This window comes from Pseudomonas sp. NPDC089734 (assembly GCF_044748865.1).
GTDB lineage: Bacteria > Pseudomonadota > Gammaproteobacteria > Pseudomonadales > Pseudomonadaceae > Aquipseudomonas.
In genome coordinates this window covers 94,462-152,132 of sequence record NZ_JBIVGV010000008.1, presented here as the reverse complement: position 1 = coordinate 152,132, position 57,671 = coordinate 94,462, and the positions used below count along the sequence as shown (strand labels likewise).

Sequence of the window (57,671 nt, the reverse complement as noted above, 5' to 3'; positions counted from 1 at the left end):
CTGGCCGAAGGACGCAAGATCCTGCTGTTCTCGCAATTCACGTCGATGCTGACCCTGATCGAGCAGGAACTCCAGCAACGCGGTATCGGCTACGCCCTGCTCACCGGCGCAACCCGCGACCGACGCACACCGATCCAGGACTTCCAGAACGGCAGATTGCCGGTCTTTCTCATCAGCCTGAAGGCTGGCGGTACCGGCCTGAACCTGACCACCGCCGACACCGTGATCCACTATGACCCCTGGTGGAACCCGGCGGCCGAAAACCAGGCCACCGACCGCGCCTATCGCATCGGCCAGGACAAGCCGGTCTTCGTCTACAAGATGATTGCTCGCGGCACCGTGGAAGAGAAAATCCAGCATTTGCAGCAGGAAAAATCGGCACTGGCGGCAGGCATCCTCGACGGACGCTCAAGCGGGGACTGGAAACTGCGGGATGAAGACCTTCAGGCGCTGTTCGCGCCGTTGCCAACAGCACCGAAGAAAGGCAAGAAATAACCCCGTAGGAGCGAATTCATTCGCGAAGAGGCCGTTGAAGCCGCAAGAAATGTATCGCCTGACAGACAGCTTTCGCGGATGAATCCGCTCCTACGGCCCCCATAAGCGTAGGAGCGAATTCATTCGCGAAGGGGGGCGTTGACGCAGCAGGAAATGTGTCGCCTGACAGGCAGCTTTCGCGGATGAATCCGCTCCTACGCAGTCAGCGCTTCGTCACTTTCTTACAGGCAAATAAAAACCCGCCGAAGCGGGTTTTTCCCAAGACCATCCCAACTCCCTGTCGGCCGCCTCCCAGGCAATGGTCGATCATCCTTGATCCTGGCGAACTCCTTGTTCACCAGTTGTTGGATCCAATCTTACGAGCCTTTGAGCAAGGTAAAAAGAGCGAATTATCTTCAGCTCGTGTAAGCCTTTGGCTATAGGTTGACTCTGAAATATTGGATGAATCGTTTTTTCGCAAATGAATTCGGGCTTACTCCGCCGACAGCACCCGCGCCAGGGTGGCTTTCACCTTGCCCATGCCATCGCGCAGCGCCTGCTCGATCTCGGCCATGGTGATGATCGCCGTGGACTTGCCCGCCGCCGGGTTGACCACCAGCGCCAGACAGGCGTAGTCCAGCTCCAGCTCACGGGCCAGCGCGGCCTCAGGCATGCCGGTCATGCCAACGATGTCACAGCCATCGCGCTCAAGACGAACGATCTCCGCCACCGTCTCCAGACGAGGCCCCTGGGTGCAGGCATACACACCCCGGTCACTGAACTCGCACCCCTCGGCCGCCAGAGCAGCAATCAGGCGGGAACGCAGTGCCTCGGTGTAGGGGTAGCTGAAGTCGATATGCGTGACCTGCTCCAGATCGTCGGCAAAGAAGGTGTGCTGGCGACCACTGGTGTAATCGACCAGATCATGGGGCACACAGAAATGCCCGGTCCCCATGGCCGGGTGGATACCGCCCACAGCATTAACCGCCAGAATCGCTTCAGCTCCCGCCTGCTTCAAGGCCCAGATATTGGCGCGGTAGTTGACCTGATGCGGCGGCAGACGATGAGGATGGCCATGGCGAGCCAGAAACATCACCTCGCGACCGGCATAGTCACCGATCTGGATTTCGCCGGACGGCGCGCCATAGGGGGTATTCATAGGCAGGGACTGGCGGATATTCAAGCCTTCCAGCTGGGTCAGCCCCGTGCCACCGATAATCGCGTAAACAGTCATTGCAAATCCTTAATCGATCAATTGGGCGTTGCGCAGCGCTTGAAGCGCGGTCAACCAACGCGGGTGCTGCCGATAATCCGTCGAAGCGTGCGCCTGCCCCCGCATGCGGGCGATACGCGCAGAAGGCTTGACCTTCAAGCGCTGCGCAGCACTCAGGGCCAGTTCGGCTGCGGCGCGGTCATTGCAGACCAGCCCCATGTCACAGCCTGCCGTGAGCGCAGCTTCAATACGGCTGGCCGCATCGCCCACTACATGAGCGCCCGCCATGGACAGGTCATCGCTGAAGATAACCCCGTCAAATTGCAATTCGCCGCGCAGAATGTCCTGCAACCAGCGACGGGAGAATCCTGCAGGCTGCGAATCGACCTGCGGATAAATCACATGGGCCGGCATGACGGCAGCCAGTTGTTTGCTCAAACGTGCAAAAGGCACAAGGTCACTGGCACGAATTTCATCCAGGCTGCGCTCATCGTTGGGAATCGCCACATGGGAGTCGGCCTCGGCCCAGCCATGTCCCGGGAAATGCTTGCCGGTAGCGGCCATGCCGGCAGCCTTCATCCCCTGGATAAAGGCACCCGCCAGCAAGGCTGCACGCTCGGGATCGCCCTCGAAGGAACGGGTTCCCACTACCGCGCTACGCTGAAAGTCGAGATCCAGCACCGGCGCAAAACTCAGGTCCAGTCCAACGGCCAGCACTTCGGTTGCCATCAGCCAGCCACAATGCTCGGCCAGAGACTCGGCATCAGGCCTGTCGGCAATGGATCGCATCGCAGGCAAACGCACGAACCCCTGACGCAACCGCTGAACCCGGCCTCCCTCCTGATCCACTGCCAACAGCAGGTCAGGACGAATGGCACGAATGGCCGCGCTCAACTCGCGCACCTGGCGCGGGTGCTCGATATTACGGGCAAAGATGATCAAACCGCCCACTTCGGGCTGACGCAGAAACTGACGGTCTTCGGCGGTCAGCCAGGTACCGGCGACATCGACCATCAGGGAGCCTTGCAGGCCAGAACTCATAGAAAAAACCCTTAGCACCATTACCAATTCTTCAATGGGAAGGCATGGTGCTTGATCCTGGAGCCACGCGCAATGCAGGCGTACCCGACAATAGCGTCAGGCCTTGAGGGCGACCGGAGCGCTTGAAGAACTCTTGGTACGCGGCTTGAGCTGCGCACTGATCATTGCGCTATCGGTCACGCCGGTTTCGGCACGCATGCCCGCCGCCAGAAACGGCACCATCAGACGCATGACCTGCTCGATGGAGGTGTTCACGCCGAAGTCGGTTTCGGCAATGGCGCGCAAGGCCTTGATGCCCGACATGCTGAAGGCGGCGGCACCCAGCATGAAATGCACGCGCCAGAACAGTTCGATGGGAGGAATACGGGGAGCGGCTTCATTGACCAGAACCATGTAGCGGCGGAACACCTTGCCGTACATGTCTTCCAGATAACGACGCAGGTGACCCTGGCTCTGGCTGAACGCTAGTCCCAGCAGACGCATGAAGATCGACAGGTCGTTGCCACTGCGGGGCTGCACGGCCAAGGCCTGCTCTACAAGGATTTCCAGAAGCTCTTCAAGACTGGGCTTGTGCTCGGGACGCGCCTGACGCCGCTCGAGTTCACGATCGAGGCTGATGCAGAACGGCCCGAGAAATCGCGAGAACACGGCCTGGATAAGCGCCTTCTTGGAGCCGAAGTGATAATTCACGGCCGCCAGATTGACCGAAGCCTTGCTCGTGATAAGACGCAGAGAGGTTTCTGCAAAGCCTTTTTCTGCGAATAACTGCTCGGCAGCATCAAGAATGCGTTCAACGGTTTCCGACTGGGCCATGGCTCTCTGCCTAACAAACGAACGTTTGAAACATACGTATCAGCCGGGGCTGTTGTCAAGCGGGGCCGTTCACATTGTGGCCGAACAGTCACGTATCCGGATTTTAAATGACAGATTGCATTCAATGCCAACCAGAAGCCGATCCGTTCGGCGCGACCGTTTGGCAACCGGAATGCAAAGGATGATTGCCAACCAGCCTTTACTGTATATAATCCCAGTCACTGTATAAAAAGACAGAGCGCTCGACATGATCAAACTGACGCCACGCCAGGCCGAGATTCTGGGCTTCATCAAACGCTGCCTGGAAGACAACGGCTACCCGCCTACCCGCGCGGAAATCGCCCAGGAGCTGGGATTCAAATCCCCCAATGCGGCCGAAGAACATCTCAAGGCTCTTGCCCGCAAAGGCGCCATTGAAATGACGCCCGGCGCATCACGCGGCATTCGCATTCCCGACTTCGAGGTCAAGGCAGACGAAAACAGCCTGCCCATCATTGGCCGCGTCGCTGCCGGTGCCCCGATCCTGGCCCAACAGCATATCGAAGAGTCCTGCAATATCAACCCGACCTTCTTTCACCCCAGCGCCGACTACCTGCTTCGGGTACACGGCATGAGCATGAAGGATATCGGCATCCTGGATGGCGACCTGCTGGCCGTGCACACCACCCGCGAGGCCCGCAACGGCCAGATCGTCGTTGCACGCATCGGTGACGAGGTCACGGTAAAGCGCTTCAAGCGTGAAGGCAGCAAGGTCTGGCTGATTGCCGAGAACCCCGAGTTCGCACCGATCGAAGTCGACCTCAAGAATCAGGATCTGGTCATCGAAGGTCTGAGCGTTGGCGTCATTCGCCGATAAGGAGACGTTATGCAGTTCCATCAAGCACCGCACACGCAATTGCCATTGTTCGAGGCGTTCCTGGCCCAGCCCATCGCTCCGATGCTTGTCCATGTAGCCGAAGAAACCTGGAGCAACGAGCCAGAAGCTTTCAGTGAGCTGGCATTGCGTGGCGCTGCCGGGAACTGCCTCAACCTCCTCGCACCCATCCTTCGGGAATTGAGTCAGGACACCAGCGACCGCTGGCTGACACTGATCGCACCGCCTTCAAGCCTGACGCAGACATGGCTCAGAGAGGCCGGGCTCAACAGGGAGCGAATCCTGATCCTGCAACCTCGCGGTACACAAACCGCACTGGAGCTGACGCGTGAGGCGCTTCGACTGGGGCGTAGTCATACGGTTGTCAGCTGGATCAATCCGCTGGGCATCGGAGCTCGTCAGCAGTTGATCAGTGCCGCCAGAAGCGGAGAGGCGCAGAGCCTGAACATTCGGCTGGGATGAGAACCGGTTCTTAGTGCAGAACGCGAGGGCCGGTGTCCTTTTCAAGCTCACCTTCGACCAGACGTCCGGCCATCTGCACGCCCACACTCAACATTGCCTTGGCAATCTCGATATGCTGGCCTTGCAGAAAGGACTTGGCATCCGCCGAAAAATCAAGGGTTACCAACGCCCCCTCATCATCGGCACGACGCAGCTCTATACGGCCGTCAGGTAGTTCGACAATTTCAAGAAAAGAGGTAGGCATCAGGACAAATACTCCGCGAAAGGCGAGCATTGTACCAGTCTGCCAGCCTATAGATCATTGGTTTTAGCACTCGCTCAAGCCTTCACGAAAACGAATCGCCAGACTCTTGAGTTGTTGGCGCCAGCCTTCCAGTTCCTTGCTGGTCAGCCCTGTCTCGGGTTCGTCATCCAGATTGACCGCCACAATCATGGGCTGAGTGACGTCACCCTTCGGGGCTTTTGGAGCACGAGGCGGCTCGAACAGTGCGTTGTAGGCCGCCAGCAACTGTGCCAGCCAGGTTTCCCTGGAGCGCGCCAGTTCGACCAGCTCGGCCATCTCGGGAATCGCGATGGCGTCCAGCGTTTCCTGGGTCAGCAATAACTCGGCACGCGGCGCGCCCGCCTGTGGCAAGCGGTAGAAACCGGCGATTTCATGGCACAGACCCAGCAAGGCACCATACAAATGAAACAATGCCGACTCACGCTCTGCCTGAAGCAAGGCCGGGGCATTCACGGCCTGCCCTGTCTCGGCCTTGCCGAGTGCTTCCAGCGCAAGGCCTGCAAAGTAAATCTTCTGGTTGGTGCGGGTATAGAGTTCATGGGCCATGACGGCATTCTCCATAACGGTCAGATGAAACGGGGATACTGACAAACGTCAAAGCTCTCGGCAGGCCCCTCCTGCCAAGAGCTTCTCGAACCGTGACACCCAGGCCCGCCTCACGACGGGCACTGGAATCAGCGTTTGTCTTCGACCTTCCAGACACCGCCGTCGTAGAACGCACGCCAGCCGGTCGGCTTGCCTTCCACTTCGGTCTGCACATATTGCTCCTTGGTCTTGCGGCTGTAACGAATTACCGCCGGACGGCCATCGGGGTCTTTCTGCGGCGCTTCACAAAGGAAGTGATACTTGGGATCGATTTCGTCCTTGTGCGGCACGATCTCGATGACCAGAGGCGCACGCGTCTCGCGGTTCTTCGGGAACTGGCTGGCGGCCAGGAACAGACCGGAGGCACCGTCCCGCAGGATGTAGGTGTCGTCGACCTTGTCGCACTTGAGCTCAGGCATCTTCACCGGATCCATCTTCGGTGGCGCCGCATCACCGCTCTTGAGGAGCTTGCGGGTGTTCTTGCACTCGGCATTGGTACAGCCGAAGAACTTGCCGAAGCGCCCGGTCTTGAGCTGCATCTCGCTGCCACACTTGTCGCACTCAAGGCTCGGCCCTTCATAGCCCTTGATGCGATAAGTGCCCTCTTCGATCTCGTAACCCGAACAATCCGGGTTGTTGCCGCAGATGTGCAGCTTGTGCTTTTCATCCAGCAGGTAAGCATCCATGGCGGTGCTGCAGACCGGGCAGCGATGCTTGCCACGCAACACGCGGGATTCGGACTCGCCTTCATCATCCTCGGCGATCTCGTCACCCGGCGTCAGGTTGACCGTTGCCTTGCAACGCTCCTTCGGCGGCAGGCTGTAGCCTGAGCACCCCAGGAAAACACCTGTCGAAGCGGTACGGATCTGCATGGGACGACCACAGACCTTGCACGGAATGTCGGTCATCACCGGCTGGTTGGCGCGCATGCCGCTGTCAGGGGCCTCGGCCACTTCAAGCTTCTTGCGGAAATCGCCGTAGAACTCGTCCAGCACGTTCTTCCAGTCGCGCTCGCCCTGGGCCACGTCATCGAGGTTCTCTTCCATCCCGGCGGTAAAGCCGTAGTCCATCAGGTTGGAAAAGCTTTCGGAAAGACGACCGGTCACGATATCGCCCATCTTTTCCGAGTAGAACCGACGGTTATGCAGCGCCACATAGCCACGGTCCTGGATCGTGGAAATGATCGCCGCATAAGTCGAAGGACGACCGATACCGCGCTTTTCCATTTCCTTGACCAGACTGGCCTCGGAGTAACGTGCCGGTGGCTTGGTGAAGTGCTGGCTCGGGTCCAGCTTGACGAGCTTCAGGGATTCGCCCTGAGCCATGTCCGGCAGCACACCGTCATCGCCCGGCTTGGTCATCTGCGGCAACACGCGGGTGTAACCGTCGAACTTCAGGATGCGGCCCTTGGCGCGCAGCTCGAACTCGCCAGCAGCAACACTGACCGTGGTCGACAGGTACTGGGCCGGTGGCATCTGGCAGGCCACGAACTGGCGCCAGATCAACTCATAAAGGCGCTCGGCGTCACGCTCCATGCCCGACAGCTTGCTCGGGTGAGTATTGACGTCTGAGGGACGAATAGCTTCGTGAGCCTCTTGGGCGCCTTCCTTGCTGCTGTAGACATTGGGCGATTCCGGCAGGTACTTCTTGCCGAACTCGGTTTCGATGTAATCACGCGCCATGCTGACCGCGTCGGCCGACAGGTTGGTCGAGTCGGTACGCATATAGGTGATGTAGCCCGCTTCATACAAGCGCTGGGCCATCATCATGGTTTTCTTCACCCCGAAGCCCAGACGGTTGCTGGCAGCCTGTTGCAGGGTGGAAGTGATGAACGGAGCCGAAGGCTTGCTGCTGGTCGGCTTGTCCTCACGCTTGACGATGCTGTAGCTGGAAGCCTTGAGCTTTTCCAGGGCCGCCATGGCCTGGGCTTCGTTGAGCGGCTTGAAGGCCTCACCGTTTTCCCTGGCCACTTCAAAGCGCACATTGGCGCCCTTGGCGGTGCCCAGATCGGCGTGAATCTCCCAATACTCTTCAGGGATGAAAGCGCGGATCTCACGCTCGCGCTCGACCACCAGCTTCACGGCAACCGATTGCACGCGACCGGCAGACAGGCCACGGGCGACCTTCTGCCAGAGCAGCGGCGAGACCATGTAACCCACGACGCGGTCCAGGAAACGACGCGCCTGCTGGGCGTTGACCCTGGCGATGTCCAGCTCACCCGGACTGGAGAACGCTTCCTGGATGGCTTTCTTGGTGATTTCGTTGAACACCACACGCTTGAAGCGGCTGTCATCCCCACCGATGGCTTCGCGCAGGTGCCAGGCAATGGCTTCCCCCTCGCGGTCCAAGTCCGTTGCGAGATAGATGGTGTCGGCATCCTTGGCCAGCTTGCGCAGCTCTTCGATCACCTTCTCCTTGCCGGGAAGGATTTCGTATTTGGCCTTCCAGCCCTGTTCGGGGTCGACGCCCATGCGCGACACCAACTGGCGCCGGGCCTTTTCCTTGGGACTCAGCGCCGGCGCTTCGCCTGCGCTCGCCTTGCCACGCTTTGCAGCAGGCTCCTTGGCAGCACTCGCCGAACCGCTGGTGGGCAGGTCTCGGATATGGCCGATACTCGACTTCACCACGTACTGGTTACCCAAATACTTGTTGATGGTCTTGGCCTTAGCCGGGGATTCCACGATGACCAGCGATTTGCCCATGGATCAGAAAATTCCTGAAAACTAGATGAAAGACAGATTGGAGCCTATAAAGGCCACGCTATATATAGTGGCTACAGGGTGAGGTCAAGCACAGGCTGTTGTGCGATTCCGACTCAAGGGTGCGAAAAAAGACTTGGCTCGACCTGAACCAAAGCAAAGCGCGGCACTTGCTCGCCGTCAACTTCAACCGACTCCAGAAACATGCTCAAGGGACGCACCCACATCCCGTAATCGCCATAAAGAGCCTGATAAAACACCACTTCTTCCTCGGTTTCAGAATGTCGGGCAACGCTGAAAACCCTGTACTCCGGGCCTTTGTAGTGGCGATAGAGCCCTGGCTGTAACTGCATGCTGCCGTCCTCGTGAAACCTGTCTGAAATAACGGGTAAAAAATCGATTTTCCAAAATGCAAAAGCCGGGGCACCAAGCCCCGGCTCGCATCACCTTAACGCATCAGGTACGTTCGAAAACAGTGGCAATGCCCTGCCCCAGCCCGATGCACATGGTGGAAACGCCAAGGCGACCGCCATTTTGCTTCATCACATTGAGCAAGGTGCCCGAGATGCGCGCACCGGAACACCCGAATGGATGACCCAACGCGATCGCACCGCCGTTCAGGTTAACCTTCTCATTCATCTTGTCGAGCACTTTCAGATCCTTGAGCACTGGCAGGGCCTGTGCTGCAAAGGCTTCGTTGAGCTCGAAGAAGTCGATATCGGCAATGCTCAGACCGGCGCGCTTGAGGGCTTTCTGAGTGGCAGGCACAGGCCCGTAACCCATGATTGCAGGGTCCACACCCGCCACCGCCATGGAACGGATCACGGCCATCGGCTCAATGCCCAGATCCTTGGCACGCTGGGCGGACATGACGATCATGCACGACGCACCATCGGTAATCTGCGACGACGTACCCGCCGTCACCGTACCGCCCTTGGGGTTGAATGCCGGCTTGAGCGCCGCGAGGCTTTCCAGGGTGGTGTCGGGACGAATGGTTTCGTCATAGTCGAACACCTTGAGGAAACCGTCTTCGTCATAGCCCTGCATCGGGATGATCTCGTCCTTGAACTTGCCCTCCAGCGTCGCCTTGTGGGCAAGCTGATGGGAGCGCAGGCCGAATGCATCCTGTTGCTCACGGGTGATGCCGTGCATCTTGCCCAGCATTTCGGCCGTCAGCCCCATCATCCCGGATGCCTTGGCGGCATAGAGGGACATGTGCGGGTTCGGGTCGACGCCGTGCATCATGCCCACGTGCCCCATATGTTCCACACCACCGATGACGAACACGTCGCCGTTACCGGTCATGATGGCCTGGGCCGCCGTGTGCAGCGCGCTCATGGAGGACCCGCACAGGCGGCTCACGGTCTGGGCAGCGGAGGTGTGAGGGATCTGGGTCAGCAGCGACGCCATGCGCGCAATGTTCCAGCCCTGCTCCAGGGTCTGGTTGACGCAGCCCCAGATGACGTCCTCGACCTCGGCCGGATCGATCTTCGCGTTACGCTCCAGCACTTTGCTGATCAGGTGCGCCGACATGTCTTCGGCACGTGTATTGCGGTGCATGCCACCCTTGGAGCGGCCCATCGGAGTACGACCGAAGTCGACGATCACGACGTCTCTTGGATTCAAGCTCATACGTTCATTCCTCAGAAGGCGCTTAACCGAAGAAGCTCTGGCCCTTGCTGGCCATTTCACGCAGCTTCGCGGTCGGTTGATACAAGGCACCCAGCTCGGCATATTGGTCAGCGAGGGCAACGAATTGGGCGACGCCGATGGAGTCGATGTAACGCAACGCACCACCACGGAACGGAGGGAAACCGATACCGTAGATCAGACCCATGTCCGCTTCGGCAGCCGTTTCGACAATGCCGTCTTCCAGGCAGCGCACGGTTTCCAGACACAACGGGATCATCATCCAGTTGATGATGTCTTCGTCGCTCAGCTCACGCTGCTCGTAGACAATCGGCTTCAGGACATCCAGCACAGTCGGGTCAGTCACCTTCCTGGGCTTGCCCTTCTTGTCCGTTTCATAGGCATAGAAGCCCTTGCCGTTCTTCTGCCCCAGACGCTTGGCCTCATACAACACATCCACGGCCGAACGACGGTCGTCCTTCATGCGATCCGGGAAGCCTTCAGCCATGACATCACGGCCATGGTGCCCGGTGTCGATACCGACCACGTCCATCAGGTACGCAGGCCCCATGGGCCAGCCGAACTTTTCCATGATCTTGTCGATGCGCACGAAATCCACACCGGCACTGACCAGCCTGGCGAAACCGCCGAAATACGGGAACAGAACGCGGTTGACCAGGAAGCCCGGGCAATCGTTGACCACGATCGGGTTCTTGCCCATTTTCTTGGCATAAGCCACGGTCGTCGCCACGGCCTCTTCGCTGGACTTCTCGCCACGAATGACTTCCACCAGCGGCATCATGTGCACCGGGTTGAAGAAGTGCATGCCGACGAAGTTTTCCGGACGCTTGAGGGCCTTGGCCAGCAGGCTGATGGAAATGGTCGAAGTGTTGGAAGCCAGAATGGTGTTTTCACCCACCTGCGCTTCGACCTCGGCCAGCACCGATTGCTTGACCTTGGGGTTCTCGACGACGGCCTCGACCACCAGGTCGACATTGCCGAAATCGCCATAGGAAAGCGTCGGACGGATCGCATTGAGGGCTTCAGCCATCTTGGCCGGGGTCAGACGGCCTTTATCGACACGCCCGCCCAACAGCTTGGAAGCTTCGCCCAGGCCCAGCTGGATGGCTTCTTCGCGAATGTCTTTCATCAGGATCGGCGTGCCCTTGACCGCCGACTGATAGGCAATGCCACCGCCCATGATCCCGGCGCCCAGCACGGCGGCCTGATTCACGTCCTTGGCCAGTGCATCGTAGGCCTTGGACTTTCTTTTCAGTTCCTGGTCGTTCAGGAACAGACCGATCAGACTCTGCGCCGCAGAAGTCTTGGCCATTTTCACAAAACCGGCAGCCTCGACTTCCAGCGCCTTGTCACGGCCGAAGTTGGCGGCTTTCTGGATGGTTTTGATGGCCTCGACAGGGGCCGGGTAATTCGGTCCGGCTTGACCTGCGACAAAACCCTTGGCGGTTTCGAATGCCATCATCTGTTCAATGGCATTGAGCTTGAGCTTGTCCAGCTTGGGCTGACGCTTGGCCTTGTGATCGAACTCGCCACTGATGGCGCGCTTGACCAGATCCAGAGCCGCCGCCTGAAGCTTTTCAGGTACGACCACCGCATCGACAGCGCCCACCTTGAGCGCGTCTTCGGCACCGTTTTCCTTGCCGGAAGCGATCCACTCGATGGCATTGTCGGCACCGATGATCCGCGGCAGGCGAACCGTGCCGCCAAAACCGGGATAGATACCCAGCTTGACTTCGGGAAGACCGATCTTCGCCGTGGTGGACATGACACGGTAGTCGGCCGACAGACACATCTCCAGACCGCCACCCAGGGCGATGCCATTGATGGCCACGACCGTCGGGACAGCCAGGTCCTCGAAATCGCTGAAAATCCTGTTGGCCTCAAGGTTGCCGGCAACCAGTTCGGCATCCGGCAGCTTGAAGTTGTCGACGAACTCGGTGATATCGGCGCCGACAATGAAGACATCCTTGCCGCTGGTGACAATCACACCTTTGACAGTGCTGTCGGCCTTGAGGACGTCCACGACCTGACGCAGTTCGTTCAGGGTCAGGCGATTGAATTTGTTGACGGACTCACCCTTGAGGTCGAAATTCAATTCGACGATGCCACTTTCAAGAGCCTTAACCGTGATGGCTTTACCTTCGTAAATCATCAACTGATCTCCACGATATGGAAGCTGAACAATACTCATCGCACATTAACGCTCGATGAGACTACGACGTCGCCGTCGATGAACACACCAAATCAAGCACACCCGCCGACGTGGTAGCCAGAATTCTGTCAGAGCCGTCTGACGACCAAACGATCAATTCATACGCCCGTTTGATTTGGGTACGCACACCATCAGGCAAAACCGGTTAATTGTCAATTCAACGAAACATCAATAAAAACGGTCGATTACCCGGAATCACTGCCGGGCCATCACCCAAAAGACCACGCTTGATTTGTCATCATTTGGGAAAGTGATAATGCAAAGGTCGCGACAAAGCCTCCGCGGTCCTTTTGCACCGTTGAGGCTCACGAACGAAAAATATCAAGGAAAAACGCGACAAAACGGAGCAGAAGGTCTAGAGTCAGCGCACTGCATGCAAAGCCGCTCGTCAGCGAACGAAGCCCATGCCTGCAGCCGGCGATTTTCGGCATTGCACCGTCGACGCCACGTATTATCGGCCTGCCTGGCCAACCCCCAGCCCGATGTTGCTATCGGGCTTTTTATTGCCTGCCATTCGGCCGTCAGGCCAGCGCCTTGAGCACCGAATCGATTCGCAGCAAGACCTCCGGCTCTCCCCTTTCCCCCCAATACAGCGCAATCATCTGCGCATCGGCTTCGACCTTGAAGACGTCTGCCGGCAATGTATTGAAATGATTTATCAGCGCCGCATCCTCGCAGGGCTCACGCCATCGGTTGAGCCAGACCCCCGGTTCACTCTGCCAGTAGGCCCAGGACGCCATCTGCGCACTGCGGCGAGGTCGATGGTATTGCGCACAAGGGCTTGGCGGCTCTTTGGCCAGCCAGTGCGGCCATTCCTGAGGAGTCAGTTGCATCGCCATTCCCAGACGCCGGGCCTCCAGGCGCAGAGCCATTCTGCCGCTCTGCTGACGCGACGGGCGCAGCCATACCAGCGGACTCAACATTACACAAATGATTGACAGAACCACCACGGCCGTCATATTTCTTGTCCCCGCCTGATAAGGCCTCGTATGAAACTCGCTGCACGCAGCACATAAACAGACTCGTATCCGAGCCGCCCAAAGGAGATCACCCGAAAGGCCCGCAGAGCCGATAGCGCCCACTGAGCGCCAGATTCGCCCCCTGCCGGCCCGCTGCATTGCCCAGGCCTTGTTTCCCGGCCTTTGCGACGCTGAAAACAACCATAAGAACAATGGCTTGCAAAAGGGCCTGCCCAGAAGCGCGCGAAAAAGCCATACTCACCATTATCGCAATCCTCTCGGAGGACCTCCTCATGTCATATCAACACATCCTGGTTGCCATTGACCTCACCGATGAGTGCGACCCCGTCATCCGACGCGCTCGTGAGCTGGCACAAGCCAGCAATGCAACATTGTCGATGGTACACATCGTAGAACCCATGGCCATGGCCTTCGGGGGCGATGTCCCGATGGACCTGTCGCAATTGCAGCAACAGCAATTCGACCAGGCCAAGGAAAAACTCGAGAAGCTGAAGTCGAAATACCCGGACATCAAGGCCGGAGAAAGCCATCTGGTCTACGGCCAGCCACGTCAGGAAATCCACCAACTGGCCAAGAACCAGAAATGCGACCTGATCGTCGTCGGCAGCCATGGCCGCCATGGCCTTGCCCTGCTGCTGGGCTCGACCGCCAATGACGTCCTGCATGGCGCACCGTGCGACGTCCTGGCCGTACGCCTCAAAAAGCCCGAGTAAACGCCGCAACGGCCAGCCTCAACAAAAAGCCCGGGTACACCCCGGGCTTTTTATTCATCGGGTCGTCATTCGTCCAGCTCGGCCCAACGCTCCAGCAACGCATCCAGTTGCGCCTGCTGGCTTTCGAGTTGCGCCAGCACCGCCGTGGTCTGCTCGGCCGGGCGCTGATAGAAACCCGGCTCGGACATTTCAGCCGTCAGGGCGGCAATCAACCCTTCCACTTCATCGATCTGCCCCGGCAGGGCCTCCAGCTCGCGCTGCTGCTTGTAGCTGAGCTTCTTCTTCGCAACCGGTATCTCCGGAGCCGCCGCAGGTGCCGGTGCAGCCGGCACCACTGCACTGTTGAGCTCGGCCTTGCCCGACTTGGTATCGGTCACGCCCAGCAAGCGCGGTGAACCGCCCTGCCGCAGCCAGTCCTGATAACCGCCGACGTACTCACGCACCTTGCCTTCGCCCTCGAACACCAGCGTGCTGGTCACCACGTTGTCCAGGAATGCCCGGTCGTGGCTGACCATCAGCACCGTGCCCTTGAAGGTCGACAGCACTTCTTCCAGCAGCTCCAGGGTTTCCACATCCAGGTCGTTGGTCGGTTCGTCGAGTACCAGCAGGTTGGCCGGCTTGCTGAACAGCTTGGCCAGCAGCAGACGGGCACGCTCACCACCGGACAACGCCTTGACCGGTGTACGCGCGCGCTGCGGGCTGAACAGGAAATCGCCCAGGTAACTCAGGACATGGCGGCTCTGGCCATCGATATCGATGAAATCACGGCCTTCGGCCACGTTGTCGATCACGGTCTTTTCCAGATCGAGCTGGTGACGCAACTGGTCGAAATAGGCGACCTCCAGGCGTGTCCCCACCTCCACCTTACCCTGCGTAGGCTGAAGGTTGTCCAGCATCAGCTTGAGCAGCGTGGTCTTGCCGGTACCGTTGGCACCCAACAGGCCGATGCGATCCTCGCGCTGAAGGACCATGGAGAAGTCCTTGATCAGGGTCGGGCCGCCCGGATGCGCAAAACTCACGCCCTCGAGCATCATCACCTGTTTGCCGGACTTCTCGGCAGTATCGAGCTGGATATTGGCCTTGCCGGTGCGCTCGCGACGTTCGCTACGCTCGACGCGCAAGGCCTTGAGGGCACGAACCCGGCCTTCGTTACGGGTACGACGCGCCTTGATGCCCTGGCGAATCCAGACCTCTTCCTGGGCCAGGCGCTTGTCGAACAGCGCATTGGCCGTCTCCTCGGCCGCCAGCATGGCTTCCTTGTGAACCAGGAAGCTGGCGTAGTCGCCGTTCCAGTCGATCAGGCCGCCACGGTCCAGCTCCAGGATGCGGGTGGCCAGATTTTGCAGGAATGCCCGGTCGTGCGTGATGAACAGCACCGCACCCTGAAAATCCTTGAGGGCTTCTTCCAGCCAGGCGATGGCACCGATGTCCAGGTGGTTGGTCGGCTCGTCGAGCAGCAACAGGTCCGGCTCGGAAACCAGTGCCTGGGCCAGCAGCACACGGCGACGCCAGCCACCGGACAGCTCGGCCAGCGTCTTGTCGGCAGGCAGTTGCAAGCGACTCAGGGTGCTCTCGACCAGTTGCTGCAGACGCCAGCCATCACGGGCTTCGAGATCCTGCTGCACATGCATCAGCTTGTTGAGGTCTTCCTCGGTCACGCAGTTCTGGGCAAGGTGATGGTATTCGGCGAGCAATGCGCCTACGCCATCCAGACCTTCGGCGACCACGTCGAAGACTGTCCGCTCGTCGGCCACCGGCAATTCCTGGGGCAACTCGCCGATCTTGAGGCCCGGCGTACGCCAGACAGCACCGTCATCGGGCTTCTGAACGCCCTTGACCAGCTTCAACATGCTGGACTTGCCTGTGCCGTTGCGGCCGATGATGCACACCCGCTCACCACGGGCGATCTGCCAGGACACCTTGTCCAACAACGGCATGGCGCCGAAAGCAAGGGACACATCGCTGAATTTGAGCAGGGTCATGATCTTCTCCAAAAACCGGGCGCGCATTCTACCTGAGATAACGGGTCGATGTCGGCATTCATGCCTCCGTGCACCGCCCGCCTCCGGCTCTCGTGCAACACTTGTATTTCCACATGCGTCATCACCGTCGGCAACGCTTTCAACCGGGGCTGGCAAAAGGCTAAGCTAGTCACACTTTTTCACGACTCATCTGCTCGGAAGTCTCATGCGCAGTCGCTTGTTCAGCTTTCTATCCTGCCTGCTACTCTCTGCCACCGCGGCCCAGAACCTTCACGCGGCAGACCTCAGCCAACAACGCAAATACTACGACGAAGCAAAACGGGCACTGGCCAAGGGCGATTCAGGCCCTTATCAGATGTACAAGTCGGTACTGGCCAGCTACCCGCTGGAACCCTACCTGGAATACGACGAACTGACGGCTCGCCTGAAGACCGCCAGCAATCAGGAAATCGAACGATTTCTGGCGGAGCACGACGACCTGCCCCAGGCCAACTGGATGAAATTGCGCTGGTTGCGCTGGCTGGCCGAACGCGGCGACTGGCAGACCTTCGCCAAGTACTACAGCCCGAAGATGAACTTCGTCGAGCTGGACTGCCTGTATGGCCAGTACCAGTTGAACAGCAACCAGCGCGCAGAAGGCTATGCAAACGCCGAAAAGCTCTGGATGACCGGCAAGACCCAGCCCGACGCCTGTGAACCCCTCTTTTCCCAGTGGGCAGCGGCCGGCCAGTTGACCGAGCAGAAACGCTGGCAACGCGCCAAGCTGGCAGCCCAGGCGCGCAACTACAGCCTGGCGACCCGACTGGTCAACAGTCTCAACTCCCTCGCCCCTCAGGGCAAACTGCTGCTGGCCGTTGCTCAGAAGCCGGAGATGCTCAACAACCCGGCGCAATTTACGCCTGTCGATGAAGCCATGTCCGATGTGGTCGGCCTCGGTCTGCGTCGCCTGGCAAGGCAAGATCCGCAAAAAGCCCTGTCCATGCTCGACGGCTATGCCGCGACCATGCACTTCTCCCGCGAAGAGCAAGTCGAGATCGCCAAGGAAATCGGCCTGACCCTGGCCCGGCGCTATGACGACCGTGCGCTGGAAGTCATGACCAGATACGACCCTGAACTGCGCGACAACACCGTGACCGAATGGCGCCTGCGCCTGCTGTTGCGCCTGGGTCGCTGGGAAGACGCCTATGAGCTGGCCCGCCGCCTGCCTCAGGATCTGGCCAGCACCAACCGCTGGCGCTACTGGGAAGCCCGCGCTCTGGAACTCGCCCAGCCGAACAACCCTCTCATCCCCGCTCTTTACAAGGATGTGGCCAAGGAGCGCGATTTCTATGGCTTCCTGGCAGCCGACCGGACCCAGAACCCTTACCAGATCAATAACAAGCCTCTGGTGCTCAGCCCCGCACTGGTCAACAAGGTACGCAATACGCCCGGCGTACGCCGCGCCCTGGAATTTCATGACCGTGGCGAAATCGTGGACGGCCGTCGCGAGTGGTATCACGTCAGCCGTCTGTTCAACCGTGACGAAATGGTCGCCCAGGCCAGACTGGCCTATGACATGAAATGGTACTTCCCGGCCATTCGCACCATCAGTCAGGCCCAGTACTGGGATGATCTGGACATTCGCTTCCCCATGGCACACCGCGACACGCTGGTCCGTGAAGCCAGGACACGCGGTCTGCATTCAAGCTGGGTCTTCGCCATTACCCGTCAGGAAAGCGCCTTCATGGACGATGCCCGTTCAGGCGTCGGCGCCAGCGGCCTGATGCAATTGATGCCCGCCACTGCAAAGGAAACCGCTCGCAAGTTCAATATCCCGCTGGCCTCTGCGCAGCAGGTGCTTGACCCGGACAAGAACATCCAGCTCGGTGCAGCCTATCTGAGTCAGGTACACGGCCAGTTCAACGGCAACCGTGTACTCGCCTCTGCTGCCTATAACGCCGGTCCAGGCCGTGTTCGCCAATGGCTCAAGGGCGCCAACCATCTGGCCTTCGATGTCTGGGTGGAGAGCATTCCCTTTGACGAAACACGCCAGTACGTCCAGAACGTGCTGTCTTATTCCGTGATCTACGGGCAGAAGCTCAATTCACCCCAGCCACTGGTGGATTGGCACGAGCGCTTCTTCGACGACCTGTAAGACCCGTCGCGGGGAAGACAGCCCTGGCTGCCCTTCCCCGCGCCCTTGAGGTCACTCAAGCACTTCGACCTTCATGCCCACTTCCAGCACACCTGCGCCGTCATTGACCGCATTCTGACCAAACAACACCTCGCCTTCGACTTCACGATAGGTCTTGAGTGTGGTCAGAGGTTCGCGGTCCTCGCTGCGCTGGCCGGTGGCCGGATCGATGGTGGTCAGGATGCAGCGCGAACAGGGCTTGAGCAGGCGAAACTCCATGTCGCCAATGCGGATACGCTTCCAGCCATCCTCGGCAAAGGCCTCGGCACCTTCGACCACCAGATTGGGCCTGAAACGCAGCATCTCCAGCGGACGCCCGACTCTGGCGGACAGATCGTCGAGGGATCCCTGACCGATCAGCAGCAGGGGGAAACCATCGGCAAACGCCACCTTGTCATCAGCCGTGCCGTAACCACTGGGCAACGAACGGGCACGCTCCAACGGTACATGCACCATGCGCGTCGGCTTGCCGATGAACTCACTGACCCAGGCAGCCGCCTCCTCACCGGCATCCGGCACCTGCAAAGTGTCACGCCAGACGGTCACGCCGCGCAGACCGGACTCGATACCCGACGGGATGGCAACATCCAGAGGCGGCAGGCCGGGAGCGGAAAGGGTCACGCCCCCCGCCGCATTCCACAGCACGGACAACTGGGACATGTGCGGCAAGGCACGCTGGGTGAAGAAACGCCCATTGCTGGCATCCACCAGCATCCAGCGTCGATCGCCCGCCAACCCCAACTCATCGAACGATGCACGTTGCAGCACTTCGGGCTTGCATGATTTGAGGGGAAAACGATAGAGCGAACTGAGACGTAGCATGGCCTGTTCCTTGGAGACTCGAAAAGCTGCAACTAGAGAGATCGCAGCTTATACGAGCTACCTCAGGCAAGGCACCTGCAATCGAACAAATGTTTCAGCCGCCGTTGACCATCATCAGACGCTGACGCACCACCTCGACCAGTTTGTCCGGCTGGAACTTGGAGAGGAAGTTGTCACAACCGACCTTCTTGACCATCGATTCGTTGAAGCTGCCGGACAGGGAGGTATGCAGCACGATGTACAGACCACGCAGACGCGGGTCGTTGCGGATTTCCGTTGTCAGGCGATAGCCATCCATCTCGGGCATTTCCGCGTCGGTGAAGACCATCAGCAGCTTTTCTTCGACGTTCTCGCCTGCATCCGCCCAGCTCTTGAGAATATTCAGCGCCTTGAGACCATCGCTGGCCACATGCAACTTCAGTCCCAGTTGCGACAGGGTGTCACGCAACTGAGCCAGGGCGACCTTGGAGTCATCGACCAGCAGGATTTCACGGCCACGGGCGTGTTCCAGAACCGGGTCCTCCAGTTTTTCACGGGACACCTTGGCGTTGTAAGGCACGATCTCGGCGAGGACCTTTTCCACGTCGATGATTTCGACCAACTGGTCATCGACCTTGCTGATGGCCGTCAGATAGTGCTGACGGCCGGCGCTCGTCGGCGGCGGCATGATCGCGTCCCAGTTCATGTTGACGATGCGATCGACCCCACCGACCAGGAACGCCTGAACGGAACGGTTATATTCAGTCACGATGATGGTGCTGCCAGGCCCCGGCACCAGTGGACGCATGCCGATCGCCTGAGACAGGTCGATCACCGGCAGCGTCTGGCCACGCAGGTTGACCACGCCGCAGACAAACGAGTGTCGTTGCGGCATCAGGGTCAGCTTGGGCAACTGCAGCACTTCCTGAACCTTGAAAACGTTGATCGCGAACAACTGTCGACCGGCCAGGCGGAACATGAGGATTTCCAGGCGATTCTCGCCCACCAGCTGTGTGCGTTGATCTACTGTGTCGAGAATGCCAGCCATTTATAGCTCCTGAAGCGTTGATCACGATGAGTCTGCAGTACCTGTATCGGCTGCAACAGGCCGGACCTTAATAGCCATAAATAGAATGTCCGAGCATTGATGTCACATTACCATCATGCTTTACTGGTGTCGCACTGCCTGCGGCCAAATATGACAGAAAATTTCTGCCTGCCTCTCAAAAAAAGACGGGCCTGGACTGTTTGAGCCTAAGGGGAGGCCTGATCCCCCCTCAGGGCCAACCTGATATTCTCATCGTTCAATAGCCACTATTGTGACGCCATTCTCACTGCATGAATGGAGTCAGGCTTTTGTTCGCTTTCCGGCCCTCGCAACCGGCCACCTCCCCGAAACTCGTTGCCCTTCGTAAATCGCGATGCACTGTGGCACAAGTGGGGAATTTCCTGCAGGCCTGCAACAGGCATGAAGGCTTTTGGGCTTCAATCGTTAAATATCAAAGTGCCATCATTAAACAATATTCAGAAAAAGCCTACATACATTCATTTCAAATCAACATTAACTGTCTTGCACTCACCGCGAACCAAACAAATTCGCCATCCCGCATGTGTGGAGACAGAGGATGCTGAACGGCAATGAATGGCAGCAGGAGCACGATCAGTTCCTGACCGAATCCCTGACGCTTCTATACAAGTCAGAAGAATGCCTGTTGCACCTGGAAATGATTTCCGACGATGAAGATGCCATAGAGTGTCTTCAGACCACCCTGCTCAAGTTGACCCATGAAGCGGACAGGGCATCGGTCGAGTGCATTGCCGACTTTTCCCGACAACTCAGGTGCAGGCTCACCGAAGTGCGACAGGAAACAGGGCTTTCACCGGAAGCCCTGAACACGCTGAAAAGCTGTCTGGCCCTGATGTCCTGGCAACTGGAACTGATTGACCCACGCACCGGCGAACTGCTTCTGGACAGCGAAGAACAACAGGAGCTCCTGGAAAAACTCGCCAACATGGCCTGCTCGCACCGGAAATAAAACCTGCCCGCCTGTCACGTTCAAGCGCCCGTCTGCTTGAACGCTTTCACCTCGTAAAGATCACGCCACTAGTGAAGCAAAGCGGATGGAACAGCACTCCGCACACTCTCTGTTCAATGAAGAAATCAGGTTAACCATTAAATTGCCATTTATATTGGGGTAAGATTGCCGACCGGGCATGAAAAGGTTCTTTAATCAGAGGGCTACTCTTCATGTAATGAATCAGGTATTCATGTAATTGCCTGATAACGGCTCGACTTGTCGGGTTGTCCGCAATAATCCTTCAATGGCGCCATTCATCATGCAGGCCAGCAGTAAGCTCTCCCGATTTCGCTCGCTCAATACGAAAAATGCCCAATGGCTGACGAACGTGCTGTGTGTCGGCGCGATTCTGGGTAATACCGGCCTGTTTTTCAGCTCGAACGTGCTGCCTCTTTCACTGCTGATACTCAATCTGATCACCTTCCTCAGCATCTGGCTTACGCAACTGCGCAGCGACCAGTTGATCCAGTTGCAACCCCAGGAACTGGCAGAACGCATGCTGGAGGTTCAGGAAAGCGAACGTCACCGGCTCAGCCGGGAATTGCACGATGACATTGGCCAGATGCTGACCGCCGCGAAAATACAAGGGGACTGGCTGCAGCGTCGCCTGCCGGCAGAGCTGCAATCGCACGGCACCCAACTGAACGCCATTCTCGAAGAAACCCTGGATAAGGTGCGCGACCTGTCGGGCATTCTCAACCCGCGTCAATTGTCGAGCCTGGGGCTGGAGGCCAGTTTGCGCGCCCACCTCTTGAGCACCCTGGCCGACAGCCAGATACGCTGGAGCCTTGAGTGCCAGCAGCGCCTGACCGGCATTCCCGAAGAGATGGCAGTAGCGGCCTTCCGCATTACCCAGGAAGCCGTGACCAACATGCTGCGCCATTCCCATGCCAAGAATCTGCTGGTACGCCTGCAACGCCTGCCTGCCGGGCTGTCCCTGTTCATCGCCGACGACGGAACCGGTTTCGAGCCCGCCAGCAATCCCGCCCATGAAGGCCAGCGCGGCCTTGCCGGCATGGCCGAGCGTGTGGAGTTGCTGAACGGCACCTGGGCCTTGCACAGCGCACCGGGCAAGGGCACACAGATCGACATATCGTTTCCCTGGACGCCTCGTACTCACGAGCGCGCCAACGTGCACAAGACACCCCAATGACCTGCAATCTACTACTGATCGATGACCATGCGCTGATCAGGGCCGGCGTACGTGCCCTCGTGTCGGACATTCCAGGCTACGCCGTCATTGGCGAGGCATCCGATGGCGCCCAGTTGCCCAGCCTGGCGCTCGAACTAAGCCCGGACATCATTCTTCTGGACATCACCATGAAGGACACGGACGGTCTGGAGGCTCTGGAGCGACTGCTGGCGGTTCAACCGCACAGCAAGGTGCTGATCGTTTCGATGCATACCGACCCCGATACGATCATGCGCGCCCTGGAAATGGGGGCTCATGGCTATCTGCTCAAGGACACGACCGCCATAGAACTCGAACAGGCGCTGGAAGCCCTGCGCAGCGGTGAGCGCTACCTGAGCCCGGCCATCGCCCATACCGTGATCGATCGCGCCCTGCGCGGCGTCCAGCCAGAAAAGACCGAGCCTCTGGAAAAATACAACCTGACAGCCCGCCAGCTGGAGATCCTGCGCCTGATCGTTCGCGGAAAGTCCACCCGGGAAATCGCCAACGGCCTGGGGCTGAGCATCAAGACGGTAGAGACGCATCGCTCACAGATCATGAAGCGCCTGCAGATCTACGATGTCGCCGGCCTGGTCCTGTTTTGCGTCCGCGAACGGATCATCAGTCTGGACGATTGAAGGCGCGCTTCCCGCCGAGTATTGGCGAATGCCTGGGCAAATGAATCTGCAAGGCACCGGAGCGCGCCACAAACCGCAGGTTCTCGCCCGATAACGGTTCGCCATCCAGGTTGATGTCCAGCCCTTGCGCCGACTTGAGTTCGACCCAGGGCAAACGCGCACGCACAAACATGTTGTCGATCCCCAGCCCTCCCTCCAGCAATTGCCTGAGGGTCCCGACCACCTCCTGAGGTGCAGGAAGGATGCTGATATCCAGCATGCCGTCGTCGACCAGCGCCGTCGGACATAGCATGTGACCGCCCCCGGCCTGCCGTCCGTTGCCGATCCCCAGGGCAAGCAGATTGCCACGCCAGTGAAAATCCGGTCCGACCAGTTCCCCATGGGCCGCACGCAACTCACTGAAACGCGACAGGCCGGTAAACAGGTACGCCGCGCCCCCCAGAACCTTTTTCAGGTCTTCGGACGTGTTGGCCGTGACCTGACTGCCAAAACCACCAGTGGCCATATTCAGGAACAGCTTGCCGCCCACTTCCCCCAGGTCGACCGCACTGGGCTCGACATCCAGCAAGTCCAGCGCATCGGCCACCTCCAGCGGTACACCGGCAGCCCGCGCGAAATCATTGGCTGTACCCAGCGGCAGAATGGCGAGACTGCAAGACGTCCCGGCCAGCGCCAGGGCTTCGGCAATGTCTCGCAACGTCCCGTCGCCCCCTCCGGCAACGATATGGCGGTGCCCGGCCGCCAGCGCCTCGGCGACCAGACGCTGCGCATCACCCGCTTCCCAGGTCAGACGCACATCCAGCTCCCAGCCTTGTTGTCGCTTTTCCACGACTGCGTTACGTACGTCCTCATTAAGCGACTGCTTGCCATGCAGAATCAGAATCGCCCTACGTTTTGTCATGACGCCTCCCACGATTATTGGCTTCGATGAAAAAGCACTTTCCATTCAGTACCTGGATGTGACCCCACCGCGCAGAAAAAAACCTGCCGGTTTCAATAATTTTTTCCGCGCACGCCCGATGGAGAGAGACCCCGGAATTGCGGGGGGTAAAGCGTCCGAAATGCCATCAGTGACCACCCTTGAAGCCAAAATAAAAGCTCTGGATTGAAACTTTTTTTGTTTCATGAGCTTTACTGTCAAGAAACCTCCATTTGAGGGCCTCAAGCTTCAAAAAGAAGAGAAAAATCTTACGCTTTCAAAGGTTTTTCACGCCCCAGAAAATGGGACTCAATTAAGGCCGAGCCAGCCATGCGACAAATAAATGGCTTTTTTGTAAGAAAATAATAGAAAAGATATTTTTTTGACTCTAGGATATCGATACCCCGACAAACCATGGTTCTGCGCGCCATGGGTGTCATGTAGTGAGGGAGCTTTATGCGGCTGCAACCTGTGGACAGTCTTTCGCTTACACGCACCAGTCTGGTCGAGTACTTCCTTTTGGGCATCCGCCTGATACATGGCATTTCATGCATTCTGCCGGGGCTGCTGATCCTGCTTTTTCATCAGGACAACAACCTCGACAACCTTCAGGACTATGTCGTGATGCCGCTGTTCTTCAGCGTGGTCAGTGTCCTGATCTTCCAGGCGCTGGGCGTCTATTCCGAAGCACTGTTCAGCAACGCACTGCGCCTGCGCATCATCATCGTCGCCTGGACAGCGGCCTTCGGCCTGTTGCTGTTCATGCACCAGACCATGGGGTTCTTCGATCACTTGTCCAACGAACAACTGATTTTCTGGTACCTCACCAGCCTGGCGCTGTTCTGCGTCGTTCGCCTGCTGATGCTGGTGTTTTTCAAGCACCAGATGCGCAAGGGTATCTTCCTGCAGAACGCCGTCATCCTCGGGGCCACGGAAAACGGCCTGCGCCTGGCCGAATACCTGCTGGAGCATCAGGACATTCGTTCCGGCGTGACCGGTTTCATCGATGACCGCATCGGCCGCATGCCCAAGACCGTCGCCAACCTGCCCTTGCTGGGCAACACCAACGATCTGGAGCGGTTGATCCGGGAAGAAAAAGTCACCCAGGTGCTGGTAGCCCTGCCCTGGACCGCCGAAAACAGAATGGATTACATCATTCGCGAACTGCGCAGGCTGCCGGTGAATGTCCTGCTGGTGCCGGACATGATCGCCTTCCGGCACACCCATAACCGCATCACCGAAGTGGCCAAGCTGCCGATGTTCAATGCCTCCGATGTACCGCTCAATGGCTGGTCGCCGTTCTTCAAGCGGGCCGAGGACATTGTGCTGTCGACACTGGCAGTGCTGGCGCTGTCACCGGTCATGTTGCTCATTGCCCTGGCGATCAAGCTCGACTCCCCGGGTCCGGTGCTGTTCCGGCAGAAACGCTATGGCTACAACAACCGACTGATCGAGGTCTTCAAATTCCGTTCGATGCATCAGCACCAGGCCGATGCAACCGCCGAGCAACAAACCACGCGAGGTGACGCCAGGGTCACTCGGGTGGGGCGCTTCATACGCAAGACCAGCCTGGATGAGCTGCCACAACTGTTCAATGTCGTGGCAGGCAGCATGTCGATGGTGGGGCCGCGGCCTCATGCAACGGCGACCAAAGCGGCCGGCATTCTCTTCGAGCAAGCGGTGAAGGAGTACACGTCACGCCATCGGGTCAAACCGGGCATCACCGGTCTGGCACAGATCAAGGGCTATCGTGGTGAAACAGACACCGTGGAAAAAATCGAAAAGCGCGTCGAATTCGATCTTGAGTACATAGAAAACTGGTCCGTCTGGTTCGACCTTTACATCCTTATGCGCACTGTTCCGGCAGTGCTCTTCACTCGTGAGGCTTACTGATGAGCAACCTCATCCCCTGCATCATCGCCGGCGGGTCCGGCACTCGACTCTGGCCAGTCTCTCGCGAAGCCATGCCCAAGCCGTTCATGCGCCTTCCCGACGGCGAAAGTCTGCTGCAAAAGACCTTCATGCGCGCCACCGGCCTGCCGAAAGTCGAACGGTTGCTGACGGTCACCAACCGTGAAGTGTACTTCCGCACCGCAGACGACTATCGCCAGCTCAACAAGGGCAAGGTGCCTCTGGATTTCATCCTGGAGCCCTTCGGGCGCAACACCGCCCCGGCCATGGCGGCGGCGGCATTGCATGTGCTCAAGCGGTATGGCGAAGACGCCAAGTTGCTGGTGCTGCCCGCCGATCACCTGATCACCGATGTGGAAGCCTTTTCCAGAGCCGTCAGCACGGCCCGCGATCTGGCCGATCAGGGCTGGATGGTGACCTTCGGCATTCTGCCGACCAAACCGGAAACCGGTTTCGGCTATATCGAAAAAGGCCAGTCGCTCAATGCCGACGGTTATCAGGTGGCGCGCTTCGTCGAAAAACCCGATGCCGCCACGGCCCAGGGCTATGTGGATGGCGGGCTGCACCTGTGGAATGCGGGCATGTTCTGCATGCGTGCCGACGTTCTGCTGCGCGAGCTTGAAGCCCATGCCCCCGAAGTGCTGAGCACGGTCAAGGCCTGCCTCGAGAAAAGCATCGCCAAGGAAGGTAACCGGGAACTGCAACTGGAGCTGGACAGCGAGCTGTTCGCCGAGGTCCCGGACATTTCCATCGATTACGCCGTGATGGAGCGCTCGAAGAAAGTCGCCGTGGTGCCCTGCCAACTGGGCTGGAGCGATATCGGTTCATGGCAGGCCGTGCGCGAACTGACCCCCGTGGATACACGCGGCAACCAGTGCAACGGTGAGACGGTATTGCATGACGTGACCAACTGTTACATCGACTCGCCCAAGCGGCTGGTGGGTGCAGTGGGTCTGAATGACCTGATCATCATCGACACGCCCGATGCCCTGTTGATCGCCGACGGCAAGCGCAGTCAGGACGTGAAACTCATCGCCCAGGAGCTCAAGCGCCAGGGCCACGATGCCTATCGCCTGCATCGCACCGTCACCCGCCCCTGGGGCACCTACACCGTGCTCGAGGAAGGCAAGCGCTTCAAGATCAAGCGCATCGTGGTTCGTCCGCAAGGGTCACTTTCCCTGCAGATGCACCATCACCGCAGCGAACACTGGATCGTGGTCAGCGGCATGGCCAGGGTCACGAACGGCGAGCGCGAATTCATGCTTGATACCAACGAATCGACCTTCATCAAACCCGGCCATACCCACCGTCTGGTCAATCCGGGGGTCATCGATCTGGTGATGATCGAAGTGCAGAGCGGCGAGTATCTGGGCGAAGACGACATCGTTCGCTTCACGGATATCTATGGCCGGACTCCAGAGCAGACGGCCAAGACATGAAGCCCGAGCACAGCCGCCCCCTTGCCTTTTTGAAACGAACAACGAGGAACTGAACAGACACGCACTGGACCAGGCAGTACCCGCCAACATGTTTTCTTTACCCGCAAGGGAGCCTTATTCGTGCAGGACAGGAGTTCAGGACCCATGAAGCGCATTCTGCTGTTAATCAGCGTTTTGCTGTTAAGCGCTTGCAATACCCCGGCCCGTGTCGGTCTACCCGACGACAAGGCCCAGATCGAGGCAGGCATTGCCGCCGGCAAAGCCCTGGCGGGCAAGCCCTTGCCGCCGGAACGGATCCGTCCCGGAGACACCTTGCGTATCGTGCGCAATACCGGGGAGGCCCCCTCCATCTCGGCCTTCACCGCCAACTCGATCTATGAGCTGACCCTGTTTCAGGTGCTCAACGACGGGACCTTTTCCTATCCCTATATCGGAACGGTCAAGGCGGCGGGCCTGACCTTGCAGCAGCTCAACGACCTGCTGGAAAGCAAGCTCAAGGATGTCTATCGCGAGACAGCGTTGACCATCAACATTTCCCAGTCGCCGGGCAATACCGTGTTCGTGGGAGGCGCCGTCCGAAACTCGGTCACGCTGCCGGTCAATGTGGCCACCAACCTGGAGCAGGCCCTGGTCGGCGCAGGCGGTGTCGCAATCGATGCCGATGCCGGTCAGGTCGCGCTGCTTCGTCTGGAAGAAAACGGCCTCTACAAGACCTACTTCTTCGATTACAGCAAGTTTCTCTGGGCTGACGCTGGCGGGCCTCGTGCGCCAGTGCTGCTGCAACGCGGCGATGTAGTGTTCGTCCCCAAATCCTCGGTCGGAAACAAGGTGGACGGTGTCAGCCTGTACTTCAACCAGTTGATTCCTTTCGCGAAATCGATAGGCCTGGGCATGAACTACGAGTTGCGCAACAACAACTAATTCGTCAGGGAATCAGACATGATCAATATCCGCTCATTCCGCGATCTGCTGCGCCTGTTTTTTATCTTCAAGCGTGAAGTCAAGATCACCGTGCTGGTGACGTTCGTCATCGTTATCCTGGGTGCCTTCCTGCTCCCCAACCGTTACGAGTCCACGGCTCTGCTGCTGGTCAAGCCGGGCCGCGACAGCAGCACCGTGCCTATCGAGCTGTCAGACCGGCAGGCGATCGTCGTGCCCAGCGGCCTTCGGGACCCGCTGCTGGACGAAGAACGCATGCTCACCGGACGCCCGATCATGCGCACGGTGGCCGAGAAGTACCTGAACGAACTCTCCAAGATCCAGCCTGAGAGCGGTTTTCTGGCTTCGGTGAAAAACATCCTCAAGGACTCCGTACGGTCGGTGATCGATATCGGCCACGGCATTCTGCAATTCCTGGGTCTGGCGGAAAAACGCACGCCGATCGAAAGGCTCGCCGAGGACCTGGAGAAGAACTTCAAGGTGCGTCACGAACCCGGTTCGTCGGTGATGGAACTGACCTTCAACTGGAACGATCCGGCCACCGCCCAGCTCGTGCTCAAGACCTGGATCGACGAGTATCAGTTGCAGCGCACCAAGACCCTGGGCCGTGTCAGCCTCTATGCCTTCTATGAAACAGAAGTCAAAGCCATCGGTACCAACATCATTTCGTACAAGAAACAGATCCAGGGTTACCTGAACCAACTGGGCGCCGTGAGCATTTCCCAGCGCCTGGCCGATACCTCCCAGGGCCTGAACGACCTGCGCACCGAACGCAACAACACCATCCGCGCCATTGCTTCCACCAAGTCCGGGCTCGACACCCTGAAAAAACAACTGGCAGCGCAACCCAAGACGGTTTCCGCCGGTCGTGAACTGGCACTGAACCCGAACCGCCAGGACCTGCAGAACCGCATCAATGCCAAGGAGGTCGAGCGCCAGGAACTGCTGCGTTCGTTCAGAGAGCAGGCGCCGCCAGTCCGTGCCGCCAACGAAGAGATCAACAACCTCAAGCAATTGCTCAAGGAGCAGGAAGAGACTATCCAGCGTTCCGAAAGCATTACGCCCAACCCGATCTATAACCGCATGCAGAACGTGTATGCCGACCAGCAGACCAGCTACTCCCGCCTGCAGACCCAACTGGCACAACAGGATGCACAACTGGCGCAACTGGAAAGCGATCGCCAGCTGGCGCTGAAGCTGGAGCCGGAACTTTCACGCCTGCAGAACGAACTGGATGCCGCACAGAAAAGCTATGCGCTGTACACCGACAGCCTGGAAAAGGCGCGTATCGATCGTGAACTGGACAACAGCCAGATCAGCAACATCGCGATCATCGAAGACGCCACCTTCAACGGCAGCCGTGTCTTCCCCAAAAGTCTGCTGATGCTGCTTCTGGCCTTCCCGCTCAGTGCCATCGTGGGCTTCCTGGCGCTGTATTTCTTCTACCTGCTGGACCAGCGCATCCACGACGGCGACAAGATCGAAGGACGCTTCGGCGTGCCGGTCTGGACCAGTCTTCCGGACCTGGAGCGGGCGCAGGATCGCAGCGCGGCCTTTACCGCCAACCTGCACCGGATATACGGGATCCTGCCACTGGGCCAGATCGCGGAGAAAGGCCTGGCCATCGGCTTTACCTCCGTGCACCGGGGCGAAGGCGTGAAGTTCGTCATCTCCCGCCTGAGCACCCTATTGACCGAGCAAGGCCATCAGGTACGGACCGAAGGCCGTGGCCCGGCGAAACCGGGTGAGATCGTGCTGATCAATGCCTCGGGGGTCTATGGCAACCAGGAAGCGTTCGTCCTGCTGCGCGATGCCGATCAGATCGTGCTGGTGGTGCGTGCCGAACAGACAACCGTACCGATGCTTGAAGATGCCCTGACCACCTTGAACACCGCGTTCAAGAAAGTGGACGGCGTCATCCTCAACCGTCGCCGCTTCGAGGTGCCGGAGCACGTTCTGAAGTTCCTGAAACGCATCGGGAGCCGTGCGTGATGCGAATCGCCCTGCTCGCTCCGTTGCCACCGGAGCAGAACGGCATCGCCGATTATGCCGGGCACCTCAAGCATGCCCTGGAAAATCTGGGGGTGCAGGTCGACACGCCGTTGCAGGGCATCGGCAACGATCCGCGTCAGGCCGAAAAGCGTGTAGAGGACACAGACTGGAGCGGTATCGATCTGGTCCACGCCGAACTGGGCGGCGGGCGACTGGCCGAGTTCCAGGCGTTGCGTGCCTTGCGCAAGCGCTTTCCCGATCTGCCACTGACCGCTACCGTGCATGACCCGGAACGGCTGGTATGGCGGCGGGAAAAACTACCCTGGCCACTGTCCATCGCCAGCGGCATGCGCTCCCCCCTGCCAGAGATCGCCACAGTGCTGGCCGACCCGCTGTGCCTGCATGAAGAACGTCAACTGGCCAGAAGCATGACCCGTCTGGTGACCCTGACCCGTGCGGGCGGCCAGAGCCTGAGGCAACGCATGGGCCTGAAGGAGTCGCAGATGGCCGTGATCAGCCATGGCAACCTGGCGATCGAACCGGCTCCCCTGCCCCCCTTGCAGCCCTTGCGACTGCTGTACTTCGGGTTCATTTATCGCGGCAAGGGTATCGAAGACCTGCTCGATGCCCTGGCCAGAGTCTTTGTCACTCAACCGGAACTGCGCTCCCAGGTGCGTCTGACACTGGCCGGCGGCAGCGAGCCGGAAATGGCCTTCGGCCCTTCGGGCAGCTATCTGGACCAGTTGCGCCTGCGCATCCGGCAACTGGGGCTGAGCGATCTGATCGACTGGCAGCTGGACCTGCCCGCAGACCAGATCGCCACTGTCATCCAGGCCCATCATGTGATGGTCCTGCCCTATCGGGAGTCCAGCAAGCTCAAGATCCTGGGCAAACTGCGCGGCACCAGCGGCGCGCTGTCCTGGGCCACGGCCTGCGGACGCGGAGTGATCACATCGGACGCCCGCTCGTTCGCCGAAGAGGTCTCCCATGGCAACGGCATGATCTACCCCCAGGGCGATGTCGCCGCTCTGGCCAGCGCACTGAGTCGTATCTGTACCGCACCCGACAAGGCCATTCAGTGGGCCGAAAATGCAATGCAGATGGGCAAGGCCAGAGTCTGGAGTCAGACGGCCGAACGCTTCAGGGATGTTTTCCGGCAGGCCTGCGAGGTGGACTGATATGCAACGCCAATCAAGATCATGGAAAACCATCGTCACACTGCTGACCGGTGCCCTCGCACTGAGCAGTGCCGTCCAGGCCGCCACTCTTCTGCAGGCCCCACGGGCTGTGGTCTGGAAGGACTTCCTGGGCGTCAACGTCCAGTTCCAGTACTTCGCGCCCGAGATCTATCAACAGCAAATGGCACGCCTGGACGCACTGGGGCTGAACTGGGTGCGACTGACCATTCACTGGCCGATCATCGAGCCCGTTCAGGATCAGTACAACCTGACGGATCTGGACGCCGCCATGGCGGCCATCAAAAACCACCACTACAACACTGTCGCGTATCTGGTCGGCTCGGCCCCCTTTGCCAGCGATTCGGCCTCAAGCGCCCAGGGGCGAGATCAGTATCCTCCCAAGGATTTCAACGTCTTCGCCGCCCGCATGGCTGCACTGGCCCAACGCTATTCCCATGTCGAGAACTGGCAGGTCTGGAACGAGCCTAATATCGTCTGGCTGCCCCAGGCGGACCCGGTTGCCTATGGCAACCTGCTGACCACCACTGCCAATGCCATTCGTGCGGTCTTGCCGAACAAGACAATCGTCACAGCCGGGATGGCCTATTACAGCCAGATGCAGCATACATCCGGCTATATGTTGCAAACGCTGGTCGAAAATGGCCTGGGCACACAAAACATCGTCGCGGCGTATCACCCGTACTCCGAATATCCCGAAGGCGACTCGGTGACCGACAAGGACTTCCTGGTGCGCGCCAATGCCATGAACACGTTGCTGCACAACAGCGGCGTCCCGCAGGTCTGGGCCACCGAATGGGGCTGGTCGAGCTATGCCGGCCCCGTGGAGATGCAGGCCCTCATTGGCACCTCGGGCCAGGCCGACTACACCCTGCGCCGCCTGGCACTGATGAGCACCATGGATTTCCAGCGCATCTTCCTGTTCAACCTGAGCGATTTCGACGAGCGCGCCACGGCCCGCGATCAGGCCTATGGCTTGCTTGACCTGCTGGGTAATCCCAAGCCGGTCTATACCGCCCTGCAGAACTTCCTGAATATCACAGGCCCGAGCCTGGAACCCGCCGCGCCACCGGCCTTCAGCAACACCCCTTCTGACCTGTATGCGATGTCCTGGACACGCAACGACGGAAAACGCCTGTTGATGTTCTGGAGTGCCAGCGGTGTCACCCTGACACTCCCAAACATCAATGAAGGCATTGTGCATGACCCTCTGACCGGAACTCAGACGCCATTGTCCGGTGATCAGGGCATCAGCCTGGCACTCAAACCTTCCCTGCAAATTCTGGAGTGGAATCCATAAGTCATGCGAATTCTATGGACACTTCCCTACCTGCCATGGCCCACCACCAGTGGCGGCAAGACACGCGAATATCACTTGCTGCGCAACCTCGCGGCACGGGGACACCGCATCACTCTGCTGGTGCAATCCAAGACACCGCTGGACGATGCCTGCCGCAGCGCACTCGAGCCCTGGCTCGAACGCCTGATCGTCATTGATCGCCGTCCACTGTTCAGCCTGCGCACCCTGCTGGCCGTTGCCTTCGCCTCTCCGCCCATGCTGGCCAGCGTCAACGGTTACTCACCGACACTGGAAAAGGCCTTCGAGCAGTTGCTTGAGGAAGACTGGGACATCATCCAGCTTCAGCACACCTACGCCTTCCAGCCTTTCGAGCGGGCACTCAAGCGCTCCGGCAAGCCCTTCGTGCTCACCGAGCACAATGTCGAATCGGCCCTGGGGGCCGCCAGCTATGATCGTCTGCCCCGCTGGGCCGGTGCTTTTGCCCGCTACGACCGCTGGCGCTATCGGCGCTGGGAACTGCACGTGTTCAAGCAGACCAGCGAGCTGGTTGCCGTGACCGAAGAAGATGCCAAGGTCCTTTCTCGCCTGAGTGGCCGGGCCACCTCCATCGTGGTCAACAGCGTCGATTGCAGCTATTACGCCAATGTTCATGCAGACCGTTACAACCATCGTCTGCTGTTCATCGGCAACTACGAATACGCCCCCAATGTGGATGCCGTCGAGTGGGCGATGGAAGAAATCATGCCGCGGCTATGGGAGCTTTCCCCCACCGTGCGCCTTGTGATTGGCGGCTTCGCCATGCCTGAAGCCTGGCGTGAGCGCTGGACAGACCCTCGCATCGAATGGCTGGGCTTCGTACCGGACCTGCGCGCCCTGCAGAGCAGCACCTCAATGTTTTTCGCCCCCCTGCGCCAGGGCGGCGGCTCGAAACTCAAGATTCTGGAAGCCATGGCCGCCGGGCTGCCTGTGGTCACGACCGGACAAGGTGTGTCGGGGCTGGACGTGGTCAACGGCGAGCACTATCTGGGCAGCGAGGACGCGGCGCAACTGGCACGCCTGATCGCGGACAACATCGACAGCCCTGCGCGTCTCATCCAGCTTGGCGAAGCCGGACGAGCCTATGTGCGCTCGCGCCATGACTGGTCCGTCTCGGCCGCTCAACTGGAAGGCATCTACACCCGACTTTCGCCCCCCAAGCAAGGACAACGCACATGCGTATAGGACTCGATTACCGCGCCTCGGCCGGTTATCCCATCAGCGGCATCGGTCGCCAGAACTTCGCCCTGGAAGAAGCCTTTCGCGCTCACCCCGATGTCCAGTTGCAACTGTTCGGGGTGGCTCCTTACAACCATCCGATCCGTCGCCTGATTCATGCGCCCCGCTGGGCCACGCCACTGAACTCGGTACACCGTCTGCACGATCGCCTGGGGTTCGAGGGGCTGTTCCTGCCAAAGGCCCTGCGCGATGCCGAAGTGCAGATCTATGTCGCCAATATCAACATGGGCCTGCCTGTCGGGCGAAAACCCGCGAACATGCGTTATGTGTTGCAACTGCATGACCTGTTCCAGATCACCCAGCAGAACAACCACGGTTCACGCCTGAAAGCGGGCATCTATCGTCTGACAGATTACCTTTCGATCGCTTACTCACTGAAAGTGGCCGATGTGGTGTGGGTCCCGTCTCAGTTCACGGCCAACGAAGTGCTGCGCCTGTTTCCATCCGCCCGGGAAAAGCTGCGCGTGGTGCCCTTGCTGGTCGAAGGTTTCAAGGGAGAACCGGCCGACATCCGCTCACTGCAACTGCCCGAGCGTTACTGGTTGTGTGTCGGCACCCGCGAGCCACGCAAGAACATGCCATGGTTCGTCGATGCCTGGCAAAACGCACGCCTTCAGTTCCCGACCGTACCGGAACTGGTGCTGGTAGGTGGTGACGAACCCTTGAACGACTCACAGCGCAAGCTGCCGGGCCTGCATGTGCTCAGCGGCATCAGCGATGACGAACTGCATGCGGTCTATGCCGAGGCCGACCGGCTATGGCAACCGTCCTATGCCGAAGGCTTCGGCCTTCCGGTCATCGAAGCGTTGAGGGTCGGCACTCCGGTTGCCGTGGCCTCCGGCTCGTCGCTGGATGAGATCACACCACCGGACAGCCCACGTTTCTCGCCCACGGACAGCAGCGCACTGGTCCAGTTGATGGGGACGCTGTCCACGGCCCCGGAAGAAGACCCCGCCGCCTTGAAAGCCTGGACGACCACTTATGACCGGGAAGCGTTCTACAAACGCGTGCATGAAGCACTCGAGGAGTTGCGCTGATGCCGATCGCCATGCCTATAGGGCTGATCTTCGGTCTGGCCTTCGGAGTATTGATCTGGCTGCTGCCGGCTTCCAAGGTGCTGCTGGTGGCGGCCGGCGTCGCGTCCATCGTCACGGTCATACGCCAGCCGATACGCGGGTTGCTGCTGTTTTGCGTCATCGGTGCCTTCATCCCCTACTCCACGGTGCAGATCGGTATCCGTACCACCGTGTCCGAAGCCTTGATCATGCTGACCTGGGCCAGCTATCTGTTTCAGGCAATGTTCTTCGAGCAGACTGCCGTGCCGAAGATGATGCGCACCGAACGCCTGCTGCTGGCCCTGATGCTGTTCAGCGCCTTCCCGTTCCTGATCGGCCAGGTCACGGTCGTGGCTGAAGGCAACGGCCCGATCAACTGGGTCCGCTGGTTGTTCAACCTGTCGATCCTGTTTCTGGTGCCACGCCTGCTGCAAGACAGAAAAAACCTGGAGCATCTGGTCATTGCCGTGCTGGTGGGCACGCTGATGCTGCTGGTGCTGTCGATCCCGACCTACGTCATCAATGGCTCGGCCTCGGCAATTACCCCCGTTCTGGCCATCATGGGCTATGGCGGTCTGGACGTGCTCGGCCAGAGCCTTCTGTCCCTGTCCAGCCGCATGGGCTCGCCCTGGCTCCACCCCAACGTGGCGGGGGGCGCCATGGCCATGATCCTGCCGTTGGCCTTCTGCTTCGGCATCACGCGCAGCGGCGGCGCTCGCTCGCTGGGCCTGATGGTGGCGGCGCTGGGCGGTATCGGTCTGCTGCTGACCGGCTCACGGGGTGCTCTGTTCAGCCTGTTGGCAATCATGCTCTGGATGGCCCGTCGACGTATCCCGTACCTGGGCCGCCTGCTGGTCGGCGGCGGGATCGCGGGCATGCTGCTGTTGATGTTCTACCCGCCATTGCAGGACCGCCTGCTGACCCTGTTCGGTGACGACGACACCAGTACGGCCATCCGCTTTCTGGAATACACCCACTTCCCGCAGGCCATGGCCACGTTCCCGTTCGGCATCGGCTTCAAGACCGACCCGCCCGTCCTGGGCTACACGCAATTCGGTATTTCCAACCTGTGGCTGAACTTCATCTACAAGCTCGGCCTCCCGGGCATGCTGTTGTTCATCGCCGTGACCTGGAGCTGGTGGAAGGAAGTACGCCCCGAGTCCGACCGCATTATCCTGACCCATGACAACGCCATTGGCATGGGCTGCATGATCGGCGTTCTGGCGGCCCTGTTCAGCGGTCTCTTCGACCACTACTTCAGCTTCACCAGCGTACTGATCGCGCTCTTCTGGCTGTTCGTCGGTATCAGCCTGCACGAAACCAGACGCCTGCGCGCCAGCCCCGCGAACACCACCCATTCCCCCATCGCTTCACCCGACCTGGGAACGTCACGATGAAACACCGCATGATGCACTCGCATAACCTCAGAGAGGCTCTGCCCGAATATGCCCGGAAAATGGGCGTGGACCTCGAAGAGTTAGAGGCCGCTTACCAGTGGATGCTGGACAACGAAGTGTGCTTTGAAACCCGGATCAAGAACACGACCCTGTCCTTCATCTGCTACCTGAACATCGAGCCGAGAATCGAACACCCGCTGGCACGGCGCTTCTATCGACTGCTGTCCAGCGAAACACTGGGAGCCTTGATTCCCTTGTACGGCATCAACTGGCCGACCCTGCGCGATCGCATGCTGCGCACCTGGGAGCAGATCTACAACATCCTGATCTGCAAGATCCCCAGCCATACCTTGCGCCTGCTCTGGCTGCGCATGGGCGGTGCAAAGATCGGCAAGGGCTCGACGGTCTGGCGCAATACCGAAGTGCTGGGCGTAGACAGCCTGCGCATCGGCAATGACTCAACGGTGGGCTGGCATTGCCAGCTCGATGCGCGTGGTGGCCTGGTGATCGGCGACCATGTGACCATCGCCTCACATGTCCTGATCATTGCCGGCGGACACGATCTGAACGAGCCGGAATTCTGGGCGGTGGGCGGCCCGGTATACATTGGCGACTACGCCTGGATCTGCAGCCGGGCCCTGCTCTCGTTCGGTGCCGATATTGGCGAAGGGGCCGTGGTCGGGGGTGGCGGCATCGTTTCCAAACCCATTCCGCCCTACGCCATCGTCAGCGGCCCGAATGCCGAAATCAAAGGTGAGCGCGCCCGTAACCTCAACTACAAAGTGGGCGGCAAAGGCTTGTTCACTTTGTTCCATTAAGCCGCCCTCGCCATGCTCGGTTCGACCCTGTGGCTGACGCTGGCCACACTCACCGGCCTGGCGGCCGGATTTGCCCGCGAGTGGCTGCTGGTTGCCGCCTGGGGCGCAGGCAGCCAGAGCGATGCGTTTCTGGTGTCGATGTTTCTGCCCGAAGCCTTGCGCATGTCCCTGGCAGCCGGGCTGCTGAGCGCGGCCGCCTTGCCGCTGTATCAGCAACGCGATACCGGACAGCAACAGCGCTGGCTTCAGGCGCTGATACCACGCCTGCTGATCTTCGGCGTATTGCTCAGCCTGATTCTGAGTGTCGGTGCCGGTTTGTGGGTCCGCCTGATCGGACCGGGGCTGGACGCCGACGGCTACGCCCAGGCAGGCAGCGGCCTGCACTGGCTGGCCTGGTGTGCGCCGGGTTTTATCCTCCACGGTCTGTTGTGCATTCCCTTGCAGGCGCGCTCGCGCTTCGTGCTGGCGGGGATGGGCTCGCTGCTGTTCAACCTGCCGCCAGTGATCTACCTCGCCACGCTCAGTCACGCTGCCACCCCGGCCGGCCTGGCCTTTACCTGTGTACTGGGCAGTCTGCTGATGCCCGGCGTGCTGCTGCCGACCCTCTACCGCTCAGGCTGGCGCCCCTGGCACTGGCAGACCGAACCGGGGGCGGTGCGCGAATTGCTCCAGCGTATCGGCCCGCTCTTGAGCAGCAATCTGGCCAGTCAGGGGCTGGCGCTGCTGGAACGGATGGTCGCCTCGCTGCTGGGAGAAGGTGCGGTGACCTGGATCAACCTGGCACGCAAACTCATCAACCTGCCCTTGATTGCCCTGATGAGCCTGAATCAGGTCCTGCTGGGCCTGATGAGCGGCAGTGCCGAGCAACAGCGCCTGTCACTGCTGCGCCGCGGGCTGGCCAGCGCCACCTTGCTGACCCTGCCTGCGGTGACCGGCCTGATCGGCGCAGCAGGCGCACTGGTGGTGCTGTTACTGCCCAACCAGACCCACGACGGTCCCCTGCCACAATTGCTGGCCTGGTTTTCCGTACCCTTGATGTTCGGTGCCTGGAATGCCCTGCTGGCGCGTTATGCCTATGCCGATGGGGATACCCGCCTGCCCTTGAACTGCGAGTTGATCGGCAGCCTGTGCAATGCCGTGCTACTGGGCACGCTGCCGTTTCTGTTCGGGTTGACCGGCATCGCCATCGCTGCACTGGGCGGTGCGCTGGTGACGGGCCTGCTGCTGATGCGACGCCAGTCCCTGCTGGCCGTGGTGCCGTGGCGCAGTCACTGGCTGCTGGCCACACTGTTCATGCTGCTGGCAGCCCTGTTGCTGCACCCCTTGCAAGCGATCTGGCTGCAACTGGCGCTGGGCTGCGCCTATAGCGCGGCACTGCTGGTCGGGCTGGCCTTGTGGCTGAAACCCTGGCGCGCCTTTCGCGAATGAATCTGCTACTTCAGCGTGCAGATTTCCTTCATGGTCTTGCGCAACCAGCGGTGGGCCGGGTCCTTGTCGAAGCGGGGATGCCAGGCCTGACTCACCACCACGGCCTCAAGCGACAACGGAATCTCGAAGGCACGCATGCGCAGTCCCAGCCGGTCCATGCCCCAGAGCACCGGCTCGGGCAGCGGCAATAACAGATCCGACCCGGCAATGCCGAATATCGCCGAGTGAAAGTTCGGGGTAATCATGGCGATACGCCGCTCAAGCCCCAATTCCGCCAGTGCCGGGTCTATAGGGCCTCGGGCCAGCCCGCGTCGGGATACGCTGATCTGGTCGTAGGCGGCAAAGCGCTCCGGGGTGATAGGGGCATCGAAAATGGGATGCCCTTCTCGAGCCAGTCCACAGAAGCGCGTGCTGAACAGCGTCTGCACCTTGATCTCCGGGCCAAAATTGAGCCGCGAAGAAATGTGCATATCGATGCGACCCTCGCGCAGGGCATCGTCATCGCCCGTGCCCTCGGGCACAAAGCGCAACGTACAACCCGGTGCCCCCGCACGCATGGCTTCCAGCATTTTCGCCCCGAAGGTGCCAAAGAACACGTCGTTGGAACGCACATTGAAACAGCGTTCCAGCGTCAGCATGTCCACTTCATCGCGGGCCTGGAAAACCTGGGCCGCCTCCTCAAGCAGCTCCCGGACCTGGGCCTGCATGGCCAGCGCCCGAGGTGTCGGCACCAGACCACGCCCGGCACGGACCAGCACCGGATCACCCAGCGCCTCGCGAATCCGCGTCAATGTCCGGCTCATCGCCGCCGGGCTCAGATGCATACGCCGCGCCGCGCCCACGACACTGCCCTCTTCAAGCAAGGCATCGAGCGCGATCAGCAGATTCAGGTCGGGGAGTTGCATGGATAACATTCCGTTGTCAGGAGCGTGGGGATGATAGCGCTATGAAAAGAGCCACAACACCAGGAAGCCAAAAACGAAGTTCAGGATGAAAGGAACACGACGGATATACCAGCCTGGAAAACGCCGGGATAACCGCAAGGCCTCGATGGGGGAAAGCGAAAAGAACGCCACGATCTGGTCAACGACAACCGGAGCCTTGCCATCGAATCGTGATGGCCCGGACGTTACCCCGGCACTCCAGACCATCTGGCGAATATAGCGATAGACACTTCGCTCGGTGACTTCAATGGCATTGACGTAATCCAGCAGAGTCAGAAACAACTCCTTCAACATGACGCTTGCCCCCAGTACAGGCAAAGCGGCATAAGCCAGCAACGCCGTAACCTGAATGACAAATCCGGCATAACTCCGCCAGCCGTCAATCAATTCAAAGTAGGCTTCCGGCGTAGCCCCCAGGGTAATGATGAGGCTGGCGATAATCGCAAAAAAACCGACCAGCAGCGTCATGAAACGCCCGGACTCGGGAAGGCTGAAATAAAACCGCTTGAAACCACTGGCCTGATCTTCCCTGGCCCGGGAACAGATACGCTGCCAACTGCACCATTTCGCTTCCAGCGCCAGAGCTTCATTGGCCAGTTGTTCTGGGGGGCAGTGATACCGCTGGCTGAACCACTGCTGCTCCTGCAATTGCAGGCCGATATACACCGAACAATCCAGAGGCCTGGCAATGCCTGTGAGTCGCTCAATGGCATCGGAGCGCGTCGTCACGATCACATCCAGACACCTCATCAGCGCGATGAACAGCACCACCATGCCGTAGGACATCCAGCCAATGTTGTCTACAAACCCCGGCACGCCATTGCTGACAATGCTGTACAGCATGGCGATGGAGATAAACAGCAGATAACCGGAAGTAACGGCATACTCCCGCTTCCTGAACAGCCGGGAAAACGGCAACCGCACGAACAGCTTCCGGTGCTCGCCAATATCCTCATGAATTTTCTGGATCTGCATAGGGCGTCATTGCCTGCCTGAAAAAACGGCTATTGTGGCATTAACGGCTGTGGCCCACCCTTCCACGGCATGTACTCGACCCTGACCCTCCCCGTCGCCACGCCCTGTGGGTCAACCGAGAAACCGGGCAGTTGCTTCAGGTTCATTTGCTTGCATTGGGCAATCAGGCGAGCCTGCAGGTCGGCATCCAGCTTGAAGGCTTCGGGGCGCTGTTGACTGGCCCTGAGGTTGACCAGGCATCCCTGCACCTGCCCCTGGGCATTAGCCACGTACTGGAAATCGGCATAACCGATGCTGGCGGCAGGCTGGCTGCGCAGGGTCTGCTCCCAGAAGAAGCGGCTTTGCGCATAGCGCGTGACCCTGATCATGCGTCTGCGGGTGAGTTCTTCATCCCCCTCGACAGCTTCGGACTCACCGGAAAAAATCAGCGGTGCCACAATTTCTGCCGTCCCGTCGGGATCGAAGACATCGGTCGGAACCAGAGGGAACAACGTGTTCCAGCAGGCTTCTTTTGCAATGGCAGAAAGCCGTGGGTCGACAGGTACGGCTGGCGAACCCGGCAGTACGTAAGGCTCGGTCTCGCAGAACGTCACTTCATTGCGACGATTGATCTTCACCCTCAACTTCACGTTGCCGTCGAGAAGCTCGCTGCTGATGACCCGGGCATTGCTGACCAGCGCCACCCGGAATCCGATGGAGAACGCTTCAAGCTTCTTGATCTGTTCCGGCGTCGATTTGACTGCCGTTTGTGACTGGCAGCCTGCCAGGGCCAGCAGCGCAGTCATCGCTGCAACCTTGGTCAAACCTGCGTGAATAACCGACATGAAACGTCCTTGAGAGATGCACGGAATAAAGAGCGCGCAATGCTACTGATACGCAATCTCAGAGTCCATGCATTCCGCGTCAGAGCAATCCCTGTTCTGCGCAGACTTTCACGACCTGTTCCCGGAACCAGCCACTGGCTTCATCCTGATCGGCATGTTTGCTCCAGACCATGTCCAGGGTGAAACCCGGCAGATCGGGAGGCAGCTCGAACACCGCGACCCAGGGTTCGTTGGCCAGCAAGGTCTGGATACGACGCGGCATGACCAGAATGAAATCGGTCCCTTCCAGCAGTTGCAGCGCCGCACGGTAGCTGTTCGAGCGGGTGATGATGTGCCGCTCGCGCCCCTGACGCTGCAACCAGCCATCGACCATGTTGGTGTCGGAGGTCCAGGGGGTCGGGTAGACGTGGTGATGCCGGGTAAAGGTCTCGATATCGAGGCTCGCGCACTCCGGTGCGAACTGGGCGTCCATCACGCAGACCAGATCGTCTTCCAGCAACACCTGGCTCATCAACCCTTCGGGAATGCGATGGAAACCCGGGCCGAAACACAATGCCAGATCGAAATGGCCGTCATTCAGGGACTGGGCAGGCAGTTCCTTGTTCAGTTTCTGGACGTTGACGGTCACGGTAAACCCGGACGCGATGAAACCACGCATCAGATGCGGCAGGACCAGCAACTCGAAATATTCGGGCGCACAGACCGTAAAGGTGGTCTGCCGACTTGTGGGGTTGAACAGTTGCAAGCCGTCATGGCACAGATTGATCTTCTGCAGGATCTGCTGCACATGGCTGTGCATGGCAATCGCCTTGCGGGTCGGGCGCATGCCGTTGCGGGTGCTGATGAACAGGTCATCCTCGAAGTTGGCCCGCAGCTTCTTCAGGCAATAGCTGACAGTCGACTGGCTGACGTGCAGGGCTTCCGACACCAGTGTCAGATTGCGCTGTTCGTAAACCGAGACGAAGACCATGAGGTCCTGCATGTCGAGCTTTCTGAGAGCATTACTGTTGAGCATTGAGTCATCTCATCGCACTGCGACCGGAAGATCAGGTCCGCAAGAGCAAGATAACATCAAAACACTATCGCGCCGCCTCCCCTTGCAGCACGCCCGGCCCATTCGGAGACCGTAGGGTTACAGGGTGTGACAGCGCCTGAGGATCAGGCACTCTGCCGACGGCAACGACCGTTCACGCCACACCGCTTTCTGCTGACGGCACGTTCGACTTCGACCGGCTCCTCGACCTCATCCACCTCCAGCCACCAGGTTTCGCCGCGGCTGGGGTATTGCAGGTAGAACGGCTGGCCCATCAAGGGCGTGGTGATGGACACGTTCCGTTCCCAGGCCAGGGCCAGGATACGGTCGAAAGGTTCATGCCAGGCATGCATCGCCAGATCGAACGTGCCGTTGTGAATCGGCAGCAACCAGCGGCCGCGCAGGTCGAGATGCGCCTGCAGCGTCTGCTCCGGCTGCATATGCACATCAGGCCACTGGACGTTGTAGGCACCGGTTTCCATCAGCGTGAGGTCGAAGGGCCCGTATTGCTCGCCAATGGTCTTGAAACCGTCGAAATAACCGGAGTCGCCACTGAAGAAAATCCGTTGCTCATCGGCAAGCATCACCCACGACGCCCAGAGAGTCTGATTGCTGTCACGCAGTGTGCGCCCCGAGAAATGCTGTGACGGCGTGGCCACGAAACGCACGCCCTCCACTTCCGTGGACTGCCACCAGTTCAGTTGCCGGACCTTGCCCGCCGGGACGCCCCACTCGATCAAGGTATCGCCAACGCCCAGCGGTGCGAGGAAATACCCGGTCTTGTCGATCAAGGCCTTGATAGCCATGTGATCGAGATGGTCGTAATGGTTATGCGACAGGATCACGGCGGCCAGCGGCGGCAGCTCTTCAAGGCTGATGGGCGGCTGATGGAAACGTTTGGGCCCCGCCCACTGCACAGGCGAGGCACGCTCGGCAAAGACCGGGTCGGTCAGCCAGAACCGGTCATGCAGCTTGAGCAGCACCGTGGAGTGGCCGAGCCGAAAGACCGTGTTGTTCGGAGCGGCCAGCAATTGCTGACGCGACAATGGCTGGACAGGAATCTCTCCGGCAGGTCGGGTATGGCTGGGCTTGTTGAACAAGGCATTCCAGAACACCCCCAGCGTGCGGACGAACCCCAGCGTCCGGGTCGGCGCATGATTGCGGTAGCGCCCCTCCTGACGAGACAAGGTCGGCAATGAAGAGGCATCTGTTTTTGGGGGGATCATGGCCATGATTTGCTGACTCCTGAGAACAGGTCGAGGTTCCTGCCGTGCTGCTTCAAGTCAGACACCTCGGTCCGGCATCAAGACAGAAATGTGTAACAGAGTTTTACACTACACGGTGTAGTTTTAAGCTTGCATGATTGGCCACGACAAGTAAACTGCCGAGTGTAACTTTTCTCTAAACGCACGTTTGAAGCGAACCTATGAAAGCCCCGATGCGACTTACTGACCAGAAACGCGAATCCATTGTCCTGGCAGCCATTGCCGAATTTCGCGATCGTGGTTTCGAAGTCACCAGTATGGACCGCATTGCGGCACGGGCCGAGGTTTCGAAACGTACGGTCTACAACCACTTCCCCAGCAAGGAAGAACTCTTCGCGGAAATCCTCCATCGGCTGTGGACCTGTGCCGCTCCGCAGCCCGACGCACCTTACCGGGCCGATACCGGTCTGCGCGAACAGTTGCGTGAGTTGTTGCAGCACAAGATGGGCTCCCTGAGCGACAGCAACTTTCTGGATCTGGCACGGGTGGTCGTCGGCGCCACCATCCACTCTCCGGACCGCGCCCAGGCCTGGATGACCCGTATCAACGAACGGGAAGAAACCTTCACCGCCTGGATTCGCGCCGCCCAGAAGGATGGACGCCTGAAGCCTGTCGAACCGGGCTTCGCCGCGTCGCAGATGCATGCCCTGATCAAGGCTTTCGCCTTCTGGCCACAATTGACCCTCAATGCCGACATCCTCTCCCCCGAGAAACAGGACGAAGTGATCGAGTCGACACTGGACATGTTCCTGGGCTGGTACGCAATCACGCCCGGTCGCTGACAGGCTCAGCCCTGCACGACACCCCGGCACTCGCCGAAACCGATCGACACCTGGCCTTCACGCTGGCAGCGGGCGCGCAGGATCACTTCATCGCCATGTTCCAGAAAGCGCCGTTCTTCACCCGTGGGCAATGTCACGGACTGTTTGCCGCCCGCCGTCATTTCCAGCAGGCTGCCGAACTGCCCGGCCTGTGGCCCGGACAGGGTTCCGGTACCGAACAGGTCGCCAGGTTGCAGCTTGCAGCCGTTGATGCTGTGGTGCGTCACCATCTGCGCCACGGTCCAGTACATATTCAGGGTATTGCTCAAAGCCAAACGATGGGCCGCCATGCCCCGGGCTTTCATCTGCCCGGTCAACAACAGGACTTCCAGCTCGATATCCAGCGCACCGGAGGCCTGATCCAAAGGATCAAGCAGGTAAGGCAACGGCTGCGGGTCACCTTCAGGACGTAGCGGTTGAGCACTGCGAAACGGGGCCAGGGCTTCGGCGGTCACCACCCAGGCAGAGATCGTCGTGGCGAAGCTTTTGGACAGGAACGGCCCCAGCGGCTGGTACTCCCAGGCCTGAATATCCCGCGCCGACCAGTCATTGAGCAGGCAGAAACCGGCAATATGATCCGATGCCCGCTCGATGGCGATCGCCTGGCCCTGCTCATTGCCTGGCCCGATCCAGACGCCCATTTCCAGCTCGTAATCCAGCCGTTTGCAGGGACCGAATGTCGGCACCTCCTCACCCGCAGCCAGGGTCTGGCCATGAGGACGCTTGATGGGCGTATCACCCGTGCCCAGCGTGGAGGCCCGACCGTGGTAGGCAATGGGCACGTATTTGTAATTGGGCAGCAAGGGGTTATCGGGGCGAAACAGCCTGCCGACGTTCATGGCGTGATGGATGCCCACATAGAAATCGGTGTAATCCCCGACCTGCGCCGGGACGTGCATCCGGCATTCGTCCATGGGGTGCAACAGACCCGCGGTGGCTTGCAGGCTGCCGCGTTGCGGGCTGTCTTCCGCCAACAGGTCCGACAAGGCATGACGCAAGCGTTGTCGCGCCGTGGCACCCAACGCGAAGAAATCGTTCAAGCGGTCCCGACTGGCGATGGTGGCCACCTCACGCACCGCTCCCTGAAAGAAACCGGCCTGCACGGCCGCCTGCAAGTCGAACACCCGATCACCGATCGCCACACCGCCACGTGGCCCCTGATCGCCGTGACTGAACACCCCCAGCGGCAGGTTCTGCAAGGGAAAATCCGGATGGCCGTTGGCCGAGGCCACCCAGCTGAGACGGGGCAAAGAAGCATTCATCGTGGCAATTCCTTATTGAAAATCCTGGCCATGCCATCCCAGCAAGCGTCGTAATCGACTTGCAGTTGCTCACAGGCCAGGGCATGACGGCTGGGGCGCAAGACCTTGCCGGTCTCGAACATGAACGCCAGGGTGTTATCGATCTTGTGGGGTTTGAGTTCGGCGGCAATGGCCTTTTGAGCCGTGGCATTGTCCGGCCCATGAGCACTCATGCAGTTGTGCAGCGACGCACCGCCCGGCATGAAACCTTCGGCCTTGGCATCGTAGACGCCTTCGATCAGGCCCATGAATTCGTTCATCAGGTTGCGGTGGAACCAGGGCGGACGGAAGGTGTTTTCCGCCACCATCCAGCGCGGCGGGAAAATCACGAAATCGACATTGGCCTGCCCGTGGACCGCACCCGGCGCCGTGAGCACCGTGAAGATCGACGGATCCGGGTGATCGAAACTGACCGTGCCGAGGGTATTGAAACGGCGCAGATCGTATTTGTACGGCACGTTATTGCCATGCCAGCCCACCACATCGAACGGCGAATGCTCCAGTTGCGTGGACCACAGCTCGCCCAGAAATTTCTGCACCAGTTCAATCGGTGCATCACGGTCGTCAAAACAGGCTACCGGGGCCAGAAAATCCCGTGGATTGGCCAGCCCGTTACTGCCGATAGGCCCCAGGTCCGGCAGGCGCAGGGCACAACCGTGGTTCTCACAGAGATAACCACGCGCAGTGGCATCCAGCAGGTGCACCCTGAACTTCATGCCACGAGGCAGCACCGCGATTTCCTGAGGTTCGATATCCAGCAACCCCAGTTCTGTGACGATACGCAGCCGCCCCTGCTGCGGCACCACCAGCCACTCGCCGTCGGCATTGAAGAAAGCCCGCTGCATTGAGGTGTTGGCGCAGTACACATGGACACTCACACCTTCGGCCTGCTCGGCGGCATGGGTACTGGCCAGCGCAATCAGACCGTCGATGAAGTCCGTGGGCGCGTCGGGGATCTCGAAAGCATTCCAGCGCAGGCGATTAGGGGTGACCGGACCTTGCTCCAGCCCCACGATCTGCCGGGGCAGACGCTCATAACGGGGATGGGCGGCAGACGGTCTGATCCTGTAGAGCCAGGTACGCCGGGCCTCGGATCGCGGAACGGTGAACGCCGTGCCGGACAGCAGTTCGGCATACAACCCGAGGGGGTGTCTCTGCGGAGAGTTCTGGCCCTGCGGCAATGCGCCGGGAAGCGCTTCGCTGCTGAAGTGATTACCGAAACCTGGCTGATACGTCAGCGGTTCGTCATGGGAATGGACAGGCATCTGGACCTCTTGTTTTTATCTGGTCACATAGCGATGTAAGAAATCGTAAAACGATTACGAATAACGTAATTTGAGTTTGGCAGGTGGTCAAGCTATAAAGCTGCCTTCCCGGATTGGCGCAATTCTCCTCATGACCGATGAAATCGAAAGCCCGGCAAACGGACGCCAGCAAAAGGTTCAGGCCGCCGAAGTCGGCCTGGGGGTGCTCAAGGCCCTGGCTGAGCTGACACCCTCGACCCCGCTGTCAAAACTGGCCGAACACCTGGGCATGCCGGCCAGCAAGGTCCATCGCTACTTGCAGGCACTGATTGCCAGCGGTTTTGCCGAACAGGATGCCATCACCAACCATTACGGACTGGGGCGCGAAGCCCTGCAGGTCGGGCTGGCCTCGCTGGGCAAGCTGGATGTGCTGAAAGTCGCCGCCCCTTATCTGGCCGCCTTGCGCGACGAACTCAACCAGACCTGTTTCCTGGCCGTCTGGGGCAACAAGGGGCCAACCGTGGTCTACGTCGAACCCTCGACGGGCGCGGTCACGCTGGTGACGCAACTTGGTTCGGTGCTGCCCCTGCTCGGATCATCCACCGGACTGGTCTTTGCCAGCTTTCTGGCGGCTGGTGAAACCGCGCTGCTGCGCGAGCAGGAAACACCTCACCTGACCGAAAGCCAGCGCAGGGATGTCGAATTGCATATCGAGCAGATCCGCACCAACGGCGTGCATCAGATCCAGAGCCTGCTGATGCCCGGCATCAACGCCGTGTCCTCTCCGGTCTTCGCCATGGGCAACAAGCTGGCAGGCGTGGTGACAGTGGTGGGCTCGGGTGCGCTGTTGACGGGCAAGACCCAGGATCTGGCCGCCGACCGCCTGCTTGACGTCGCACGAGCGATCAGCGGAAGAATGGGGGCGAATCTCCCTGCGTAGGAGCGGATTCATCCGCGAACACGGTCCCGACGCGGACTTTTTCGCGAATGAATTCGCTCCTACAGCATGGTGCTGATCATTCGGTCATCAAGACTCCACGCCGGATCTGGTCGCGCTCGATAGACTCGAACAAGGCCTTGAAATTGCCTTCACCGAACCCGTCGTCGCCCTTGCGCTGGATGAACTCGAAGAATACTGGCCCCATGAGGGTTTCGGAAAATATCTGCAACAGCAGACGACGCTGCCCGCCGTCGGACGAACCGTCGAGCAGAATGCCGCGGGCCTTCAGTTCGGCTTCGGGTTCGCCATGGTCAGGCAGACGGCCTTCAAGCATTTCGTAGTAGGTGTCCGGCGGTGCGGTCATGAAACGCATGCCGGTAGTCTTCAGAGCATCCCAGGTCTTGATCAGGTCATCGGTGAAGAACGCCACGTGCTGAATGCCTTCACCGTTGAACTGCATCAGGAACTCTTCGATCTGCCCCGCGCCTTTAGAAGACTCTTCGTTCAGCGGAATGCGGATCATGCCATCGGGTGCGGTCATGGCCTTGGATGTCAGGCCAGTGTACTCGCCCTTGATGTCGAAATAGCGGATTTCACGGAAATTGAACAGCTTTTCATAGAAGTTCGCCCAATACGCCATGCGCCCGCGATAGACGTTGTGGGTCAGGTGATCGATGAACTTCAGGCCGGCCCCCACCGGATGCCGATCCACACCCTCAATGAAGTTGAAGTCGATGTCATAGATCGAGGTGCCTTCGCCAAAACGGTCGATCAGGTACAAGGGCGCACCGCCGATGCCCTTGATCGCCGGCAGACGCAATTCCATCGGCCCGGTGGCGATCTCCACCGGCTGTGCGCCCAGCTCCAGCGCACGGCTGTAGGCCTTTTGCGCATCCTTGACCCGAAACGCCATGCCGCACACCGACGGCCCGTGTTCGGCCGCAAAATACGAAGCCAGGCTATGGGGTTCATTGTTAAGGATCAGGTTGATCGCTCCCTGGCGATACAACACCACATCCTTGGAGCGGTGGGTGGCAACCCTGGTAAAGCCCATCATCTGAAAGACAGGTTCAAGGGTGTTGGGGGTCGGCGAGGCAAATTCGATGAACTCGAAGCCCATCAGGCCCATCGGGTTTTCGTAGAGATCAGCCATGGTCTGGCTCCTTGCAGGAAAAGTGAGAAAACGGGACAACCGAAATCACTTTTCTGCGGGTGGCGCACAGGGAACGCCGCGAACGCTGCGGGCGAGGAAGTCACCGAAAATTAGTTGCAGACCCAGAGTTTTCATAAATTCAGCCTAGTCCGGCCTGTCCGGTTGCGCATCCGGGTGAGCCTTCTGAAAGGCAGGAGCATTGAGTGCCAGTTGCTCGACCTGCACGATACGCGGACAGGTGCTCAGATCGACCTTGAAACGCCGGGCCGCATACACCTGTGGTAACAGGTACACATCCGCCACGCTGGGCGTATCGCCAAAACAGAATGCAGTCCCGTCGATCAGCGGCTCGACGGTCTTCAAGCCTTCGCTTATCCAGTGACCGATCCAGTCGGTGACAGCCGTCTCGTCATGCCCCATGCCTCGCAAACGATTGAGCACCGAGACATTGTGCAGTGGGTGGATGTCACACCCGATGACGGCTGCAACCGCCCTTTGCCGGGCGCGCAATAACAGGTCTGGTGAGAGCAAGGGCTTGTCCGGATATCGTTCTTCAAGGTATTCGATGATGGCAGGCGACTGGGTAATGATTTCACCACTCTCAAGCCTCAAGGCAGGCACCCTGCCCTGCGGGTTGAGGGTCTTGTATTCCGGCACGAGATGCTCGCCACGCAGCAGATTGACGGGAATCGCGGTGTAATCCAGTCCCTTCAGCGCCAGCGCAATACGCACGCGGTAACTGGAGGTCGAGCGGTAATAGGTAAACAGCTCAGGCCGGGCAGTATCTCGTGGGAGCGAATTCATTCGCGAAAGCCCTCAGACACACTCAATTGTTATTTTCGTAACCCGATTACGTTTTGCGTAAGTTGCGGGATCGGCCTTGAGCTGTCAAGCACTCACTCATGCCCAGCCTTCCAGGCGCAGGGTCGAACGTACCAGCCGCTGCTCTTCGTTTTCGATTTCCCGCAGGTTGTCACAGATACTCTGGATATGCGCCAGCGCAGCCTTGCGGGCCTGTTCGGGGAGACGACCGGTCACGGCGTTGTACAGTCGGGCGTGCTGACGATCGATCTGACGCTTCTGGGTTTCCCGGTGATACAGGTTGTTGACCGAGGCATAGACCGTGTTGAGCAGCAGATCGGTCAACGAGCGCAAGGTCTGCACCAGCACGGGGTTATGCGAGGCCTCGCAGATGGCCAGGTGAAAAGCATGGTCGAGCCGGGCATGTTCGCTGGCCTCAAGCTCGCGACTCTGGGCAGCGACCAGGGCGTCATAGCTGCGGGTGATCAAGACGAAGTCCGCATCGGTGCCACGCAGGGCCGCCAGGCGGGCTGATTCGCCCTCCAGCAGGCTGCGCACTTCAAACAGGTCATAGAGCGTACGCGGTTGCGAGCCGAACAAGTGCATCAGGGGCGACACCTGCTGCGGGTTATCCATCTGCGCGACAAACGAGCCCTTGCCCTGCTCGGTCTCGATAATGCCCCGCGCCCGCAGCAGCTTCAGGCCTTCACGCAGAGCCGTGCGTGAAACACCCAGTTTCTCGGTCAGACGCCGCTCGGAAGGCAACAGCTGCCCCACCTTCAAGACACCGTCGACGATCAGCCGCTCGATACGTTCACAGACCACATCCGCCACTTGCGGAGTACGTTGTTTCACCGGACCGCTCATCCTTTCCCCCACTGGTATGACCAGATAAAGAATCAAAACCGGCGTGTATTTCATTAAAAATCAAACGCATGATTTTCAATGACTTTTTTAAAATTTATCGCCAGAAGCGCTAAAAAAACTGGTTCGACCACTTCTGTAAAACATGGACAGTAAAGCCGCCAGCGCCAATGATGCAAGTCAACCGAGGCCTGACGCCGGTACACGCAAGCCCTACAAAAACAACACCGGGTTGCACCATGAATATTCTTTACGACGAACGCATCGATGGCCCTCTGCCTGCCGTCGACAAGCAGCAACTGCTGGATGACCTGAAACAGCAGCTACCCGATCTGGACATCCTGCATCGCCCCGAGGAGCTGCGGCCCTATGAGTGCGACGGCCTGTCCGCCTATCGCACCACGCCTATGCTGGTGGCCTTGCCCCGGCATATCAAAGAGGTCCAGACCCTGCTCAGGTTGTGCCATGAGCGACGTGTGCCAGTGGTCGCGCGGGGAGCAGGAACCGGTCTTTCCGGAGGTGCCCTGCCCCTGGAGCAAGGGGTGCTGCTGGTAATGGCGCGCTTCAACCAGATACTGGAAATCGACCCCGCCGCCCGTCTGGCACGAGTCCAGCCTGGCGTTCGCAACCTGGCAATCTCCCAGGCCGCCGCCCCCCACGGGCTGTATTACGCACCGGACCCCTCGTCGCAGATTGCCTGCTCCATCGGCGGCAATGTCGCGGAAAACGCCGGGGGCGTGCATTGCCTCAAATACGGTCTGACCGTACACAACCTGCTCAAGGTTGAGATGCTGACGGTCGAAGGCGAGCCCATGACCTTGGGCAGTGACGCTCTGGATTCGCCCGGCTTCGATCTGCTGGCGCTGTTTACCGGCTCGGAAGGCATGCTTGGCGTCATTACCGAAGTGACCGTCAAGCTGCTACCCAAACCCGAGGTGGCCAAGGTGCTGCTGGCCGCCTTCGATTCCGTGGAAAAGGCCGGGCGCGCCGTGGGCGATATCATTGCCGCCGGCATCATCCCCGGCGGGCTGGAGATGATGGACAACCTGGCGATTCGCGCCGCCGAGGACTTCATCCACGCCGGCTACCCGGTCGAGGCCGAAGCCATCCTGCTGTGCGAGCTCGACGGCGTCGAAGCCGATGTTCATGCCGATTGCGAACGGGTCCGGGACGTCCTGACCCGAGCCGGTGCCACCGAACTGCGCCAGGCCAGGGACGAAGCCGAACGGGTACGTTTCTGGGCCGGACGCAAGAACGCCTTCCCGGCGGTCGGTCGCCTGTCGCCGGACTATTACTGCATGGACGGCACCATTCCGCGCCGGGAACTGCCCGGTGTATTGCAAGGCATCGCACAACTATCCGAAACCTGCGGCCTGCGGGTTGCCAATGTGTTTCATGCCGGAGACGGCAACATGCATCCGCTGATCCTGTTCGATGCCAACCAGCCGGGCGAGCTGGAACGTGCCGAAACCCTGGGCGGCAAGATTCTGGAACTGTGCGTCGCGGTCGGCGGCAGTATCACCGGAGAACACGGGGTCGGTCGCGAGAAAATCAATCAGATGTGCGCCCAGTTCAACAGCGACGAGTTGACCTTCTTTCACGCGATAAAAGCCGCCTTCGACGCCAGCGGTCTGCTCAACCCCGGCAAGAACATTCCGACCCTGCATCGCTGTGCGGAATTCGGTGCCATGCATGTGCATGCGGGCCAGCTGCCCTTCCCTGACCTGGAGCGCTTCTGATGATGACGACACATGACAACGACGCCAGCCAGAACCTGCTGGAACAGGTCAATCAGGCTCTTCAGAACACTACGCCGCTCAGGATTCAGGGCGGCAACAGCAAGTCCTTTCTTGGCCGCGACGTGACCGGCAAGGTACTCGACACCCGCGAGCACCGTGGCATTGTCAGCTACGACCCTACGGAACTGGTGATGACCGCCCGTGCCGGAACCCCGTTGAGCGAACTGATGCAGGTGCTCGATGACGCCGGGCAGATGCTGCCCTGCGAACCCCCGGTTCTGGGTCAGGCCACGCTGGGAGGCATGGTCGCCGCCGGTTTGTCCGGGCCGCGTCGGCCATGGAGCGGTTCTGTACGGGATTTCGTGCTCGGTACGCGAGTGATCACCGGCCAGGGCAAGCATTTGCGCTTTGGCGGCGAGGTCATGAAGAACGTCGCCGGTTATGACGTCTCGCGGCTGATGGCCGGCAGCCTGGGGTGCCTGGGCCTGTTGACCGAGGTTTCGCTCAAGGTGCTGCCCAAACCTCGCCAGTGCAGCAGCCTCGCACTGGAAATGCCCCGAGCCCGCGCCCTGCAATGCCTCGCCGAATGGGGTCAGCGGCCCATTCCGATCAGCGCCGCCAGCCATGATGGCCGTGTATTGCGTCTGCGCCTAGAAGGCGGCGAAGGTTCAGTGAATGCCGCCCGGGACAGCATCGGAGGGCAGGCGCTGGATTCCGGCTACTGGCAGGACCTGAACGAGCAGCGTCTGGATTTTTTCCACGACAGCCGCCCCCTGTGGCGCGTGTCAGTACCGAACAATACCGGGGAGCTGGAGCTGCCGGGCGAGCAATTGATCGACTGGGGCGGTGCGCAACGCTGGCTGAAGTCCGATGCAGACAGCACCACTCTCCGAAGCATCGTCACGGCCATCGGCGGGCATGCCACCTGCTATCAGCCGGGCCACGAAGACAGTCCGTTCCAGCCACTGGCCACGCCTTTGCTGCGCTATCACCAACAACTCAAGGCCCGGCTCGACCCACGGGGCATCTTCAACCCTGGCCGAATGTACGCGGAGTTCTGAATCATGCAGACCACCCTGAGTGAACACGCCAGACACCTGCCCCGTGCCGAGGAAGCCGAAAGCATTCTGCGCAGTTGTGTGCATTGCGGCTTCTGCAATGCCACCTGCCCGACCTATCAATTGCTCGGCGATGAACTCGATGGCCCGCGTGGGCGCATTTATCTGATCAAGCAGGTGCTGGAAGGCCAGGAAGCCACCGAAAAGACCCAGTTGCATCTGGACCGTTGCCTGAGCTGCCGCAATTGCGAAACCACCTGCCCGTCCGGCGTGGATTATCACAACCTGCTGGACATCGGTCGCGCCGTGGTCGATGCCGCCGTGCCCCGGCCACTGGGCCAGAAGCTGTTACGCGATGGCCTGCGCCATGTCGTGCCTCACCCCGACCTGTTCAAATCCCTGACACACCTGGGCAACACCTTTCGCCCCCTGTTGCCTGACGGCCTGAAAACCAAGCTTCCCGCGGCCATTCATCCCGCAGGCGCTCGTCCGCAACCACGCCACTCGCGCCAGGTGCTGATGCTGGAAGGCTGCGTGCAACCGGGCCTGTCACCCAATACCAATGCCGCGACCGCCCGGGTGCTGGATCGCCTGGGCATCAGCGTGCAGCCCGTCAGTGAAGCCGGATGCTGTGGGGCCGTGGACTATCATTTGAATGCTCAGGACAGCGGCCTGGATCGGGCGCGGCGCAATATCGATGCCTGGTGGCCAGCCGTTGAAAACGGGGCCGAATCCATCCTCCAGACCGCCAGCGGTTGCGGTGCCTTCGTCAAGGATTATGGTCATCTGCTGCGTCACGATCCGGCCTATGCCAGCAAGGCTGCGCGCATCAGCGCCCTCACCCGTGACCTGGTCGAAGTGCTGCGTGACGAACCTCTGGAGCAACTGGGCATCAAAAGCGGCGTGCGCCTGGCCTTTCACTGCCCCTGTACACTGCAACATGCACAAAAGCTGGGGGGCGAAGTCGAACGCGTCCTGTCGCGTCTGGGCTTCAACCTGACAGCCGTGCCCGACGGGCATTTATGCTGCGGCTCGGCCGGGACGTACTCCATCACCCAGCCACAGCTGTCACGGCAACTGCGCGACAACAGAATGAATGCACTGGAAAGCGGCAGGCCGGAAGTGATCGCCACGGCCAATATCGGCTGCCAGACTCACCTGTCGGGTGCCAACCGGACACCGGTCCGGCACTGGATCGAACTGGTCGATCAAGCCCTGAACACCTCTGAATCCCACTGAAAGACAACCTGGAGAACCTCATGAAAATAAAAGCCGTTCTGACCCAGACCGAAGTCAGCCAGATGCTGGCCGCCGCCCGTAACGAAGCACTGGCCAACGACTGGGCCGTTTCCATTGCCATTGTCGATGACGGCGGGCACCTGCTGGCCTTCGAGCGTCTGGACGGCTGTGCCGTGATCAGCAGTTACATCAGCATGGAAAAGGCCCGGACCTCAGCCCTCGGACGCCGCGAGTCCAAGGGGTATGAAGAGATGGTCAATGGCGGGCGCACCGCGTTCCTGAGCGCGCCATTGCTGACCTCGCTGGAAGGCGGCGTCCCGGTCATTGTCGACGGTCAGGTCATCGGCGCGGTGGGTGTCTCGGGGGTCAAGTCCGATCAGGATGCACAGGTGGCCAAGGCCGGGATTGCGGCACTGAATGCCGACTGACGGTCTGAGCCCTTTTCGCGGCTGAAGCCGCTCCCACATGCACCTGCGAGGCCTGTTCATGACTGATTTCACCAAATGCCAACACCTGACAGTGGCCGTCAACCTGCAACGTTTTGTCGATGACGAAGTGCTGCCGGGCACAGGACTGGATCGTGATGAGTTCTGGGAAGGGTTCGATGCCCTGATTCATGAGCTGGCCCCGCTGAACCGCGACCTGCTGACTGAACGCAATCGCCTGCAAGGCGAACTGGATAAATGGCACAAGGCACACCCCGGCCCGATCGGCGACATGCCCGCCTATCGCAGCTTTCTGCAATCGATCGGCTATCTGGACCCCGTGCCGGAACAGGTCTGCGCCACCACCTCCAATGTGGACCTGGAGATCAGCGATCAGTCAGGCCCGCAACTGGTGGTACCCGCCAGCAATGCGCGCTATGCCCTCAACGCAGCCAATGCCCGCTGGGGGTCACTGTATGACGCGCTGTACGGCACTGATGCAATCCCCACCCATGAAGGCGCGGAAATCAGTGCCGGTTACAACCCGCTGCGCGGAGCCAAGGTCATCGTCATGGCCCGCGAGCTGCTTGACGAAATGGCCCCGCTTGCCCGGGGCACCCACATTGATGCGCGGCATTACGCCGTCGTCAACGGCCAATTGCAGATCCGGCTGGCCGACAACAGGGAAACAGGCCTGCGACACCCGGAAAAATACCTCGGCCATCAGGGCGACCCGTTGCACCCGAGTGCGATTCTGTTGAAGAACAACGGCCTGCATGTCGAAATCCAGATCGACCACAAACACGCCATCGGCAGCAACGATGTCGCCGGGATCAAGGACCTTCTGCTGGAGTCGGCCCTCTCGACCATCATCGACTGCGAGGACTCTGTCACCGCCGTGGATGCCGACGACAAGGTCACGGTCTACCGCAACTGGCTGGGCCTGATGAAGGGCGACCTGACGGAAGAGCTGGTCAAGGATGGCAAGATCATCACGCGACGTCTCAACCCCGACCGGACCTACAAGGCCGCAAGCGGTGGCGAACTGAAACTGCCGGGACGTTCCCTGCTCTTCATACGCAATGTCGGCCACCTGATGACCACCCCTGCCATTCTGGACCGGCAAGGGCATGAAATTCCCGAAGGCATTCTCGACGGCGTCATGACCAGCCTGATTGGCCTGCATGACCTGAAGCGCCGCGGCAACTCACGGGCCGGCAGCATTTATATCGTCAAACCGAAGATGCACGGGCCGCAGGAAGTGGCATTCGCCAATCAACTGTTCGACCGTATCGAAGACCTGCTCAGGCTGCCGCGCCATACCCTGAAAATGGGCATCATGGACGAAGAGCGCCGCACCAGCGTCAACCTCAAGGCCTGCATCAACGCTGCCTCGGCACGGGTTGCGTTCATCAACACCGGTTTTCTGGACCGCACGGGCGACGAGATCCACAGCGGCATGCAGGCCGGGCCGATGCTGCGCAAGGGCGACATGAAGAACACGTCCTGGATCAAGGCCTACGAACGCAACAACGTGTTGGTCGGCCTGGCCTGCGGCCTGCGTGGACGGGCGCAGATCGGCAAGGGCATGTGGGCGATGCCAGACCGCATGGCCGACATGCTGGAACAGAAGATCGCTCATCCACAGGCCGGTGCGACCACGGCCTGGGTCCCTTCACCGACTGCGGCGACGCTGCATGCGTTGCACTATCACAAGGTCGATGTCGGCAAGGTTCAGGAAGAACTGCACAAGATCGACCTGGCCGGGATCAGCGAACAATTACTCGACGACCTGCTGACCGTTCCCGTCGCCGACAGGCCTGACTGGTCTGCCGAACAGATCCGCGCCGAAGTCGAAAACAATGCCCAGGGGCTGCTCGGTTATGTGGTGCGCTGGGTGGAACAGGGGGTTGGCTGCTCCAAGGTGCCGGACATTCATAACGTCGGCCTGATGGAAGACCGGGCCACGCTGCGCATTTCCAGCCAGCACATGGCCAACTGGCTGCTTCATGATGTGGTAGACCGGGAATATGTGCTTAACGCCCTGGAGCGTATGGCCAGAGTGGTCGACAAGCAGAACGCCGGGGATTCCCACTACCGCCCCATGGCAGATGACTTCAAGAAATCCACGGCCTTCAAGGCGGCCTGCGAGTTGGTATTCAAAGGATGCGAACAGCCCAGCGGTTATACCGAGCCGCTGTTGCATGAGTTTCGGCTGGCGTTCAAGACCCAGGGGTGATTGCGTTGTTCGCGAATGAATTCGCTCCTACAGCCGTGCCCCTGTAGGAGCGAATTCATTCGCGAAAATGCCCATACACCCAATACCACCTTCCCGGATAAATCCGGCCCCACACAGCCACCAGCCCCCACCCCGTAGGAGCGAATTCATTCGCGAAAATGCCCATACACCCAATACCGCCTTCCCGGATAAATCCGGTCCCACACAGCCACCAGCCCCCACCCCGTAGGAGCGAATTCATTCGCGAAAATGCCCATACATCCAATACCGCCTTCCCGGATAAATCCGGTCCCAG

General features: G+C 59.8%; 51 protein-coding genes (1 of these 51 running past the window's edge). 27 read left to right on the top strand and 24 right to left on the bottom strand.

Annotated elements, in window-relative coordinates; translation table 11 throughout:
* Positions 1-495, top strand: the final stretch of a protein-coding gene (locus ACIPY9_RS13010; RefSeq protein ID WP_400701385.1) for a DEAD/DEAH box helicase. It extends 2,241 nt beyond the left edge of the window; only the last 495 of its 2,736 coding nucleotides appear in the window; its start codon lies off the left edge, out of view; the stop codon is at positions 493-495.
* A 472-nt stretch (positions 496-967) separates the two neighbouring features.
* Here the strand turns inward: ACIPY9_RS13010 and ACIPY9_RS13005 are convergent, their stop codons facing one another.
* The 3 genes from ACIPY9_RS13005 to ACIPY9_RS12995 form a co-directional block, all read right to left on the bottom strand.
* Positions 968-1,708, bottom strand: a complete 741-nt coding sequence (locus tag ACIPY9_RS13005) for an S-methyl-5'-thioinosine phosphorylase (protein ID WP_400701382.1) — start codon at positions 1,706-1,708, stop codon at positions 968-970.
* 9 nt (positions 1,709-1,717) lie between these two features.
* Entirely contained in the window at positions 1,718-2,716 is a 999-nt protein-coding gene (nagZ, locus tag ACIPY9_RS13000) for a beta-N-acetylhexosaminidase (protein ID WP_400701592.1), read from the bottom strand.
* A 108-nt stretch (positions 2,717-2,824) separates the two neighbouring features.
* Entirely contained in the window at positions 2,825-3,541 is a 717-nt protein-coding gene (locus ACIPY9_RS12995) for a TetR family transcriptional regulator (RefSeq protein WP_400701379.1), read from the bottom strand.
* 247 nt (positions 3,542-3,788) lie between these two features.
* Between ACIPY9_RS12995 and lexA the strand changes: the two genes are divergently transcribed.
* Positions 3,789-4,397, top strand: a complete 609-nt coding sequence (lexA, locus tag ACIPY9_RS12990) for a transcriptional repressor LexA (protein ID WP_400701376.1) — start codon at positions 3,789-3,791, stop codon at positions 4,395-4,397.
* Positions 4,398-4,406: 9 nt separating this feature from the next.
* Positions 4,407-4,877 carry an SOS-induced cell division inhibitor SulA gene (gene sulA, locus ACIPY9_RS12985; RefSeq protein WP_400701373.1) on the top strand — a complete coding sequence of 157 codons (471 nt, stop codon included), beginning with the start codon at positions 4,407-4,409 and terminating at the stop codon, positions 4,875-4,877.
* Positions 4,878-4,887: 10 nt separating this feature from the next.
* Here the strand turns inward: sulA and ACIPY9_RS12980 are convergent, their stop codons facing one another.
* The 7 genes from ACIPY9_RS12980 to ACIPY9_RS12950 all read right to left on the bottom strand — a co-directional run bounded on the left by ACIPY9_RS12980 (position 4,888) and on the right by ACIPY9_RS12950 (position 13,265).
* Positions 4,888-5,121: a hypothetical protein gene (locus ACIPY9_RS12980; protein WP_400701370.1), complete on the bottom strand. Its 234-nt coding sequence runs from the start codon at positions 5,119-5,121 to the stop codon at positions 4,888-4,890.
* Positions 5,122-5,184: 63 nt separating this feature from the next.
* Positions 5,185-5,706: a DUF6586 family protein gene (locus ACIPY9_RS12975; protein WP_400701367.1), complete on the bottom strand. Its 522-nt coding sequence runs from the start codon at positions 5,704-5,706 to the stop codon at positions 5,185-5,187.
* Positions 5,707-5,834: 128 nt separating this feature from the next.
* Positions 5,835-8,447 carry a type I DNA topoisomerase gene (topA, locus tag ACIPY9_RS12970; RefSeq protein WP_400701364.1) on the bottom strand — a complete coding sequence of 871 codons (2,613 nt, stop codon included), beginning with the start codon at positions 8,445-8,447 and terminating at the stop codon, positions 5,835-5,837.
* 113 nt (positions 8,448-8,560) lie between these two features.
* Entirely contained in the window at positions 8,561-8,797 is a 237-nt protein-coding gene (locus ACIPY9_RS12965) for a DUF1653 domain-containing protein (RefSeq protein WP_400701361.1), read from the bottom strand.
* Between the two features lie 103 nt (positions 8,798-8,900).
* Positions 8,901-10,076 (bottom strand): acetyl-CoA C-acyltransferase FadA, encoded by a 1,176-nt coding sequence (gene fadA / locus ACIPY9_RS12960; RefSeq protein WP_400701358.1) that lies wholly within the window; start codon positions 10,074-10,076, stop codon positions 8,901-8,903.
* A gap of 22 nt (positions 10,077-10,098) precedes the next feature.
* Positions 10,099-12,246, bottom strand: a complete 2,148-nt coding sequence (gene fadB / locus ACIPY9_RS12955; protein WP_400701355.1) for a fatty acid oxidation complex subunit alpha FadB — start codon at positions 12,244-12,246, stop codon at positions 10,099-10,101.
* Between the two features lie 581 nt (positions 12,247-12,827).
* On the bottom strand, positions 12,828-13,265 hold the full coding sequence (locus tag ACIPY9_RS12950) for a hypothetical protein (protein WP_400701352.1): 438 nt from the start codon (positions 13,263-13,265) through the stop codon (positions 12,828-12,830).
* A gap of 293 nt (positions 13,266-13,558) precedes the next feature.
* Here ACIPY9_RS12950 and ACIPY9_RS12945 point away from each other — a divergent pair, with 293 nt between their 5' ends.
* On the top strand, positions 13,559-13,999 hold the full coding sequence (locus ACIPY9_RS12945) for a universal stress protein (protein ID WP_400701349.1): 441 nt from the start codon (positions 13,559-13,561) through the stop codon (positions 13,997-13,999).
* A 65-nt stretch (positions 14,000-14,064) separates the two neighbouring features.
* Here ACIPY9_RS12945 and ACIPY9_RS12940 read toward each other — a convergent pair whose 3' ends face one another.
* Positions 14,065-15,981 carry an ATP-binding cassette domain-containing protein gene (locus ACIPY9_RS12940; RefSeq protein WP_400701346.1) on the bottom strand — a complete coding sequence of 639 codons (1,917 nt, stop codon included), beginning with the start codon at positions 15,979-15,981 and terminating at the stop codon, positions 14,065-14,067.
* A 205-nt stretch (positions 15,982-16,186) separates the two neighbouring features.
* Here ACIPY9_RS12940 and ACIPY9_RS12935 point away from each other — a divergent pair, with 205 nt between their 5' ends.
* Positions 16,187-18,115, top strand: a complete 1,929-nt coding sequence (locus tag ACIPY9_RS12935) for a transglycosylase SLT domain-containing protein (RefSeq protein WP_400701343.1) — start codon at positions 16,187-16,189, stop codon at positions 18,113-18,115.
* A gap of 51 nt (positions 18,116-18,166) precedes the next feature.
* Here the strand turns inward: ACIPY9_RS12935 and ACIPY9_RS12930 are convergent, their stop codons facing one another.
* Both ACIPY9_RS12930 and ACIPY9_RS12925 read right to left on the bottom strand, forming a co-directional pair.
* Positions 18,167-18,976: an MOSC domain-containing protein gene (locus tag ACIPY9_RS12930; RefSeq protein ID WP_400701340.1), complete on the bottom strand. Its 810-nt coding sequence runs from the start codon at positions 18,974-18,976 to the stop codon at positions 18,167-18,169.
* Positions 18,977-19,070: 94 nt separating this feature from the next.
* Positions 19,071-20,003 carry a chemotaxis protein CheV gene (locus ACIPY9_RS12925; protein ID WP_400701337.1) on the bottom strand — a complete coding sequence of 311 codons (933 nt, stop codon included), beginning with the start codon at positions 20,001-20,003 and terminating at the stop codon, positions 19,071-19,073.
* 577 nt (positions 20,004-20,580) lie between these two features.
* On the opposite strand from ACIPY9_RS12925, the gene ACIPY9_RS12920 reads away from it, so the two are divergent.
* The 3 genes from ACIPY9_RS12920 (at position 20,581) to ACIPY9_RS12910 (ending at position 22,842) form a co-directional block, all read left to right on the top strand.
* Complete coding sequence (locus ACIPY9_RS12920) at positions 20,581-20,991, top strand: hypothetical protein (protein ID WP_400701334.1); 411 nt, start codon at positions 20,581-20,583, stop codon at positions 20,989-20,991.
* 301 nt (positions 20,992-21,292) lie between these two features.
* Positions 21,293-22,186 carry a sensor histidine kinase gene (locus ACIPY9_RS12915; protein WP_400701331.1) on the top strand — a complete coding sequence of 298 codons (894 nt, stop codon included), beginning with the start codon at positions 21,293-21,295 and terminating at the stop codon, positions 22,184-22,186.
* Positions 22,183-22,842 carry a response regulator gene (locus ACIPY9_RS12910; RefSeq protein ID WP_400701328.1) on the top strand — a complete coding sequence of 220 codons (660 nt, stop codon included), beginning with the start codon at positions 22,183-22,185 and terminating at the stop codon, positions 22,840-22,842. The genes ACIPY9_RS12915 and ACIPY9_RS12910 overlap by 4 nt, the downstream gene beginning before the upstream one ends.
* On the opposite strand, the gene yegS is transcribed toward ACIPY9_RS12910, so the two are convergent.
* On the bottom strand, positions 22,826-23,743 hold the full coding sequence (yegS, locus tag ACIPY9_RS12905) for a lipid kinase YegS (RefSeq protein ID WP_400701325.1): 918 nt from the start codon (positions 23,741-23,743) through the stop codon (positions 22,826-22,828). The genes ACIPY9_RS12910 and yegS overlap by 17 nt on opposite strands.
* Between yegS and ACIPY9_RS12900 the strand changes: the two genes are divergently transcribed.
* From ACIPY9_RS12900 to ACIPY9_RS12845, 12 genes are all read left to right on the top strand, one after another.
* A complete protein-coding gene (locus tag ACIPY9_RS12900) occupies positions 23,742-23,951 on the top strand; it encodes a hypothetical protein (protein WP_400701322.1) in 210 nt (69 codons plus the stop codon). The genes yegS and ACIPY9_RS12900 overlap by 2 nt on opposite strands.
* A gap of 266 nt (positions 23,952-24,217) precedes the next feature.
* Positions 24,218-25,654, top strand: a complete 1,437-nt coding sequence (locus ACIPY9_RS12895) for an undecaprenyl-phosphate glucose phosphotransferase (protein ID WP_400701319.1) — start codon at positions 24,218-24,220, stop codon at positions 25,652-25,654.
* Entirely contained in the window at positions 25,654-27,111 is a 1,458-nt protein-coding gene (locus tag ACIPY9_RS12890) for a mannose-1-phosphate guanylyltransferase/mannose-6-phosphate isomerase (RefSeq protein WP_400701316.1), read from the top strand. Before ACIPY9_RS12895 ends, ACIPY9_RS12890 begins: the two co-directional genes overlap by 1 nt.
* Before the next feature lie 144 nt (positions 27,112-27,255).
* Positions 27,256-28,032: a polysaccharide biosynthesis/export family protein gene (locus ACIPY9_RS12885; RefSeq protein ID WP_400701313.1), complete on the top strand. Its 777-nt coding sequence runs from the start codon at positions 27,256-27,258 to the stop codon at positions 28,030-28,032.
* A gap of 18 nt (positions 28,033-28,050) precedes the next feature.
* Positions 28,051-30,042, top strand: coding sequence for an exopolysaccharide transport family protein (locus ACIPY9_RS12880; RefSeq protein WP_400701310.1), 1,992 nt, complete (start codon positions 28,051-28,053; stop codon positions 30,040-30,042).
* Entirely contained in the window at positions 30,042-31,220 is a 1,179-nt protein-coding gene (locus ACIPY9_RS12875; protein WP_400701589.1) for a glycosyltransferase, read from the top strand. Before ACIPY9_RS12880 ends, ACIPY9_RS12875 begins: the two co-directional genes overlap by 1 nt.
* A 1-nt stretch (position 31,221) precedes the next feature.
* Entirely contained in the window at positions 31,222-32,538 is a 1,317-nt protein-coding gene (locus ACIPY9_RS12870; RefSeq protein ID WP_400701307.1) for a cellulase family glycosylhydrolase, read from the top strand.
* Between the two features lie 3 nt (positions 32,539-32,541).
* Entirely contained in the window at positions 32,542-33,759 is a 1,218-nt protein-coding gene (locus ACIPY9_RS12865; RefSeq protein ID WP_400701304.1) for a glycosyltransferase family 4 protein, read from the top strand.
* Entirely contained in the window at positions 33,750-34,850 is a 1,101-nt protein-coding gene (locus tag ACIPY9_RS12860) for a glycosyltransferase family 4 protein (protein WP_400701301.1), read from the top strand. Before ACIPY9_RS12865 ends, ACIPY9_RS12860 begins: the two co-directional genes overlap by 10 nt.
* Entirely contained in the window at positions 34,850-36,265 is a 1,416-nt protein-coding gene (locus tag ACIPY9_RS12855; protein WP_400701298.1) for an O-antigen ligase family protein, read from the top strand. The genes ACIPY9_RS12860 and ACIPY9_RS12855 overlap by 1 nt, the downstream gene beginning before the upstream one ends.
* Positions 36,262-37,083 carry an acyltransferase gene (locus ACIPY9_RS12850; protein WP_400701295.1) on the top strand — a complete coding sequence of 274 codons (822 nt, stop codon included), beginning with the start codon at positions 36,262-36,264 and terminating at the stop codon, positions 37,081-37,083. Before ACIPY9_RS12855 ends, ACIPY9_RS12850 begins: the two co-directional genes overlap by 4 nt.
* 12 nt (positions 37,084-37,095) lie before the next feature.
* Positions 37,096-38,511, top strand: a complete 1,416-nt coding sequence (locus ACIPY9_RS12845) for a lipid II flippase MurJ (protein WP_400701292.1) — start codon at positions 37,096-37,098, stop codon at positions 38,509-38,511.
* 5 nt (positions 38,512-38,516) lie between these two features.
* Here ACIPY9_RS12845 and ACIPY9_RS12840 read toward each other — a convergent pair whose 3' ends face one another.
* The 5 genes from ACIPY9_RS12840 to ACIPY9_RS12820 all read right to left on the bottom strand — a co-directional run bounded on the left by ACIPY9_RS12840 (position 38,517) and on the right by ACIPY9_RS12820 (position 43,519).
* Positions 38,517-39,416, bottom strand: a complete 900-nt coding sequence (locus ACIPY9_RS12840; RefSeq protein WP_400701289.1) for a LysR family transcriptional regulator — start codon at positions 39,414-39,416, stop codon at positions 38,517-38,519.
* Between the two features lie 39 nt (positions 39,417-39,455).
* Positions 39,456-40,430 carry a hypothetical protein gene (locus tag ACIPY9_RS12835; RefSeq protein WP_400701286.1) on the bottom strand — a complete coding sequence of 325 codons (975 nt, stop codon included), beginning with the start codon at positions 40,428-40,430 and terminating at the stop codon, positions 39,456-39,458.
* Between the two features lie 29 nt (positions 40,431-40,459).
* Positions 40,460-41,254, bottom strand: a complete 795-nt coding sequence (locus ACIPY9_RS12830) for a hypothetical protein (protein ID WP_400701283.1) — start codon at positions 41,252-41,254, stop codon at positions 40,460-40,462.
* Between the two features lie 79 nt (positions 41,255-41,333).
* Complete coding sequence (locus ACIPY9_RS12825) at positions 41,334-42,269, bottom strand: LysR family transcriptional regulator (RefSeq protein ID WP_400701280.1); 936 nt, start codon at positions 42,267-42,269, stop codon at positions 41,334-41,336.
* Positions 42,270-42,412: 143 nt separating this feature from the next.
* Entirely contained in the window at positions 42,413-43,519 is a 1,107-nt protein-coding gene (locus ACIPY9_RS12820; protein ID WP_400701277.1) for an MBL fold metallo-hydrolase, read from the bottom strand.
* 194 nt (positions 43,520-43,713) lie between these two features.
* Here ACIPY9_RS12820 and ACIPY9_RS12815 point away from each other — a divergent pair, with 194 nt between their 5' ends.
* Positions 43,714-44,334: a TetR/AcrR family transcriptional regulator gene (locus tag ACIPY9_RS12815; protein ID WP_400701274.1), complete on the top strand. Its 621-nt coding sequence runs from the start codon at positions 43,714-43,716 to the stop codon at positions 44,332-44,334.
* A gap of 5 nt (positions 44,335-44,339) precedes the next feature.
* Here ACIPY9_RS12815 and fahA read toward each other — a convergent pair whose 3' ends face one another.
* Both fahA and hmgA read right to left on the bottom strand, forming a co-directional pair.
* Positions 44,340-45,635, bottom strand: a complete 1,296-nt coding sequence (gene fahA, locus ACIPY9_RS12810) for a fumarylacetoacetase (RefSeq protein ID WP_400701271.1) — start codon at positions 45,633-45,635, stop codon at positions 44,340-44,342.
* Complete coding sequence (gene hmgA / locus ACIPY9_RS12805) at positions 45,632-46,939, bottom strand: homogentisate 1,2-dioxygenase (protein WP_400701268.1); 1,308 nt, start codon at positions 46,937-46,939, stop codon at positions 45,632-45,634. The genes fahA and hmgA overlap by 4 nt, the downstream gene beginning before the upstream one ends.
* A gap of 130 nt (positions 46,940-47,069) precedes the next feature.
* On the opposite strand from hmgA, the gene ACIPY9_RS12800 reads away from it, so the two are divergent.
* A complete protein-coding gene (locus ACIPY9_RS12800; protein WP_400701265.1) occupies positions 47,070-47,858 on the top strand; it encodes an IclR family transcriptional regulator in 789 nt (262 codons plus the stop codon).
* A gap of 76 nt (positions 47,859-47,934) precedes the next feature.
* Here the strand turns inward: ACIPY9_RS12800 and hppD are convergent, their stop codons facing one another.
* From hppD to glcC, 3 genes are all read right to left on the bottom strand, one after another.
* Positions 47,935-49,011: a 4-hydroxyphenylpyruvate dioxygenase gene (gene hppD, locus ACIPY9_RS12795; RefSeq protein ID WP_400701262.1), complete on the bottom strand. Its 1,077-nt coding sequence runs from the start codon at positions 49,009-49,011 to the stop codon at positions 47,935-47,937.
* A 144-nt stretch (positions 49,012-49,155) separates the two neighbouring features.
* A complete protein-coding gene (maiA, locus tag ACIPY9_RS12790; RefSeq protein ID WP_400701259.1) occupies positions 49,156-49,815 on the bottom strand; it encodes a maleylacetoacetate isomerase in 660 nt (219 codons plus the stop codon).
* A gap of 96 nt (positions 49,816-49,911) precedes the next feature.
* Positions 49,912-50,679, bottom strand: coding sequence for a transcriptional regulator GlcC (glcC, locus tag ACIPY9_RS12785; RefSeq protein WP_400701256.1), 768 nt, complete (start codon positions 50,677-50,679; stop codon positions 49,912-49,914).
* 236 nt (positions 50,680-50,915) lie between these two features.
* Here glcC and glcD point away from each other — a divergent pair, with 236 nt between their 5' ends.
* The 5 genes from glcD to ACIPY9_RS12760 are packed head-to-tail and all read left to right on the top strand — an operon-like array spanning position 50,916 to position 57,376.
* Positions 50,916-52,415, top strand: a complete 1,500-nt coding sequence (glcD, locus tag ACIPY9_RS12780; RefSeq protein WP_400701253.1) for a glycolate oxidase subunit GlcD — start codon at positions 50,916-50,918, stop codon at positions 52,413-52,415.
* A 2-nt stretch (positions 52,416-52,417) separates the two neighbouring features.
* A complete protein-coding gene (glcE, locus tag ACIPY9_RS12775; protein ID WP_400701586.1) occupies positions 52,418-53,476 on the top strand; it encodes a glycolate oxidase subunit GlcE in 1,059 nt (352 codons plus the stop codon).
* A 3-nt stretch (positions 53,477-53,479) separates the two neighbouring features.
* The gene (glcF, locus tag ACIPY9_RS12770; RefSeq protein WP_400701250.1) at positions 53,480-54,712 is read left to right on the top strand and encodes a glycolate oxidase subunit GlcF; all 1,233 of its coding nucleotides are present in this window, start codon (positions 53,480-53,482) and stop codon (positions 54,710-54,712) included.
* 20 nt (positions 54,713-54,732) lie between these two features.
* Positions 54,733-55,140 (top strand): heme-binding protein, encoded by a 408-nt coding sequence (locus ACIPY9_RS12765; protein ID WP_400701247.1) that lies wholly within the window; start codon positions 54,733-54,735, stop codon positions 55,138-55,140.
* Positions 55,141-55,198: 58 nt separating this feature from the next.
* Entirely contained in the window at positions 55,199-57,376 is a 2,178-nt protein-coding gene (locus ACIPY9_RS12760) for a malate synthase G (RefSeq protein ID WP_400701244.1), read from the top strand.
* The last annotated feature ends 295 nt before the right edge of the window (positions 57,377-57,671 follow it).

Bases quoted from the DNA above. Each gene is read 5' to 3' on its own strand.
- ACIPY9_RS13005 (WP_400701382.1), bottom strand. From the start codon at position 1,708: ATGACTGTTTACGCGATTATCGGTGGCACGGGGCTGACCCAGCTGGAA.
- ACIPY9_RS12995 (WP_400701379.1), bottom strand. From the start codon at position 3,541: ATGGCCCAGTCGGAAACCGTTGAACGCATTCTTGATGCTGCCGAGCAG.
- lexA (WP_400701376.1), top strand. From the start codon at position 3,789: ATGATCAAACTGACGCCACGCCAGGCCGAGATTCTGGGCTTCATCAAA.
- sulA (WP_400701373.1), top strand. From the start codon at position 4,407: ATGCAGTTCCATCAAGCACCGCACACGCAATTGCCATTGTTCGAGGCG.
- ACIPY9_RS12980 (WP_400701370.1), bottom strand. From the start codon at position 5,121: ATGCCTACCTCTTTTCTTGAAATTGTCGAACTACCTGACGGCCGTATA.
- ACIPY9_RS12975 (WP_400701367.1), bottom strand. From the start codon at position 5,706: ATGGCCCATGAACTCTATACCCGCACCAACCAGAAGATTTACTTTGCA.
- topA (WP_400701364.1), bottom strand. From the start codon at position 8,447: ATGGGCAAATCGCTGGTCATCGTGGAATCCCCGGCTAAGGCCAAGACC.
- ACIPY9_RS12965 (WP_400701361.1), bottom strand. From the start codon at position 8,797: ATGCAGTTACAGCCAGGGCTCTATCGCCACTACAAAGGCCCGGAGTAC.
- fadA (WP_400701358.1), bottom strand. From the start codon at position 10,076: ATGAGCTTGAATCCAAGAGACGTCGTGATCGTCGACTTCGGTCGTACT.
- fadB (WP_400701355.1), bottom strand. From the start codon at position 12,246: ATGATTTACGAAGGTAAAGCCATCACGGTTAAGGCTCTTGAAAGTGGC.
- ACIPY9_RS12950 (WP_400701352.1), bottom strand. From the start codon at position 13,265: ATGACGGCCGTGGTGGTTCTGTCAATCATTTGTGTAATGTTGAGTCCG.
- ACIPY9_RS12945 (WP_400701349.1), top strand. From the start codon at position 13,559: ATGTCATATCAACACATCCTGGTTGCCATTGACCTCACCGATGAGTGC.
- ACIPY9_RS12940 (WP_400701346.1), bottom strand. From the start codon at position 15,981: ATGACCCTGCTCAAATTCAGCGATGTGTCCCTTGCTTTCGGCGCCATG.
- ACIPY9_RS12935 (WP_400701343.1), top strand. From the start codon at position 16,187: ATGCGCAGTCGCTTGTTCAGCTTTCTATCCTGCCTGCTACTCTCTGCC.
- ACIPY9_RS12930 (WP_400701340.1), bottom strand. From the start codon at position 18,976: ATGCTACGTCTCAGTTCGCTCTATCGTTTTCCCCTCAAATCATGCAAG.
- ACIPY9_RS12925 (WP_400701337.1), bottom strand. From the start codon at position 20,003: ATGGCTGGCATTCTCGACACAGTAGATCAACGCACACAGCTGGTGGGC.
- ACIPY9_RS12920 (WP_400701334.1), top strand. From the start codon at position 20,581: ATGCTGAACGGCAATGAATGGCAGCAGGAGCACGATCAGTTCCTGACC.
- ACIPY9_RS12915 (WP_400701331.1), top strand. From the start codon at position 21,293: ATGCAGGCCAGCAGTAAGCTCTCCCGATTTCGCTCGCTCAATACGAAA.
- ACIPY9_RS12910 (WP_400701328.1), top strand. From the start codon at position 22,183: ATGACCTGCAATCTACTACTGATCGATGACCATGCGCTGATCAGGGCC.
- ACIPY9_RS12900 (WP_400701322.1), top strand. From the start codon at position 23,742: ATGACGCCTCCCACGATTATTGGCTTCGATGAAAAAGCACTTTCCATT.
- yegS (WP_400701325.1), bottom strand. From the start codon at position 23,743: ATGACAAAACGTAGGGCGATTCTGATTCTGCATGGCAAGCAGTCGCTT.
- ACIPY9_RS12895 (WP_400701319.1), top strand. From the start codon at position 24,218: ATGCGGCTGCAACCTGTGGACAGTCTTTCGCTTACACGCACCAGTCTG.
- ACIPY9_RS12890 (WP_400701316.1), top strand. From the start codon at position 25,654: ATGAGCAACCTCATCCCCTGCATCATCGCCGGCGGGTCCGGCACTCGA.
- ACIPY9_RS12885 (WP_400701313.1), top strand. From the start codon at position 27,256: ATGAAGCGCATTCTGCTGTTAATCAGCGTTTTGCTGTTAAGCGCTTGC.
- ACIPY9_RS12880 (WP_400701310.1), top strand. From the start codon at position 28,051: ATGATCAATATCCGCTCATTCCGCGATCTGCTGCGCCTGTTTTTTATC.
- ACIPY9_RS12875 (WP_400701589.1), top strand. From the start codon at position 30,042: ATGCGAATCGCCCTGCTCGCTCCGTTGCCACCGGAGCAGAACGGCATC.
- ACIPY9_RS12870 (WP_400701307.1), top strand. From the start codon at position 31,222: ATGCAACGCCAATCAAGATCATGGAAAACCATCGTCACACTGCTGACC.
- ACIPY9_RS12865 (WP_400701304.1), top strand. From the start codon at position 32,542: ATGCGAATTCTATGGACACTTCCCTACCTGCCATGGCCCACCACCAGT.
- ACIPY9_RS12860 (WP_400701301.1), top strand. From the start codon at position 33,750: ATGCGTATAGGACTCGATTACCGCGCCTCGGCCGGTTATCCCATCAGC.
- ACIPY9_RS12855 (WP_400701298.1), top strand. From the start codon at position 34,850: ATGCCGATCGCCATGCCTATAGGGCTGATCTTCGGTCTGGCCTTCGGA.
- ACIPY9_RS12850 (WP_400701295.1), top strand. From the start codon at position 36,262: ATGAAACACCGCATGATGCACTCGCATAACCTCAGAGAGGCTCTGCCC.
- ACIPY9_RS12845 (WP_400701292.1), top strand. From the start codon at position 37,096: ATGCTCGGTTCGACCCTGTGGCTGACGCTGGCCACACTCACCGGCCTG.
- ACIPY9_RS12840 (WP_400701289.1), bottom strand. From the start codon at position 39,416: ATGCAACTCCCCGACCTGAATCTGCTGATCGCGCTCGATGCCTTGCTT.
- ACIPY9_RS12835 (WP_400701286.1), bottom strand. From the start codon at position 40,430: ATGCAGATCCAGAAAATTCATGAGGATATTGGCGAGCACCGGAAGCTG.
- ACIPY9_RS12830 (WP_400701283.1), bottom strand. From the start codon at position 41,254: ATGTCGGTTATTCACGCAGGTTTGACCAAGGTTGCAGCGATGACTGCG.
- ACIPY9_RS12825 (WP_400701280.1), bottom strand. From the start codon at position 42,269: ATGCTCAACAGTAATGCTCTCAGAAAGCTCGACATGCAGGACCTCATG.
- ACIPY9_RS12820 (WP_400701277.1), bottom strand. From the start codon at position 43,519: ATGGCCATGATCCCCCCAAAAACAGATGCCTCTTCATTGCCGACCTTG.
- ACIPY9_RS12815 (WP_400701274.1), top strand. From the start codon at position 43,714: ATGAAAGCCCCGATGCGACTTACTGACCAGAAACGCGAATCCATTGTC.
- fahA (WP_400701271.1), bottom strand. From the start codon at position 45,635: ATGAATGCTTCTTTGCCCCGTCTCAGCTGGGTGGCCTCGGCCAACGGC.
- hmgA (WP_400701268.1), bottom strand. From the start codon at position 46,939: ATGCCTGTCCATTCCCATGACGAACCGCTGACGTATCAGCCAGGTTTC.
- ACIPY9_RS12800 (WP_400701265.1), top strand. From the start codon at position 47,070: ATGACCGATGAAATCGAAAGCCCGGCAAACGGACGCCAGCAAAAGGTT.
- hppD (WP_400701262.1), bottom strand. From the start codon at position 49,011: ATGGCTGATCTCTACGAAAACCCGATGGGCCTGATGGGCTTCGAGTTC.
- maiA (WP_400701259.1), bottom strand. From the start codon at position 49,815: ATGAATTCGCTCCCACGAGATACTGCCCGGCCTGAGCTGTTTACCTAT.
- glcC (WP_400701256.1), bottom strand. From the start codon at position 50,679: ATGAGCGGTCCGGTGAAACAACGTACTCCGCAAGTGGCGGATGTGGTC.
- glcD (WP_400701253.1), top strand. From the start codon at position 50,916: ATGAATATTCTTTACGACGAACGCATCGATGGCCCTCTGCCTGCCGTC.
- glcE (WP_400701586.1), top strand. From the start codon at position 52,418: ATGACGACACATGACAACGACGCCAGCCAGAACCTGCTGGAACAGGTC.
- glcF (WP_400701250.1), top strand. From the start codon at position 53,480: ATGCAGACCACCCTGAGTGAACACGCCAGACACCTGCCCCGTGCCGAG.
- ACIPY9_RS12765 (WP_400701247.1), top strand. From the start codon at position 54,733: ATGAAAATAAAAGCCGTTCTGACCCAGACCGAAGTCAGCCAGATGCTG.
- ACIPY9_RS12760 (WP_400701244.1), top strand. From the start codon at position 55,199: ATGACTGATTTCACCAAATGCCAACACCTGACAGTGGCCGTCAACCTG.